The following is a 56,959-nucleotide window of genomic DNA, read 5'->3' on the forward strand; positions in this document are numbered from 1 at the left end:
CATCAGCGGGCGTTTTGCAATCGGTTAAAAGCTCATCCATCAGGACGGGATCAAGGGTTTCCATGTGACTGCTCCTTGCGGGGGGTCCGCTGTTATATAGCAGTTACACAGTTCAGTTTACAGTCTCCTAAAAGGTCTGCACAGCATCGCTGTGTGAAATAACACACTGTTTATTAAGTAAATATCTGGCGTGCAAATTGATATTTTTGGTTTCGGCCTTGCCCGCATCACTCTATGCTTCTCGGTATCGTTGCAAGTTATTGGAGAGCGTTATGTCAGAACCGATGTCGTTTGAAGCGGCGATTTTGTCCGGTTACGCTGCCGTGTCTGGGGTGTTGTCGGTCTTGATCAGTGTGCCGTTCTTTTGGTTTTTTGCCGAATTGCCGTTTTGGATGCGGGCGGTGGCGGTGATTATCTTGGGCTTGGGCATCATTGAATTGCGGGTAGCTTACCGCTCGTGGAAAGCTCGGGAGTAAGCGTTACGGGATTGATACGGGGTGATGTTAAAAAAGAAGGGGCAGTTCTGGGGAGAACCCGCCCCTTTGGAAGTTGTACACGTCGTCATTATTGTCTTAAGAGCAGAAAACTATCTCCACATAGTTCAGTCTCGCAGGGCATATAGCAATTGTTGTGCCAACTTTTAACTCATTGTTTTTACTTGTTCATGCTTATGGCTAGGCGTGCTTTGCTGTGTCAAATAGCAAGTTAGCCATGTGTTTTCACACAACTGAAAACTACCTCCACATAAATTTCAGTCTGGCATAACAAGGCAAATAGCGTGCCAGATGTAAAACTTCATGTTTTTCAATGCCGAGCGTAATCATTGGTGCTGGTTTGGTGTGTGAATTTACGCAGTTAGCGTGTTTTTTCACACGGTTTCTGCTGCGCTGTTGTGAGGAAAATGGGGCAAAGTTGTATGAAAACAACATGTTGCTTTTTTGGCATGAAAGTTGCTCGTTAGCTGCGGTATTTCGCACTTTTACTGAGGAATTTCACATGTTGAAGCTGTCACCGCTTGCCCTTGCTGTTTTCACTGCCCTGATGCCGTTGGCGTATGCCGCAGACAAACCAATAACCACCGCATCCCCAGCCGCTACCCCGCTGGATGATGTAACGGTCATCGCCACCCGCACCGAACGTTCGCTCAATAAAGTGCCAGCATCTGTCAGCGTGGTGAAGCAAAAAGATTTCGCGCAACAGCAAGCCAATAGCGTTGCAGACGTAATGAAGAAGTTGCCGAACGTCGATTTCGGCGGTGGCCCACGTTCTGACGGGCAAATTCCTACGATCCGTGGCTACCAAGGTACAGACATTACTTTGTTGGTCGATGGGGCGCGTCGTAACTCTCCAGAAGCAACGCAGTTGTGGTCTCCCCTTTACCTTGATCCATTCTATTTGAAACAGGCGGAAGTTGTGCGGGGGCCATCTTCTTCCCTTTACGGCTCTGGCGGTAATGGTGGTGTGATGTCTTTCACGACCTTAAACGCGAAAGATTTATTAGAGCCTGATCAAAAAGCGGGGGCAGATGCAAAAGCTGGTTATGCTAGTGGGGACAATTCCCACCGTTATAATGCCAAAGTATACGGGCAGGGGGAGCAGGCAGACTTCTTGTTAGGGTTGGGCTATCGGGATTTCGATTCTATTGAGCGAGGTGATGATGGTGTTGAGCAGCAAAACTCTGGTCGCAGCAATAGTGGATTATTAAAGTTGGGTGTAGAGCCGAGTAAAAAAGTTCGGATTGAGCTTTCTGGACAAACGTTCCAAGGTAAAAATTACCGTCCCAATAACCCTCAAGTTGTTACTGCAACACCTCAACAGACCCACACATCTCAGGATAATACCGTGTTGCGGGTTACGACTAAGAATGACGATGGAGAAAAAGCGTTAGATGCAAAAGTATACAACAACAAGTTTCATTTATTGAATGATGCTGCGTTTTATCCTCCAGCCACCAATTTAGGGTCGAGTGAGTACATAACGGATACGACTGGGGTAGGTGTTCAAAATACTTCCCGCTTGCAAGACGGTAAACATACACTGACATATGGGGTGGATGCCTATAAAGATAAATTTACCACGCTTAGCAAAGGGGTTGCCAATCCTGTGAACCCTGATGGCACATCTGATACATCTGGCATATTTTTACAGGACGAAATTGAGCTGACTTCAAAACTGCGGATTACGCCAAGTGTTCGGCATGACAAATTTGAAACAAAGGTAAGCACGGGTACAGCAACGGCTACTAAGTTCAGTCATACCTCACCGAAACTTGCGGTGGCATATCAAGCCACACCGGATTTGACGGTTTATGGCAACTATGGTCAGGCGTACCGTGCGCCAACGGTTTGGGAAAGATACAGGCAGACTATCACACCACTGCCTGCCGATTTTTCCCGTTTTGTTGCTAATCCAGATTTGAAACCACAAACAGATACAACATTTGAGGTCGGGGCTAAGTACAAGAAGGAACAGGTGTTTTCCACGGATGATAAGGTGCAGTTGCGGGCAGCCGCGTTTAAATCTGATGTAAAAGATTTGATTGAGAACAAGGTGATCGGTACATTTGGCACACCTTCGGTGCGCCCTATTCAGCAGTATCAAAATGTAGCTGATGCCGAGCGTGAGGGTATTGAACTTGAAGGGAGTTATGAGCGTGGTGCATTGCGGCTTGATGTCGGTGCGAGCAGACTTCGGGTGAAAGATAAAACCACCGGGAATAACTTATTTTCTCCTCCTGACAAGTTGACCACCAAAGTTAGCTATCAGCTCCCTAAAAATACATCGGTATCTTGGGCGGCAACAGGTGTGGCGGCACAAGATTATGATTCAACAGTACTCCGCCGTCGCAGCGGTTACTCGACACATGATTTGCATGTGGGCTGGAAACCGAACCGTAAAGTGGAAGTTGATTTTGGTGTTAACAACGTGTTTGATAAAAAATACCAGACTTACCAGTCAACTCAAGCTACAGCGGCCTACGAGATGGGGCGCAACTACATGATCAGCGTATCTGGAGGTTTCTAAGCATGAAAAAAGTGTTACCTGCAATGGTAACGGCACTGCTGCTGGCTCAGGCTGGCAGTACGTTTGCTGCTACCGATGAGATGAAAGTGTCGCTCGCATTTGATGCTGTGGTGGGGGGCAAGCCTTTCGCCTGTGGGCAAAGTTACGACGCTATCGGCTCGACCAAATCGCGTATTACGCCTTCCGACCTGCGTTTCTACGTGTCGGAAGTGGAGTTGCTGGATAGCGCGGGCAAGGCAACCCCGTTGACGCTGGAACAGGATGAAATCTGGCAATATAAAAACTTGGCGTTGCTGGATTTTGAGGATGGCAAGGAAGCTTGCCGCAACGGTAACGCTGGCTTGCACAAGGCGGTGACGGGGACAGTGCCGAAAGGTGATTACAAGGGTGTGCGTTTCACGCTGGGTGTGCCGTTTGAGTTGAACCACGGCGATCCGACCATTGCGCCTTCGCCGCTGAACATGACCGCGATGTTCTGGGCGTGGCAGTCTGGCTACCGTTTCGTCAAGATCGACATGGCAACCAGCGGGCAACCGCAACTGGCAGAAGCCGATGGCAAACCCGCCACCGACATGAAGGAAAAACTCGCGGCACTGGAAAAGATTGCGGCGGCAAAAGCGGCAGCAGCCAAAGCGGGCACACCGCCAGCTAAGAAGCCTGCGCAAGCCGCTGGATTTTCCGTGCATTTGGGTAGCACAGGTTGCGCCGCCACGACGCTGACTTCGCCGCCCAGCCAATGCACCAACCCCAACCGGGTAACGGTCACGTTCGATACCTTCGATGTTGCCAAAAATGTGATCGTGGCGGATGTCGCCAGCCTGTTGCAAGATGCGAATGTGGACGTGAACGCCCCAGACAGCGCACCCGGCTGTATGTCTGCGGTCAATGATGCGGATTGCCCCGGCGTAATGGCGGCATTCGGTTTGCCATTCGGCGACAAGCCCGCAGCCCCACAGCGTTTCTTCACGGTGAGGTAAGCAAATGAAACCCAAGTGGTGGCGTGGCGTTATATGGTTCGTTGTCTGGTTGGCTTTGCTGGGGGCGGGCAAACCGGATGCCTATCACTGGGATAAGCCGGAATGGGTTCCTGACCCGGTAGTTCCGGCGGATAACCCCATGAGTGAGGCCAAGGTGGAATTGGGGCGGCATTTGTTTTACGACAAGCGCCTGTCGCTGGACAACACCAAAGCGTGCGCCTCTTGCCACTTGCAGGACAAGGCATTCACGGATGGGCTGGCTTTGCCCGTGGGGATTCACGACACGCAAGGGGTGCGCAGTGCCATGATGCTGGCAAATGTGGCTTACCTGCCGGTGCTGACGTGGGCAAACCCCAACCAGACAAAGCTGGAACGCCAATTGCTGCTGCCGCTGTTTGGCATCAGTCCCGTTGAGTTGGGTATGGAGGGCAAAGAACAGGAGTTGTTTGCCCGCCTGAATGCCGATCCCCGTTACCCGCCGATGTTCAAGCAAGCCTTCCCGGAGGAACAGGGGGCTGTTAATTTGTCCACTGTTTCCAAAGCCATCGCCAGTTTTGAGCGTACCTTGCTGTCGTTCAATTCGCCTTACGACCACTACAAGTACCGTCAGCAACCGGATGCGATTTCCCCTGCCGCCAAACGCGGGGAGGCGCTGTTTTATGGTGAGGAACTGGAGTGTGCGCACTGCCACGGCGGTTTTAATTTCACCGACAATATCCAACACAAACGCTTGCCATTCCCGGAAATCGGCTTCCACAACACCGGGCTGTATAACCTTGACGGCAAGGGCGCTTATCCGGCGGATAACCACGGCATCCGCGCCGTGACTGACAAGCCGGAAGATGAAGGCAAGTTCCGCACCCCAACCTTGCGCAATATTGCCGTGACTGCGCCCTATATGCACGACGGTTCTTTACCGACCTTGCGGGATGTGATCAGCAAGCACTACGCCGTGAAAGGCAAGGCCGTGAGTGATGGCAAGGAACCCAACCCGTTGCGGGAAAATTTCATCGAAGGTTTTTCTATCAGTGAGGCGCAATTGGATGACTTGGTGGCGTTTTTGGAAACCTTGACCGATAAGGATTTTCTGACCAATCCGAAATTCTCCGATCCGCTCGCGGATACCAAGCGCTGATGACGGCAAATTCAGATTTCATTCATTAAAGTTATGAATTACACTCGCTCAAATGACGCTCAGAGTAAACTTCTCTCAACTTTTAGTGTGTACACGCTAGGGCGGTAGCGTCGTTTTTAATTGCAGTATTGAAAATGCAAGCAGCCCAGATTGCCACCCACCGCCTTTGCACCCGCTGGACAAAAGGCTCGAAACGCCCAGAACCCTGTGCTATGTTTGACCACAATCAGGGTGGCAGGCGGTGAAAAGGCAATGGAAAAGCAGCAGTTGGTGGGGAATAACCGGGCAGCATGGGTTAGCGTGGCGAAGGGCAGGAAAAGCAATCCCCTTATAGATAAAGTGTGGGACTCCGTAGCACGCGGTTCTGTCCAACAAGACATTTATGCCCAGTGCTGCCGCACACGGCATAAAATGCTTTAACGTTATGCCTATAAATACCTACCACTATGCCAATATTTATTAGTTATTCACACAATGACAAAGCATTTGTAGATGCGCTTGCTAAACAACTTGTTCGGCATCATGTTAATGTATGGCTTGATCGTTGGGAGCTTAACCTTGGCGATTCTATTGTCGAGAAAGTTCAAGAAGCTTTAGATGAATCTAGTGCTTTACTTGTGATTTTATCTAAAGCATCAGTTCAGTCTGAGTGGTGCAAAAAGGAAATAAACAGCGGACTACTCAAAGAGCTAGAAGATAAACGTGTATTTGTGTTGCCAGTTTTACTTCAAGATTGTGATGTTCCAATTTTTGCCAGAGGTAAAGTCTATGCTGATTTTCGCAAATCTTTTGATGAAGGTTTATCAGTTATTCTTGAAGGAGTGGCAAAAATTACAAATCCAAATCTTGCAAGATTTAAAGAGCCCACATACTATATTGACCATGGCATGGATTGGTCGATTAATAAAGACCTTATAGTTATTAGATTAACTTACATAGAACAAGCTAAAGGACAACCTTATACTTGCCTGACACTTATTCAAGTATATATTGAAGGCATTGCAAAAGCTATTTATGAATCACGGGCTAATGGGAGTGATGGTGCTATTGCTCGATTTCGAGTTATTGAAGCACTCCATGAACATTTACAAAAAACAGGTGATATTCGTCCGCGATTAGCAGATCAATATGAAAAAACTTATACTTTTGAGTTTTTAGGTGGCCTCAATGAGAGTTACTCCGTACATATCGGGGCACGTAGGCTTGGTGATGACACGGGGCGAGATATACTCATTTACACTAATAATTTGATTGAGAGAACCTACCAACACGAAAAAGAAGTGTTACATATTAAATAAAATGCATAACGAGATTCTCGACGACGGACGCGGTGACAGCCCGCGACTTCGCCTAATCTACTCCCCGCCGCGCCCGTCATACAAGACGTTAACCTCAATATACCCATCTCAAATAATGTTCAATTAATTTTAAGGAGATTAAAATGCCTACTAAACTAATTAAGCTTAGCGATAATACACTGGTAGAAGTAGAAATCATAGAAAATCGGGTTGAACAAATATCAGGAAGCATTGCCGACAAAGTTGATGGAAATTTAAAAAACATTAAGCCATTAATTATAAATGCTAGCGAGCCTATTGCTGAAGCCATAAAAGAGCTTGAAAATAAAAGCAAAATTGAAAGCATAGAGGCGGAGATTTCTCTAGGATTTGAAGGGGAAGGAAATCTTTATATAACTAAAGCAAAAGCCACGGCAAATATCGTTTTAAAGCTAAAATTTAAAGCGGGAAGTTAATTGCTATGCAAAACAAAACAGTCTTCCTAATCACAAGCAATGATAGAGATAATAAAAAATTCGGAACCGCCTTTTGTGTGTATAAAGATGATAAATATTCTTATCTAGTCACATGCGCACATGTAGTTAATGACGTTGGTGGGAAAAGAAATGTAAAAATTGCTGATCATGTTATAGATGTTATTGGTATAGGTGAAAGTGACAGCACTCAAGATGTAGCTATATTAAGAGTCGAAAATTCTTTTAATTCAACACCTATTCCCCTTGGTGTTCATAACTTTCAAAGTGACGAGTTTTGCACTTTTGGATGGTATTTGTTTGACAAAGTAAATCATTATTTTGAACATGAAGGACTAAGTGGATATTTATTAAAGAGCATTCAACTTCAGCATCCAAAGCAAAGAGAGCCTACTTTAGGATGGAAGCTTTCATTTAAGAATGATGACTTTTTAAAGGAAGGCTTTAGCGGATCTCCTGTGATTGATAAAAAAACAAGACTTGCTTTCGCTATTATTACCCATAGAGAAAACAATGGTCAAAAAGGAACTGCCATTTCTATTGAAACACTCTTGGAAATATGGAAAGATGCCCCTGAAGATATAATAAGGAAAACCGCCTACAATCTAATCGGCCTAAAAAAGTCTATAAAAGAAAGATTTCAATATGAAAATGGCAAGATAAGTAAAGATTTTTACTCTTTATTATCCCATTTTAACATTGAGGCAAATGACGAAGCATTTTTAATAGCGCTTGAGATACTGATAGATTATTGCCACATGGAAAATAAGTGTTCTGAATTGCAAAAATATATAAATGAGCATACCCCACAAAAAAGAACTATAAAGTTCTCCATGTTTTCTTTTTTTAATAAAGCTAAGCGAGAAAATAACAAGAAATGCAATTGTCAAATACACTTCAAAACTAACTTATCAGTAGATGAATATAAAATTCCCGTTCAAGCGCTGGCATCAGAATTAAATCTTTGCTATGAAACAATTGATACTAAAAAAGTTAGAGAAGGAAGTTTGATTATTGATTTGACATTGCCATCTTACAGTCTTGATAAATTAATAGCACTGTATGAGAAAAGGGATAATTTAATAAAAGATTTGGGCATTGAATATATCTCAGAATCCTTAGAAGATGAGTTTGAGATAGATAACATAAAGAAAATTATGTTAATATTAATGGAGCATGAAAATATAAGATGGGGCATCTATGATATGTACCCAAACTCAATAAAAGACTTACCTAACGATGTTACTAATTATTATATCATTGAAAAAGTTATCGATGAAGCAAGGAATTCAAATTCCATTTCAAATTTATTAGCTTACCTCTCAAGAAAAAATAAAAATTTATATGAAAAAAACAAGCCTTACCATAAAATACCAAGAAGGCCAAAAGTAGAAAATATTAATTTAAAAAGCACACATAGTCCATTTAGCTTATTTCTCATTTTCTTTAAAGCATCTGGAATTTCAACAATTGGAACGATGTTTTTATTCCTGATTCAGTATTTAATCTTAATGCTACTAGGAAGTAATCCAGCAGCAAGTTTACTTGCATCATTAGTATGGACGGCCTTAGTACCCTTAGGTGCAAAAGTTGGAGATTTTATTTCAGAATCGTTCAATAGAAATAAAGATAAAAAAGTAGCTGCCTTCGCTGTGATTTGCTATATGTTAGGATATGAGATCGGCATAATAATATCTTCAGCCATATCGATATATATTGACATGGCTGCATCAAAAGATTTCTTCTTTATTCTTGGCGTCATATTTTCTGTAGTCTTCAACTCTATGGATTCTATAATTTCACTGATAACCCTTGGAATAGGAGCATATTATGCCTATAGAAATGTACGACTAGGGTAGAATGAATAAAGGTTAACAAGCACATCGACGACGGACGCGGTGGCAGCCCGCGACCCCGACCAATTGACTCCCCGCCGCGCCCGTCACACGAGACGTTGCCGACAATAGATACTCCCATGAAAATTGATAGCATTGACCACTTAGTCCTTACGGTTCAAGACATTGAGACTACTGCATCATTTTATGCCAGAGTCTTAGGTATGGAGATAATTACTTTCGGCGGTGATCGAAAAGCCTTATCCTTCGGCAATCAGAAAATCAACTTGCATCAGTACAAAAAAGAATTTGAGCCAAAGGCACAATATCCCACGCCGGGTTCTGCTGACCTTTGTTTTATTACATCAGTCCCTTTACATGAGGTTATAGAGCATCTTAGTTCCTGTCATGTCACCGTGATTGATGGCCCCGTGCAACGCACGGGAGCAGTGGGTTTGATTCTTTCTGTTTACTTTCGTGATCCTGACATGAATCTAATTGAGGTTTCCAACTATCTGCCGCGTTGATAGCGCAGGAAAGTTTGTGCCACGGTCAATCCGCTTAACTGATTTTTCATCGTGCACTGATCTACCCCGTCAATTCGGACGCTTCTATTCCCGGTAAACATATCATTGCAAAATTACAAGCGATATATGATACTGTCTTGGACAGAAAAGTAAGTCCTGTTATTGAATGGTCAAGTGGTTATGATTGTTAGTCTCTTGGTAATAAAAATTTCCATGTAATTATTAATTTAATGTCGTTTATTTATCATGATAATAATAAGAAGAATATTTTCGGCAATGATCGTTGCTGTGTTTCTTTCAGGGTGCAGTGCTTACATCGCTCCAAAAAACACACTGCATACAACAACTTCATTCTACAACGAAGTTAGTTTTAATAGCTTTCTGTTAAAAAATACAAGTCAAGTTGCATTGTGGCTTGGAAGAAAAGTTGATAATAAATATCTTGTCGAGCCAATAAATGTCATAATTTTGGATGAAGAATCAAGATCAGACGAAGAGTCAATTAGCCTTGTAGAGACTGCTCTTGATGATGCGGGATATAATAAAAGGTGCGGGCACTCATCAGGTTATATTGGGGTTATAAACAAAAAACCATTTAAGCAAGTGCCAAGAGAATTCAGCATTGCTTATTCCAATAATAATTTTTGGAAAATCAATAATCATGGAAGGTTATTTGGTCCATATACGGTTAAGGCGAAAGAGAGAATGTATATTGGACAATTTAGCAGGGAAAGTTTTAGTTTGTTTTCGCTGGTTAATCATGGATATGTTTCATTTAGCGCTGCCAGAGATGATTTCATCAAGAAGGTCACACAGTGCGCAAGTTTGAAATATATTGATAATATTGATGCGCTCAATAAAATAAGCTCGAATATATTCACATCAAAAGATCATGATGGAAAAATAAAGGTATTGTTGCTGAAAAAATAAAATTGGTTCAGCTAAACTTTCCCATCAGCAAATCCCGCCGTGAAATAGGCTGCGCCACCACCTGCCGCACCTGCTTGCAAGCTGCAACAGGCAGCGCTGCTGGCGCTTCTTGCCGCTCAAACATCCCTTCCTTGCTCAGATACTTGTCGAGTGCTGCATCCTCTTCGGCAAGCGCTGCTGTGTCCGCCGTTCCCAGATTTGCCAGCGCTTGTTCCGCCATCAGCAGCGCGTCCGTTTGGTTGGTGAACATGAACATCGGCGAATACAGCGAGTGGGTCAGGCAGCGCCCGATGCCTTCCAGTTCATTGACCATGAAAGTGTAATCGCGGCTGGGGAAGCTGATTTTCAGCTTCGCCCCCAATGCCAGCCCAGCAGATTGCGCCTCGGCGGGCAGCAGGATCAGGTTCATGAACCACGGGGTAATCAGCACGCCCAGCCAGTCGTTTTCCCACGGGCTGAAACCGACCGCCTGCACGCTCAGCGCCGGGTTGAGAATGGGGATGCCCGCCATGCGTTCCTGCTGGATGTGGCGGAACAGGGTTTCCAGAGGGTCGGTGGGGTTATCCATGTGCAGCACCTACGTTGGGGAAATACGGGTCAAAGTCAGTCTCGCCATTGGCGGCAGCCACCAAGCCATCCAGCGCCCGGTTGATCAGGTCGGCTTCCTGTGCGGTGAGGATGTCACGTGCCGAACCCAAGAAATTCACCACCCACGTCCCCGCTGGTTGCGAACCAATCAGCATCATATTGACGACTTCATCGCCATTACGTCCCCGGCACAAAGCCATGAGGTCGCGGTCTTCGATGACCTGCATGGGGATGCCTATGCACATGCGCTGGCCTCGCTGCGGGTCTGTTCCGCCCAGAAACAGGGCAGGGGCGCGGGGCGCAATTCCGCTTCAACCCCGATCCGCCGCAGTTCTGCCACCAGCATTTCCACCATCTGTTCCAGCCGTTCCAGCGTGGCGGGCGTCAGCCCCAGCGTGTTGTTGAGGGAATGCGGAACCATGCCAATGATCGTCACCGCTTTGGGCGATTCCCCCGTCACAGTCAGCACTGCCAACAAATCGGACAGCCCCAATTGGTGGTTGGAGAGTTTGCACTGGAAAAACGCCGGGATTTCCGCCCCCGTCAGCCGTACCAGCGTACCGGGAGGCGCTCCCGTATTGACCGCATCGGCAACGATCAGGTAGTCGACGTTGCGCATCGGTTCGAGCAATTCCGTGCCAGTCGTGCCGCCGTCGATGACTTCGACCTGCGGCGGTAAGCGATAACGGCTTTCCAGCAATTCGACGGCGCGGACACCCACGCCCTCGTCTTCCATCAGCACATTACCCAGCCCCAGCACCAATACCCGCATCACAGAACCTTGACCTTGACGATTTCCTGCTGCTCGGTATCCACCATGTGGATGGCGCAGGCAATGCAAGGGTCAAAGGAATGCACAGTACGTAACACTTCCAGCGGTTTTTGCGGGTCAGCGACCGGGTTGTCGAGCAACGAGGCTTCGTAAGGCCCCGGTTCGTCATTCTGGTCACGCGGCCCAGCATTCCAAGTACTGGGAACGACCGCTTGGTAGTTCTTGATTTTGCCGTCGTCAATCACTACCCAATGCGAGAGTGTGCCACGCGGCGCTTCATGCACGCCGAAACCCTGAATTTCGCCTTTGGGGAAAACCGGCGGGTTGAAAGTGTCGGTATCGCCCTTGCCAATATTGTCCACCAGCTTTTGCCATTGCTGCTTGAGGGTATCGAGCATCACCGCTGCGCGTACCGCCCGTGCCGCATGGCGACCGATGGTGGAATGCAGCGCCTCCAGCGGGATGTCCGGTTTCTGCGACACGGCTTTGAGGGTATTCATGGCGGCGTCGAGGTATTTCTTCGCAGGTTCATGCCCCGCAGCTACCATCACCAGCACATTCGCAAGTGGTCCGACTTGGGCGCGTTTGCCGTTGAACGTCGGCGCTTTGACCCACGAATAACGGCCTTCGTCTTGGAAGTCGGTGTAATTCGGGTCGGTTTCGCCTTTCCACGGATGGAGTGCCTCGTCGCCCAGATACCACGAGTGTTTGGAACATTCCGCCACGCCATCGCGGAAGAAATCATCATGGTGGGTCTTGATCGGCTTGAAAGTGGCAAGGTCGCCGTTTTCAATGTAACCACCGGGCAGGTCGTAGACCGTGCCTTTGCTGTCTTGTGGGCAATCGGGCATCGACAGGTAATTGGTCACGCCCTTGCCGTAGCCTGCCCAATCCAGATAGAACGCGCCCACTGCCGGTACGTCGCTGAGGTAGACCGATTTGACGAACTGATCGAGTTTGTCGATCCAGCCCTTGATCATCATCAGACGTTCCATATTGAGGACGGATTGCGCATCCATATTGATGGAATTGCTGATGCCGCCGACCGCCAGATTCTGGATATGTGGTGATTTGCCGCCCAGTACCGCGACGATCTTGTTGGCGTAATTCTGCACTTCCAGCGCTTGCAGGTAGTGCGCCGTCGCCATCAGGTTGACTTCCGGCGGCAGTTTCATCGCCGGGTGTCCCCAGTAACCGGAAGCAAACGGGCCAAGCTGCCCGCTGCCGACGAAGGTTTTCAGGCGTTCCTGCACGGCTTTCATTTCGTGCACGCCGTTTAAAGGCCAGTCAGAGAGGCTTTCCGCCAGTTGCGCCGCTTTCGCCGGGTCAGCACTCAAGCCGGAGACCACATCCACCCAGTCCACCGCCGAGAGGTGGTAGAAATGCACGATGTGGTCTTGGATGGCGTGCGCGGTCTGGATAATGTTGCGCACCAGTTGTGCATTGACTGGCACTTCCAACCCCAAGGCGTTTTCCACCGCCCGCACCGAGGTAATGGCGTGGACGGTGGTGCAAACGCCGCAGAAACGCTGGGTAAACAGCCATGCCTCACGCGGGTCACGCCCGACCAATATCTTTTCGATGCCGCGCCACATCTGGCCTGATGACCATGCCTTGGAAACTTTGCCAGCATCATTCACTTCCACATCAATGCGCAGGTGGCCTTCGATGCGGGTAACGGGATCAACGGTAATTCGGGTTGCCACTGTCTTGTCTCCTATGCTCAGGCTTCGTGCCCGGCGTCATGCATGACGGGGAAAAGTTTAACCAATACCAGATAGGCCATGATCTCGAAGGCAATGAGACCGACCGTCACCATGATTTCCGGTACGGAAGGGAAATAGCTGTAGCCCACACCGGGGGCAAAGGTGATGAGGAAAGCGTCAAAACGGTACAACGCTCCGCCCAGCAACATGGAAACGGCAGCAATCAATAACTGCCCACCGTTTTCCCGACGTTTTGGGGAAAGCAGGATCACCAGCGGAACCACGAACAGCACCGTTTCAACCAAGAACATGAAGCTGGCGAAATCAAACGCGAACAGCAGCCCCAGCTTGCCTTGCACCAGCAAAGTGATGAAACGTACTGCAAGGAATGCGCCCAGCAGCCCCACAATTGCCATGCCCAAGCCTTTCAACAACGGCGTTTCAGAAGGGCGGCGCAAGCCAGCGGTAGCGAACGAGCCTTCAAACACCACGATGGAAAAGCCCATACACAGCGCGGTCAGCAGTGCCAGCAAGGGTTGTAATTGCCACGTTTGCCACAGCGGATTGACCTTGTAACCCATCGCAATCAGCAATGAACCCAGCGAAGATTGGTGCATGGTCGGCAACAACACGCCAATGGCGATGAAGAAGAACAGCATCTTGTTCAACACTGCCAGCAGCTTTTTCGCACCGAAGTGTTCTAGCACCGCCGGGGAAAACTCAATCACCAGCACCAAGATGTAGGTCAGCACGCACAGGCCGACTTCCAACATGACTGAATTGAAATTCCAGTTCCACGGCAGCAGGATGTTATAAAACTGCCACCAGCGCCCCATATCAAAGAACGCCCCTAAGCCCCCCAGCGCATAGCCGAGCAAGGAAGCCAGCAAGGCGGGGCGGATCAGCGGGTGGTATTTGCCCTTATTCAACACATACACGGTAATGGCGAGGGCGTAACCGCCGCAGGCAAACGCCGTGCCCACCACCACGTCATACACCACCCAGATACCCCATGCATGTGCGCCATTGAGGTTGGTGACTGACCCCATGCCGTAGATAAAGCGCATCGCCAAGAAAAAGAAGCCGATGGCAGCGATCACGCCCAGCGCAATAAACGGTGGGGTCACGATCCGGCTCCCCAGAGGTTTGTAAGCACTCATTCCTCACCCTCCTTATGTCCGTTGGTATTGCGCCGTACCAGATAGGTTAGCCCCGCCAGCGCCACGGCGGGTAAGGCCAGATAGCTGTACAAGCCGTGTTGCACGCCTTCACTGATGGAGGCGGCAGAACGTTCACCCAAGGGCGGCATTCCCAACTGGTCGAAGGGAATGGCGGAAATGTGTAATACATTGGTTCCGCCCGCTTCCTTTTCGCCCCACACATGCTGCTGATAGGTGGCGGCAGCTTTTTCGTGCGGATGGAACGGGTGGCGGATGTCGCCGCGTGGGAATTGCGTGACTTCACCCGCTTTCAGGGCTAAACGGCGTTTGGCTTCTTTCATCAGCGCGTCACGCGGGCCGAACAGGGTTGCGCCGGTCGGGCAGACTTCGGAGCAAGCTGTCATGCCACCCTTGTCGATGCGCCCCACACCTGCCTGATTGCACATCTGGCATTTGCTGATTTGCCCGAACGGTTGGTTGTACTGGAATTGCGGCACGTTATAAGGGCAACCCATCGTGCAATTACGGCAACCGATGCAAGCGTCAGCGTGGTAACTGACAATGCCGGTTTTCGGGTCGCGGCGCATCGCTGTGACCGGGCACACCGAGACGCAACCGGGGTCGACGCAATGCATACAACTGCGTTTCTCGAAAGCGTAACCGTCACTGACGGTATCCTTGTGTTCGCCCTTACCGTTGAGGTAGACCTTAATCACATTGAGCGTATCGCCGGACAGGTCACGGGCGGAATCGAATTGCGGATTGCCTTCCTCAATGACCGGCGGCATTCCGTTGGTTTGTTTGCAGGCACTGACACAGGCTTTGCAGCCGATGCACAGGGTCGAGTCATACAGCATCCCCATCGCTTCTGGAGCAGGCTCCAGATTGGCGCGGGCTTCGGCTTCACCAAGGGCAACAACAGCAGTTCCCCCGATGGCAGCTTTGAGAAAATCCCTGCGTTTCATGACGCCCTCCCTAGCCTTGCTTGTCGCTATCGCCAGTGGAATTCAGCTTTTTCGCCGCCATCGCGGTTGCCCCGACCACAGCCCCAACTACCGCGCCGGTCAGCAGGGCAGCGCCCGTGCCCACACCCGAAGAACCCTGACGTTGGGAAATTTCCGGGAACATCGCAGGCGGGGTATGGGTTTTGACATCGGCAAGGCTGAACAGCGGTTTGGTGAAACCCACGCCTTTTTCAGCGCAACCGAAGCACGGATGCCCGACACCGATAGGCCATGTGCCACCGCTGATGTCGTTGAATTCGATCACCGAGCAGTTGGCGTAAGTTTCTGGCCCTTTGCAACCGAGCTTGTAGAGGCAATAGCCTTGCTTGTGGCCTTCGTCACCGAATTCTTCGGCGAAACGGCCTGCGTCAAAATGCGGGCGACGGTAGCAGTTTTCGTGGATCAAGCGACCGTAAGCGAACAACGGGCGGCCTTGTGCATCCAGCGCCGGGAGCTTGCCAAAGGTGAGGAAGTGCATCACGGTGGCAAGGAAGTTGTACGGGTTAGGCGGGCAACCGGGCAGGTTCACCACGGTCTTGCCGGGCAGGATTTCGTGTACGCCTTTGGCCTCGGTGGGGTTGGGGCCACTCGATTGAACCCCACCCCACGAAGCACAGGAGCCGAACGCGATAATGGCAGCGGCATTTTCCGCTGCTTCCTTGGTGTGTTCCAGCATGGTTTTGTTGGCGATCTTGCAGTAAATGCCGCCATCTTTGGTGGGAATCGAGCCTTCCACCACCAGCAGGTATTGCCCCTTGTTGGCAGCCATTGAGGCTTCTTTGGCAGCTTCGACCTGATGCCCCGCACCCGTATCAAGGGTTTGGTGGTAATCAAGGGAAATCATGTCGAGCAGCAGGCGCTCAAGGGTGGGGTGTTCGGCGCGTAACAGGGTTTCGCTGGGGCCGGTGCATTCCTGACCGTGTAGCCAGATCACCACCGGGCGCTTGCGCTGCACCGCGACGGCTTCTGCCATGGCTTCGGCGGCAAAGCTTGATAGCCCCATCGTGGCTGCCAGACCGGCAAAGAATTTCATGAAGTCACGGCGGGACATACCTAAACGCCGTTCGAGCCGCTCAATGTCATGCTCATTCATTCGGAACTCTCCATATCGAGTTTGCGCAGGGAAATACCCTGACCTTCCAATCAGTTACCATTGGCTGATTATGTGCAAACATCGCGCCACCAAGGAGATTAATGTTATGTTGAGACAGAACTGTGGTGAGCGGTGCGATAGGATGTGGAAAAATCGTAGCACATTAACCCTATAAAAAAACAGGTACTCTTGGCGAGTCAAATATGACTTAAATCATGAAATCACGTAATTTGAGGAAAATCAAAAATGGAGCGAGTGACCGTTTCGCTGGATGACGAACTTGCCGCGCAATTTGGTCAATTTATGGCAAAACGCGGCTATAACAACCGTTCGGAAGCCGTGCGTGACCTGATCCGCGCAAAGCTGGAAACGGAGCGTTTGCAGGTGGCAACGGCTGATGGGTTTTGCGTCGGTAGCCTCACCTACATCTACAACCACCACGAGCGTGAACTGTCGAGCCGCATGACAGAAATGCATCATGACCACCACCACCTGACCGTTGCCATGCAGCATGTGCATCTGGATCACGACAATTGCATGGAAACCGTGATCCTGAACGGCCCCATCCACGCGGTGCAGGCGTTTGCCGATAGCGTCATCAGTGCGCCCGGTGTGCGCCACGGCAAGTTGCACCTGATCCCCGTCAATACCCGCTCGGGCAACCACTTACACGGGAATGTACCTTACGCCAAACACTTACCGCACCTGCACTATCATCCAGTGACTTGATCATTTCCTGACTTTTGTAGGGAAAAGGCGATGGATTTTACGGATGTGCGGGACTATGCTGACGAGGTGTATTCATACAAATTTTATTTTTCTCATACGACTGATCTTTCGGATGTAACCCTGAGGAGAAATGCCATGCATATACCTGATTCCATGCTTCACGGCGCAGTTTGTCCGGTCACGGCGACACTCAGCGCTGCTGGCGTTATTGCCGCCGCTTATTTCAGTATGAAAGCTAACGACAAGCCTAGTGCTGCCCGCTTTGCTGCAATCACGGCGCTAATTTTTGCCGCACAGATGATGAATTTCCCCATCCTGAATGGCACATCCGGGCATTTGCTCGGTGGGGTGCTGGCGGCGAGTTTGCTGGGTGTGCCGTTTGGCGTACTGGCGATTGCGTTGGTAGTCACGATCCAAAGTCTGGTGTTTGCCGATGGCGGAATTAGCGTGCTGGGTGCGAACATTTTCAATATGGCAATCATCGGTGCGGGTGTTGGCGGCTTGCTGCGTAATGCTTTGGCAGCGCGTTTGGCAGGTACGGCAGGTGGCTACGTAGCAACCGCGTTGGCGGCTGGTGTGTCAGTCGTCTTGGCAGCGTTTGCGGCAAGTGTGGAATTGGCGGTGGATGGGCAAATTGCTTTCGCCAGCGTAGTCCCTGCGATGTTGGGAACCCATGCGCTGATCGGTTTGGGTGAAGCGCTTATTACCGTTGCGGCTTGCTTGCTGTTTGCCCGTGATACGGCTTCCACTCCGGCGCAAGGGCAGTTTGCTATGCCGCTGCTGGCTGCGGTAGTGGTGGCAATGGTGCTTAGCCCGTTTGCTTCCGGCTTCCCGGATGGTTTGGAATGGGTAGCGGGGCAATACCAGTTCCTGCATGAATCCGCGCCGCTGTTTGTTGCACCGTTGGCGGATTACGCCGTGCCTGCGGTGGCGAGTGAAAGCCTGTCTACGGGCTTGGCAGGGCTGCTGGGTGTGCTGATTTCCTTCGCTATCGGTTTTGGCGTGCTGCGTGGTTTGGAACGTTGATCCGCGTGCTTGAGCGGCATTTGTGAGTAATGAGGGCGGTTTCAGCGATGAGGCCGCCTTTTTTTATGTTGGGCAGTGTGTGAAATAACGCAGTTACGGCATATTTCGCCTGAGTTAAAATGCGCGGATGGCAGACGGTATTTGCAGTTTTGACAAAGGTTAGTTATGGAATTTCTACAAGCCAATCTGGATTATTTGGTGCTGGGGACGCTCGGCTTCATGAGTTTCGTCATGCTCGCGCTGGTGGTTGAGCGCTACTTGTACTTGAACAAAGTCAGTTTGCAGCAGTTCGACCACATCGAAACCCTGAAAATCGCCCTGACGCGCAACCTTACGACCATTTCCAGCATCGGCGCGAACGCACCTTACGTGGGTTTGCTGGGAACGGTGCTGGGTATTTTGGTGACGTTTTACACCATGGGGCAGGGCGGCAAGATTGAGGTCAACGCCATCATGTTGGGGTTGGCGTTGGCCTTGAAAGCGACCGCTGCGGGTTTGCTGGTCGCCATTCCTGCGATCATGTTTTACAACGCCCTGCTGCGCAAAGTCGAGGTGCTGACTGCCCGTTGGCAAGCGGTGCAAGACGGGAAAACGGCATGAAACGTTTCGACCAGATCAACATGATCCCTTTCATCGACATCATGCTGGTGCTGTTGGCGATTGTGCTGACCACGGCTTCGTTCATTTCGCAAGGTTTGATCCCGGTGGATTTGCCCAAGGCGGAGCAAAGTCAACAGGCCAGCCCCGACGAACACAGTATAGAAATCGCCATCAACGCGCAGAACCAGATTTTCTTCGAGGGTACGCCAATCACGGCGGATACCTTGGCGGAAAAGCTGGTTCCCCACGCGGCTCATGCGGCGGTGATGCCGGTGATTTTACGGGTGGATAAGGCGGCGGCTTTCGAGCATTTTATCAGCGTGATTGATGTGCTGAAGGCGGGGCATTTCGATAAACTTTCCATCCAGACCGAGCAAGCGCAGTGAAACACCACCTGACTGGCTTCGGTGTTTCTGCCCTATTGCATGGCACTGTCTTGTTGGTGGCCTTGCCGCTGCTGTTATGGCAAGACAAGTTAGGCAAAGTGGACGAACCGCAACCCGTCAACTTGTCGTTGGCGCAGTTCCAACCCGCGCCGCAGCCGACACCCGCAGAGCCACCACCCAAGCCCGAACCTGTGAAGCCGCCACCAAAACCTGAGCCGCCCAAACCGGAAAAGAAGCCAGTAGAAAAGCCTAAACCGGAGAAAAAGCCGGTAGAAAAGCCTATCGCTAAGCCCAAAGCTGGACCTAAACATGAGCATCAACACGAAGCGGAAAAGCAGCCCGAACCGAAACCTGCTGCTGCCGCCCCAGTAGCACCCGCGCCGCAACCGCAGCCAACGCCAGACCGCGCCCCACCTGCGCAAATGGCGGATAACAAAGCGGCGGAAGCGGCTTACCGTGCCCGTTTGCAAGGCATGATCGCTGCCCGCAAAAGCTACCCACGCCAAGCGGAAGATGAGGAGGCGGAAGGTACGGTAATGGTGTCTTTCACGGTGTTCCCGAATGGCTCAATCACCGGGGCGCGGGTCAGCAAGAGTTCTGGCAACCAATGGCTGGACAAGTCAGCGGTGCAAGCGGTGAATGCGGTATCCGGCGCGTTGCCATTTCCGCCCGACATACGCAAACCGCAATGGACGTTCAGTGTGGCGGTTAAGTACCAGTTGGAATAGCTACCACGCCCAATTTCAGGCCAAACGGTTTCAGCAGCTTATCCGCTGTTTCGATAGCAGGATTTGCCGTCCCCGCCTCCACCGCGTGGATAGTCCGCACTGCCACGCCCGTCAACCGCGCATATTCCGGCACGGTCAATCGCAAACCAGTCCGCAACTGCCGCACGGCTTGTGCCAGCGGCATTCCCGGCTGTTGGCTGATTTCTTCCAGCAAGGCAATGCGTTGGCGTAGCTGATCGGCAGGCGAAAGCGGGGTGTAGCGTTTGTCCATTAGCGGCACGCCTCCAGTTGTCGGGCAGCATTGAAACAGGCAGGGGAAAAACGTTCGACAATGTGGGGCGCAATACCGAGTTGGCGCATGAAAGTGGGTAATTCCGCCAGTTGTGCAGCCATGCCAGTTACGGCGGTGAGCAGTGGTGCAAGCGGTAATTGCGTGGCGTGGGCAGCTTGGCGGATGGCAGAACCCCAATCCGGCGTGCCGTGGTCATCGGTTTCCCAACGCATATTGCGGGCGATGCCGTCAGGGTGCAGCACCATCGGGGCGAAATCGAACACCGGAGTCAAGCCAACCCAGCCATTTTCACGCCGTTGGATGGCGGTATTACGCCCGTGATTATCCTTGTTGCCCAGCACCACGTTGGCAATGTCGCGTTTCAGGTATTCAATCATTTCTGCCAGTGGATCAGTACTGGCGGTGGCTAAGGCCGTGCAAGCGTGGTTGTGGCTTAAACGAGCGCCGAAACCGCTGCATTGGCAAAGCGCATAAAGGCTTTCCTGCGCATGGCGTTGCAAGCCGTGGGGTGTTTGTTCGCGGTCAAAGCGTGGGATGAATAAGGCGCGATCCTGAAAATGCAGGCTGGCGTGTACCCGTAAACCGAGAAAACGTGCTAGTTCCATCCACGGTGCTTCGAGGGCAAGGATTTCGTTGAGGTATGGGTCTTGCCCGCGTGCGAATTTTACCAGCCAGTGGTGTTTGGCTTCTGCGTCGGGCAGGGTATGGTCGAGGAAAAATTCCCCTGCGTGGTTTTCCGTAAGCAACAGTTTCGGCCATTCACCTTGCACCCCCGAAGAGCCTGCGACGAATAAGCCGTGGGACGCCAGATGTTCGGCGAACAGTTCCCCGCGTTGCGCTACTTCCAATCTGTTGAAGCCGTGGGCAGGTAAGGTGTTGCGGCTGGTAAGCCAGTCAAATGCTTCGCGTATCCGGCAATTGCCTATCGGGTTGCCAGCCCCGGCGATGAGTAATGCCCAGTCTGCACTGGCTTCGGCGCGTTCGGGCAAACCCAGTTGGCGTAACAGTTCCTGCCGTCCGTAGCCTTGCGGCAACAAATCCATGATGAAACCGAGCCAAGTGGGGGAGCGGAATGGGGTAAGGCTGACCGGAAATGTCCATGACAAAGCAGCGGCATCGCGTCTGTCCGCGAACGGTAGGGCATGGTCAACGGTGTAGCCCAAATAGCTTTGGCCTTGCCAGCCTTTGCTCGCCGATTCCAGCAATACCATGCTGCCGACGCTGTGCCAGTCGCCACGCAGAAAAAGCTCGAAAGTGCATTCTGTTTTCATTCCTGCATTATAGTAGCAAGAATAAAGCGTATTTTACTTATTTTTCGGCATTATCGTGCAGGAAAAGGATATAGGGGCGAAAAAAGTACGGGCCGAAGCCCGCACCGGATCGCACCTGAGGAGAGACTCAGGCTAAAAAAACGTTTTACGCCGCGAGGCACAGCGGATGTCGGGGAGCGGCTTGCACCGCTGGCGTCGCTACCCGTTGGGAAATCCGGGGCGGAATGAGTTCCAGCCCGATTTCATCGCGGTGTTGCAGCAACCAGCGGCTGGCTGCATGGGGTACATGGGCGCTGATCACAAACCCGGTTGCACCGTAATTGCGGCTCACCAGCGCTTGCAGCAGCAGGCAACGTTGCGTACTCAAGCCTTCCACGCAAGGCAGCAGCGACAGTTTCACCTGACGGGCAGCATTGCATTTGACTTGGCTGCGCAGGGTGCGCATGTGTTCATGAAAATCAGCGTGGCCTTCATCCCGGTTGATTTGCACCAGCAAGCCGCCGCCGGTTTGGGTTGCACCCAGCCATTGGCAAGCACGTTGTAAATCATTTTCATCCAAGGTCGGGGCAGCTTGCACCGCAATTACCGCGCCCCAAGCTTGCAGGTTAGGGCGTAAGGTCGGCACGTTATGGCGGATGCTGTTGAACGCCGGGTGCAAAATCTTTTTCAAGGGTTGCACGACCCCACTCACGTACCACGTATCGGTATTGGTTGAGGCATCAAACTGGCTTGCTAACGCAGCGGCATCAGCAGGCAGGCGGTGAAAGCCCTCGACACGTATTTCCGCGATGCTGCGCCGTTCGGCATCCAGCAGTGCAATGCGTCCGCTGAGTTGTGCTTCGCGCTTTTCGGCGGCGGTCAGTGGTAAAGCCAGCGGTAGCGGCCATAAGCGCCCGTTTGCCAGCCGGTTGTTACGCAATACGCTGCTGTGGTCGGCTAAATTCAAATAGCCTTGCACCGGGGCGAAAGCGCCATTCAACAACAACTCCAGTATGTTGATTTCACCCGTATTTAGGGTTTTATGCAGGATGGTCATAGGGTTTCCCCGCTAGTGATCTGTTCGTGGGGTGGAGTATGCTGCAACGTCTACATAATCAAAAACGATATAATTCGATATAAATATCTTCAAATGAGATAACGATGAAACTGTTCCAACTGCGTTTGCTTAAAACCGTGTTAAATAACGGCCTGAATGTGTCGCGTGCTGCGGAGCAGCATTACGTGGTGCAATCGGCTGTCAGCCGCCAATTGGCCTTGCTGGAAGAGGAATTGGGGATGCCGCTGTTCGAGCGCAAAGGCAAGCGGCTGGTGGAACCCACGGCAGTTTGCAAAGCCATCGTGCAGGAACTTGAGCGTATCGAACAATCGCTGGAAAACATCCGTGCGGTGGCGGACGAGTTCCGCCTGCAAACCCGTGGCGAAATCCGCATCGCGACCACCCACACCCAAGCCAAGTATTTTCTGCCGGAAGTGATGCTGGAATTCCGCCAGCGTTACCCGGATGTTGCCATCCACTTCCTGCAAGGGACGCCGGTGGAATTGGTGCGGATGCTGCACGACGGTAAGGCGGATATTGCGGTTTGCACCGAGGAGTTGGGGGATGATTCCACCCTCGAAAGCCGTAAATGCTATGACTGGAACCACGGCATGGTGTTGCCGGAAGGCCACCCACTGGCAGAGGGCAAACTGACCTTGCAACGTATTGCTGAACACCCGGTGTTGACCTACATCTTTGGTTTCACCGGGCGTTCCAAAATCCATGAAACCTTCCGTGCTGCTGGGTTGGCATTGGATGTGACGTTTGCCGCGACCGATACTGACGTAATTATCAGCTACGTGCGTTTGGGGTTTGGCGCGGGCATCATTGCCAAAATGGCCTATTCCCACATCCATGATGACGATCTGGTGTTGCGTGATTTGTCGCACTTGTTCCCATGCTCCACAACCCGCGTGGCGTGGCTGAAAAATAAATACCTCAAGCAATACGTGCAGGAATTGATGAACTTGCTGGTGGAATACGGCGAAAGCGAAAGCTGGTATGCCGAGTAATCAGCCTATTTTCGGTGGCTCTGCATGGCTTGCCAAATATTTTCCCGGTGTGTCGCCGAAAATCTGCGCCAGTAACGCCCGTGAGGTCGCGGCGACGGATGCGCGGCTCAAGCTGCGCGGTGCTGATAAGACGTTTTGCACAAATTCGCGGTTGAGGAACAGGATGTTCTCCGGCGCAGGAGAATAGGCGCTGTTGATGGTGACGCGGGCAACGCGCCCCAGATTGACGCCGCGCCCGTCATCTAAAATCAGCAGGTGCGGGCATAACTGGCGGTAAGGGTCAGGTTGCGGATAATCGGCAATTCCCAGTAAGGTCAGTGGCTTATCACTGAATTTAACCCCGGTCTGGATGTCGGTTGTATTTATTTCGACCACGTACAAAGCTTGCCCAATGGCGGCACGCAAGCGCTCCACTTGCTGATAATATTCGTGTGTAGGCCATAAGTTTTCTGAATCTAGCATAAATATCGCCGTTTTATTGTTCAATCTGTAGAAAGCTACTCATGTTAGGATAATGCTTTACATCAAAGTCACGAGACACGCATGTCTGTAATCGCTAAAGTTATGACACAGGATGTACGTCTGGAGCAATTAACCCAGTGGGTACGCAGTATACCGGGATGGGAACATGCCATGCTGGAGCCAGCCTCCGCCGATGCCAGTTTCCGCCGTTATTTCCGCGCCCGTGGGGTAGAAGGGACAGCCGTCTGTATGGATGCGCCGCCCGACAAGGAAGATGTACACCCCTTCGTCGACATTACCCATCGCTTGGAAGCCACGGGCGTACACGTACCCCGGATTTTGGCGCAAAACCTGTTGGATGGTTTCTTGTTGCTGGAAGACCTTGGCAGCACCCCTTACCTGAATGAACTTAACCCGCAAAGCGTCAAAGGGCTTTATGCCGATGCGCTCCATGCCTTACTGCAATTCCAGCAGGCAGAATGCGACCGCTTACCGGCGTATAACGAGCGGATGTTGCGTACTGAAATGCAGCTTATGCCGGAATGGTTCTTGGTCAAACATTTGGGTTTCAGTGATGCTGACATTCCGCATGAGTTGATCCAGCATACCTTTGAATTCCTGATTGACGCTGCGGTGGGGCAGCCAGTGGCGTTTGTCCATCGGGATTACCATTCTCGCAACCTGATGATTACGGGGGAAAACAGTCCCGGCATTATCGACTATCAGGATGCAGTGATCGGCCCGGCAACTTACGATTTGGTTTCGTTGTTACGTGACTGTTACGTGGTGTGGCCGCAAAGCCAAGTGGAATGGTGGGTGGATTGTTTCCGCAAGGAAGCGATCATGCAAGGCACGATCCCGCCAGTTGATGCTGCCAATTTCCAACGCTGGTTTGACCTGATGGGTTTGCAACGCCACATCAAGGTGCTGGGTATTTTCGCCCGCCTGTATCACCGTGATGGCAAAGCGGGCTACCTGAATGACCTGCCATTGGTGTTGAGCTACGTGCTGGAAGTCGGTTCGCGTTACCACGAAACCAGCGAGCTGGTGGAATGGATGCGCAAAGTCGGCATTCCGCAGCGTATCGGCACTGTCCATATTCCCGTCTAGGTTATTTGCATGAAAGCCATGATCCTCGCCGCTGGGCTGGGCACACGGATGCGCCCGCTCACCGACCATACCCCCAAACCCTTATTGCAGGCAGGTGGCAAGCCGCTGGTGGTGTGGCATATCGAAAAGCTGGCACGCGCCGGTTTCCGCGACATCATCATCAACCTTGCGTGGTTGGGCTGGAAAATCCCCGAAGCCTTGGGTGATGGTTCGCGTTGGAACGTCAAGCTGCATTATTCCGACGAACAGCAAGAAGGCGCGTTGGAAACCGCAGGCGGAATCGTCAAAGCTTTGCCCTTGCTGGGTGATGAACCCTTTCTGGTGGTGAATGGCGATGTATGGTGTGACTATACGTGCCCACAGCACCCACTGGCAGGTAACGACCTTGCGCATCTGGTGTTGGTGAATAACCCGGAACATAACCGCAACGGTGATTTCGCGTTACAGCAGGGGCGGGTTTTCGCGGAAGGGGAGCCGCGCTACACGTTCAGCGGTATCGGCTATTACCATCCGGCATTGTTTGCTGGGTTAGCCTATGGCAAACGCCCGCTTGCGCCCTTGCTGCGTGAAGCCATGCAACAAGGGCGGGTCAGCGGGGAATTGTTTGCCGGAGACTGGCGCGACATCGGCACGCCGGAACGTTTGGCAGAGCTTGATCAGCAACTCTCTGCCCGCTAAGGCAGATAGTATTTACGCCGGGTGGATGTACTCGTGCGGGTCGTCGCGGTAGCCGCCATCAATGCCTTTCACGACCACTGACACGGCATCGTGCGCGTGCAGGCTTTCCATGTGGTTAACCCGAATCCAGAAATCCTGCACGGTGCTGTCATCGCCCAGCGCTGTTTTCAAGCGGCGGGCAGCATCTTCGCAGAACATCAGGTTAGCTGCATTCAAACGGGCAAATTCTTGCTCATCTTCGCGTTTCACCGTCGCTTGCACTGGGGTTTGCAGTGCGTGTTCAATGCAGTCAATCAGGTGGGTAATAGGCAGGTTATGCGCGGTATTGTCTGCCAGTTTGACCTTGATTTGCGCAATGCTGCGTTGGCTGTGCGGGGTCGCGCGGATACCTTGGGTGGTTCCTAACCATTCGTAAACGCGGTTAGCATCCACGCTTTCCACATCTGAACCGAATGTTTCGCGGAAACCTTCTTGGATCAGTTGGCGGGCGAGTGCAGCGGAACACGGGCAGGTGGAGGAATAAGGCACTTCCACGCTGACTTCCGTTTCAATTTGCCCATTACGCAAAGTGGCGGCAACGCGCACGGGGTAGTTTTTCCAGCCGCTATTGTCGCTCAGCAGGGAATTGCGGCGCTCGAAGTAATCGAAACGGCATTCCAAATAAGCAGCGTCGCTTAAACCTTCGTGTGAATCGACAAATTGGCTAATGGTTTCGCGCAACACATCTGGCGTCAGGTCATTCATCGCAAGGATGTTGTCCAGTGCCACGTACAGGCGCGACATGTGGATGCCTTTGCTATTAGGGTCGGTCAGGTTGACGTAAGCCTGCACCCGCGCCAACATCTGGATTCTGCCGCCTTGCAGGTTTTGCACGAACACTGGCAGTTCAATTTGGCTCATTCCTACCCAGTTGAGTGTCCCCTTGGGGCCTGTATGCGGCTGTTTGGCAACATCCGGCATGACTGCACAGGGCAGTTCCTTGCAGGAATTGGTAGGGATCATGTGTAACTCCTCAGTTGGTCAGGGCATGTGCTATATGGGGGCACAGTAGCAAAACTGCAAGGGACGGGGCAATTCACCTGCTTATCCGTAGCGTTTTAGCCTAATGCTTTGCGCTGGGTATGGAAATATCCCAGTAAGGCGTGATAGATCGGCCAAATAATGACGCTGCTGAGCAAGGTGGCCCAATAAAGCCAACTGCCATCGCTGTTGCTGGTGACGCCTTGTACCCACAAGCTGATGAGCAGGTATAGACCCAGCGTAGTGATCAGTAAGGCCGTTTGTTGGAGGAAAGCTTCGGGGTTCATGCGCAACCCTAGGCGTACTGACAGGTAAGTGACGAGCACGTAGCCGAGGGCATGTTGCCCCAAAATCGAGCCGTAGAGGGTATCAATCGCGATACCAACCACAAAAGCCATGACGAGGCTAACCCGGTCTTGGATAACCAGCGCCCAGTGGATCAGCGTCAGGGCAATCCATTCCGGTCGCCAGAAAGATATTTGCTCCCCCAATGGGATAATGGTCAAGATCACAGCGATCAAGAGGCTCGCCATGACGGCTCCGGGGAAACGCGGTTCTCTGGTCAACATTCAGTGCGAGCCTTCCTGCTTGGGGTGTGCCAGTTTGCTTGTCCCGGCTTCCTTGGTGTCTGTATCTTTGGCTGGGGGCGTTGCCGCCGCTTCAATATGGGGTTCTGGGTCTGGTACGCCGGGTTTCCGCCAGATGAGTAAGACATCGCGGGTAGCTTCGTAATTCACCAATGGCAATGCTTTAACCGTCGCAAAGGCCGCACCCGGTTTGAATTCAACCCCTTGCGGTATGACTTTAGCGACAGGGAAATCAGGTGGGAACAAACCGCCCAAGCCGGATGAAACGAAAATATCGCCATCCTTGACATCACTGTTGCTCGGCAGGTTCTTGATTTCCATCGCTAAGCCACGACCCATGCCGCTGGCAAGGGCGCGTTCGCCAGTACGCTGGTTGCGCACGGGAATGGTGTGGCTGCGGTCAACCAGTTGGATTACCTTGGAACTGAACGGGGTAACTTCGATGATTTGCCCATAGATATTTTCGCCGGAGAGCACCACTTGGCTTTCATGCACACCGTTATTGGAACCTTTATCCAACACGGCTAGGCCACGCACCCGGTCGTTGGCGGCTTCCAGCGTCTCTGCCAGTGTGAAGTTGTAACTGGCGCTGGGGGCTGCTTTCAGCATGGCACGTAAGTGGGTGTTTTCCTGCTGTACGGAGCTGATGATGCGTTGTTGGGCGGCGTATAACTGGATTTGCTCTTTAAGCGCAGTATTTTCCATCGCCAACGTGGATTGGGAGGCGAAGAAACCACTGGTGCTATAAAAGCGGTGGGGCGAATCCACGCTGACCAGCAAAGGGTAAACCAGCATGAGCGCGGCAGTGCGCACTGGGCGTAAGGCGTCGGGATTGCGGTAATCGACAGCCATTAACATCAGTGCGCTCAAGACGAGCACCATAAACCGGAATGAAAATCCCGGCGTGGAATGGTAGTTAACGTCGTTAATGGCTGTCTCCGGTGCGGTAGCTGGTTTTTATTACTGGATCAGTCAGTGGCGAGGAAGTTCACGCCTTCTTCTTCCATAATTTCCAGTATTTTACCACCACCACGGGCAACGCAGGTAAGCGGGTCGTCGGCAATAACCACCGGAATGCCGGTTTCTTCCATCAGCAGGCGGTCAAGGTCGCGTAACAATGCGCCACCGCCAGTCAGCACGATACCACGGTCGGCAACGTCAGCAGCCAGTTCCGGTGGAGTTTGTTCGAGCGCTGTTTTAACCGCGCTGACAATGCCGAACAGCGGTTCTTGCAGGGCTTCAAGGATTTCGTTGCTGGTCAGGGTAAAGCTGCGTGGTACACCTTCGGAAAGGTTGCGGCCTTTGACTTCGATTTCCAGCAGTTCTTTGCCCGGATAAGCAGAACCGATGCTGCATTTGATGCGTTCGGCAGTGGCTTCACCGATCAACATGCCGTAATTGCGGCGTACATAGCTGATGATGGCGTCGTCCAAACGGTCGCCACCAATACGCACGGATGCAGAATAGACAATGCCGCGCAGTGACATGATGGCAACTTCGGATGTACCACCACCAATATCCAATACCATTGAGCCGATTGCTTCATCAACCGGGATGCCTGCACCGATAGCGGCTGCCATAGGTTCTTCGATCAGGTAAACCTTACGTGCGCCTGCACCCAATGCTGAATCTTTAATAGCGCGGCGTTCAACCTGCGTTGCGCCACATGGCACACAAATCACCACCCGTGGGCTAGGGCGCAGGATACGGCCTGCATCAACCTTGCGGATGAAGTGCTGCAACATTTTTTCGGTGTAGGTGAAATCGGCAATCACACCGTCTTTCATCGGGCGGATGGCAGTAATGTTCTCTGGGGTACGACCGAGCATTTTTTTCGCTTCGATACCCACCGCTTCAATTGACTTGGGGCCACCGGGGCCGCGATCCTGACGGATAGCAACGACAGAAGGCTCGTCCAGTACGATGCCTTTGCCCCGCATGTAAATCAGGGTATTCGCTGTGCCCAAGTCGATAGAAATATCATTGGAGAACAAACCTAATAGGGCTCTGAACATAGTCTGGTAAATCCGGCTTAAGCTAAAATAATGGAGTGCTTGAACACGTCCTGTGTAATTGTCGTTATTCCCTGTGCGGGGCATCGCTGGATGACCCAGAAAGAATCTGCTAAATGTAGCAACCCCGTCCGCTTTGGGCAAGCCAACTTGTGTGGTAAGTTCACGTTGCGGCTAAGACGCGAGCCTTTTTAACAGATTGGGCGGCATTTAGGAAGGAATTATAGATTATGGGTACAAGATTGTGGGTGTTATGGCTGTAGATACATTAAGACGGTTTCTGTTGGAGCAGGCGCATGTGCGTGGCGAGTGGGTGCATCTGGATACGACTTGGCAGGAAATGCTGCAACGGGCAGATTATCCGGCATTCGTGCGCAAGGTGTTGGGGGAGGCATTGACCGCTGTTGCGCTGCTGTCTGCCACGATTAAGCACAGTGGTTCCTTGATCCTGCAAATTCGTGGGGATGGGCCGATCCACTTGCTGGTGGTGCAAGCAACCGATCAGGGAACCGTGCGGGGCTTGGCACAGTGGAACCGCGAGGCTGAAGGTGCGGCATTACCCGACCTGTTCGGCGCAGGGCATATTGCCATGACCTTGGAGGGGCAGAAAAGCAGTGAACGTTACCAAAGCCTGATCCCGATTGAGGGGGAATCGTTGGCAGCGGCATTGGAAGCGTATTTCGCCCGTTCGGAACAGCTTCCGACCCGGCTATGGCTGACAGCAGATGACCACACGGCGGCAGGAATGCTGCTGCAACGTTTACCCCGTGAACATACCAGCGATGAGGATTGGCAACGCGCTTCGTTGTTGCTGGATACCCTGACTGCGCAGGAGTTGGTGCATCTGGAACCAGAAGATGTCATCTATCGCCTGTTCCATGAGGAAGAACCGCGCTTGTTTGATCCCAAGCCGATCCGCTTCCATTGCGGTTGTAACCGTGGGCGGGTGGAAAGTATGTTGCGTTCACTGGGGCAGACAGAGGCTGAAACGATATTGGCAGAGCAAGGTAATATCGCGATTACGTGCGAGTTCTGTAATGCCACTTACACCTTGGATGCGGTTGACGTGGGGCAGTTGTTCAAGCCATCCATGCCCGGTACTGATACCCTGCACTAACACTCATTAAAAATTTAACTGGATTGCAAATATTATGCGCGTGCTGATTGTTTACGCCCACCCGAACCCCGGCAGCTTTAACCATGCGATGTTGGAACATTGCAGCTTGGGCTTGCAAGAAGCTGGGCACGAAGTACGGATCAAAGACCTGTACGCGGAAGATTTCGACCCGGTGTTACGGGCGAGTGATCTGGCGGTGCTGCAACAGGGCAAGATACCGGAAAAAATTGCCCATGAGCAGGAAGCCTTACTGTGGGCGCAAGGGCTGGTGTTCATTTACCCGCTGTGGTGGTTTGACCGCCCCGCGATCTTGAAAGGCTGGTTCGACCATGTGCTGACCAATGGGACGGCGTTTGAATATTCACGTGCGGGCGTCAAGGGCTTGCTGAAACACCAGCGGGCGTTGGTGCTGATTACGGCGGGCGGTTCGGAAGATTTCTTCCGCAAGACTGATGCCGAGCACCTGATTTACCGTCCAGTGACGGATGGTACGTTGGCGTTCTGCGGCATTGAGGATGTGCATCACCGCATTTATTACAACGTCCCCAGCTTGCCGGAGCTTGAGCGTGCCAACATCTTGGCGGAAATTGCTGAATTGGGGCGGCAGTTTGCATGTTGAATTACCGCCTCTACGGTGAATTGGCTGACGCGCCGCCGTTGGTGGTGCTGCACGGTTTGTTGGGTTCACTGGACAATTGGCATAGCTTTGCGCGTGGGCAGGAAGGCAAACGTACCGTGCTTGCCATCGACTTGCGCAACCACGGTGCTTCCCCGCATGTGATGGGCATGGCTTACCGGGACATGGTGGCGGACATCCTTGAGGTGTTAGATGCTTTGTCCATTTCCCGCTGTGACCTGATGGGGCATTCGATGGGGGGTAAGGTGGCAATGCTGCTGGCCTTGCAACATCCAGCAATCGTACAGCGTTTGGTGGTGGTGGATATTGCCCCGAAAGCCTATCCGCCGCGCCATCAGGCATTGTTGCAGGCAATGGCAACCATGCCGCTGGCAGACCTGAAAAGCCGTAAACAGGCGGATGAATGGTTAAGCCCAACCGTCAAACATCCGTTTGAACGCGGCTTCCTGTTGAAAAATCTGGGGCGCAATACCGCTGGGGCGTTTTACTGGCAATGTAATTTGCCCGAAATTGCCCGCCATTACGTGGGTATTTCTGCATTTCCGGCAGTCGGGCAAGCGTTTGCCGCTCCTGCGCTGTTTATTCGCGGCGGGCAGTCCGATTATGTGGCAGAAGGGGATTTGGCGCTGATCAGGCAATATTTCCCGCAAGCGCTGGTGGAAACCGTAGAAGCTGCTGGGCATCTGCCGCATGTGCAGACGCCGGAGGTGTTTACCGCGCTGATTGAGGCATTTCTCGCTTAAGCCAGCATCCGGCGGTAAGTGTTTACCCGGTTTGACCAGCCCGCGAGCCAGCGACGTTCGTTGTTGGCGGGCGGGGAGTTCCTGACGCGGCGTTCCAGTACGCGCATGGCGGCATCCGCAAACTCGTGTAAGGCTTGTTGACCGGGTTGGGAAGGGCGCATTTCTTCCAGCACTTGTAACAAGCCCCAGTTTTGCCCGTTGTAACCACCGCTGCGGTTTAAGCCTTCGCCCTTGAAGTTGGTGTAATCAATCAGCGCGTACCAGCCGCCGGGGGTGTTGGCTACCGCGTTCAGGTTGCTGTTGATGCGTTGGCGTACTTGTCCCGGTGAGGCGTTGACCAGTTTGGGCATGGCGCGGCGGGTGCGGTCAACAATGTATTGCACTTGCAGCAAACGGGTCTGGTACAGCAGGTTTTGCAACTCCTGTACTTGCGGGGTTTGTTTGGCCTGCATCAGTTGTGCTTTGTTCTGCCACGGCGCACCTTGGTAACTGGCTTGTTGCAACCAGCCCGGAAGCTGTACGCCACGTGCTTGCATGTAGTGCAGCAAATCCGGGAAAGTGTTGCCGAAACGCGCTGGGCTACCTGCGGGATACCACGTGAAATGCCCAATGCCCATCGAGGCAAAGTTTTCACCGTCATTCCAATGCACCAGATTGTCGATGTTGCCGCCGCCTTCATTCTTGAAAATCTGGTCGCCAATCGTGCGTAATTCTGCCGTAGAAAGTTCTGGCATCCCGGTCATTTGGCTAGAGCCACCAACATTTTGTGAGCTGTAGTGGGACGCATTTTGCGCTGCCGGATTTTGGATACCCGCATCATAATTTGCCGGGTATGCGCCATGTCCGGGGGCATAAGTGGGTTGGTAACTGCTCTGGGAATGTCTTACAGATTGCGTGCTTGGGCTGCAAGCAGACAATCCTACGCTGGCAATAGCAGCTAGCGCCATCGCGGCTTTGGTCTTCATGATCGGACGCCCTCTTGTTTTTATTATTTGGTCTAGCCTTAACGGCGACACTCAATTGTTTTGTGAAACTATAAAGAAATTTGACCCGTCAGGTAGCTTTACCCGACGAGCGCTACAGAAAGCGCTTGGCCTGCGTAAGGCTTGTGCATATTGTCTATTTAAACGCCCGGATTGCGGTAAGTTTCCACCCGGTTTGACCAGCCTGCCAACCAGCGGGCTTCATTGCGTGCAGGCGGGGAATTGCGTACCCGGCGTTCCAGTATGCGTGTGGCGGCATTGGCAAATTCGTGTAAGGCTTGTTGACCAGGTTGGCTGGGTTGCATGTTTTCTAGTACTTGCATCAGCCCCCAGTTTTGACCGTTATAGCCGCCGTAAGGGTCAAGCCCTTCGCCTTTGAAATTGACGTAATCCACCAGCACGTACCAGCCCCCCGGCGTGTTGGCAATGGCATTCAGGTTTTGTGCCACGCGGGCGCGGGAAGCAGCGGGGGCGGCATTAACCAATTGCGGCATGGCACGGCGGGCGCGTTCGACGATGTAAGCCGCTTGCAGCATCCGGGTTTGGTACAGTAGGTTTTGCAATTCCTGCACTTGTCCGGTTTGTTTGGCGTACATCAACTCGCCTTTGCTTTTCCACGGCGCACCTTGGTAACGTGCTTGCTGTACCCAAGCGGGCAATTGTGTGCCATTGGTTTGCAGGTAGCCGAGTAAGTCCGGGAAGGTATTGCCGAAACGCGCCTGCCTGCCCGCCGGATACCACGTGAAATGCCCGACCCCCATCGAGGCAAAATCTTCGCCGTCATTCCAGTGGACAAGGTTGTTGTAGTTACCGCCGCTTTCGTTGCGGTAAATTTTGTCGGCGATTAGGGTGAGTTCGTGTTGTGACAGTTGCGGCATTCCGCCCGTGGTCTTGGGAACGGTAAGCGCGGTGTTTTTCTTGGTGGCTTTATTTTTTGTTTTGTCTTGGCTGAGCGATGATTTTTTTGCGGAATCACCCTCGTCATCCCGGACAGCTTGCTGGCTGCAAGCGGATAATGTGAGGCACACAATAGCCACACAGAAAAGTTTCCAAAACTTTGTATGCATCACGCCAGCACTCCCTTTGAATAAGCCCAAGACACCGTTCACTGCTAGCGTATAGAAATACAAAAAATTAGCCAAACGCATCCTTAATAAAATGCATGAAAATCATAAATTCCAGTGATAAATAAAGACCCGCCCGTGGCGGGTCTTGGGAAAGGGGCGGGAGTTTGTGGCTTACTGGAGGAAAATCTGTTTATAAGACACATACATACTGGCAAATAGCCACGGTACGACGACCAACAGCCCCAACAGCAGCGGCAGGGCACCGAGCAGCATCAGTACAAAGACTGCCAGACCGTACAGCAGCAGTGGCAGCGGGTTACGCAAGCACGCTTTGAAGCTCAAGGTCAGTGATTGGAAGACAGGTACGTCATTGAGCGCGACCAGTTGGGTGGCAAACCAGAACAGCATCATGACCAAAAGCAGCAGGATAATGCCGACCGCGATCAGCCCGATGTTGAGGCTGCTCATCATGCCTTCGGGAGATACGACGCCGGTTTCCATCGAACTCATGTTCATACCGACGAATGCACCGCCGATGATGATGCCAAACAGGAACATGATGCCCAGTGTCAGCCCGCCCAAGCCCAGCAGTGGCACGAGTTTTTGCTTGAAACCTTCAAACAGGTAATCAAAACGTAGCGGTTCACCGAAATAGACTGCCCGCGCACCCATCAGGATACCGCCGGAGAGGATGGGGCCAATCAGTGATGACGCAATGTCACCAGCAACTGGAATAAGGCCGAGGATAACTTGGATGGCGAACAAGGCCAGCGTAATCAATACCCAGACGCCAAGGTTGCTTTTGACCAGAGGCCAGCTTTCCGCTAACCAGCTAATGCCAGCACCTGCGGACAGGGAGCGGGGTTCGGCTAACAGCTCCATGCCGTCGCTTGGGATCGGTGGCGGTGTTACATCCGACTTTGGGGGGGAATAAGGGTTGTTGTCACTCATTGCAGGAGGCTCCTGATTGTTTTATTGGAATGGAGCCAAAAGTATAGCCCACCCTGCTTAGCAGGGCAGGAAATACTGATCAAGTGTCAATCTTGCAGGATAACCTTACTCAATGACCTTGGGCACGAGGTATAAACCGTCTTCCGTTTCCGGCGCAACCGCTTGGTAAGCCTCGCGGTGGTTGGTTTCTGTCACCACGTCTTCGCGCAGGCGTTGGGTCATATCCAGCGGATGCGCCATTGGCACAACACCGTCGGTATCCACCGCTTCCATTTGCGCGACCAAATCAAGGATATTGGAAAGGTTGCGGGTATATGCTTCCACGCTGTCTTCGGTCATTGCCAGCCGTGCCAAATGCGCGACTTTACGGACTTCTGCTTCTGAAATTGCCATCTGTTAACCCGCCAGTTTCTGTTTGAGGATTGCGTTCACCTGTTCAGGGTTCGCCTTGCCTTTGGAAGCTTTCATTGCTGCCCCGACGAAGAAGCCGAATAGCTTGTCTTTGCCCGCGCGGTATTCCTCCGTTTGCTTGGGGTTGGCGGCAATGATTTCGTCAATCATGGCTTCAATCGCGCCGGTGTCGGTGATTTGCTTCAAGCCTTTCTTGTCGATCACGCTATCGGCATCGCCTTCGCCATTCCACATTGCGTCGAACACTTCCTTGGCAATTTTGCCGGAAATGGTGTTGTCCAGAATGCGCTTGAGTAAGCCTGCGAAAGCATCAGCGGCGACTGGCGCGTTAGCTATTTCAATGCCAGTGCGGTTGAGCGCCGCAGACAAATCGCCATTCACCCAGTTGGCAGCGAGTTTGGCGTCGCCACAACCTTGCGCCACCGCCTCGAAGTAATCCGCCACGTCGCGGCTTTGCGTGAGCATGTCAGCGTCGTAAGTGCTTAAGCTGTATTGCGTAATGAAACGCTGCTTCTTCGCTTCCGGCAATTCCGGCAAGGTCGCCCGCACGGATGCGATGAATTCCGGGGTAATTTCTACCGGGAGTAAATCCGGGTCGGGGAAATAGCGGTAGTCGTTGGCGTCTTCCTTGCTGCGCATCGAACGGGTTTCGTTGCGGTCAGGGTCGTAAAGCCGCGTTTCCTGCACCACCGTGCCGCCGGATTCGATGATGTCGATTTGGCGCTCGACTTCGTGGTTGATGGCGCGTTCGATGAAGCGGAACGAGTTCAGGTTTTTGATTTCTGCCCGTGTACCGAATGGCTGACCGGGGCGACGTACCGAAACGTTGGCGTCGCAACGGAACGAGCCTTCCTGCATATTGCCGTCACACACACCGAGGTAACGCACCAGCGCGTGCAGCTTTTTCATGTAAGCCACGGCTTCTTTGGCGTTGCGCATGTCCGGTTCGGAAACGATTTCCAGCAGCGGTGTGCCTGCGCGGTTCAAGTCAATGCCGGTTTGCCCTTGGAAATCTTCGTGCAGGGATTTACCCGCATCTTCTTCCAGATGGGCGCGGGTAACGCCGATGCGTTTGATGGAGCCATCTTCCAGCTCAATGTCCATGTGACCAATGCCAACGATGGGCAATTCATATTGGCTGATCTGGTAGCCTTTCGGCAGGTCGGGGTAGAAGTAGTTTTTACGTGCGAATACCGAGCGCGGTGCTAGGTGCGCGTCGATTGCCAAGCCGAATTTCACCGCCATGTGCACGGCTTCTTTGTTCAGTACTGGCAATACGCCGGGCATTCCAAGGTCAACCAAACTGGCTTGGGTGTTGGGTTCAGCACCGTAAGCGGTGGATGAACCGGAAAAAATTTTGCTCTTGGTGGCAAGTTGGGCGTGGATTTCCAGCCCGATGACGGTTTCCCATTCCATTGTGAAGTTCTCCTTACGCGAACTTGGCAGGCACTTGTGTATGCCAGTCGGTGGATAATTGGTATTGGTGCGCGATATTCAACATCCGCGCTTCCTCAAAGTAGTTGCCGACCAATTGCATCCCCACTGGCAGGCCATCAGCGGCGAAACCAATCGGGAAAGTCATGCCCGGCAAACCCGCCAGACTGACCGGGATGGTGTACAAATCTTCGAGGTACATAGCAATCGGGTCGTCTTTTTTCGCGCCCAGTTTGAAAGCGGTGGTGGGTGCGGAAGGCCCCATGATCACATCCACGTCCTTGAAGGCTTCCGCGAAGTCTTGCTGGATCAGGCGGCGGATTTTCTGCGCTTTCAAGTAGTAAGCGTCGTAATAGCCTGCCGAGAGCGCGTAAGTGCCGATCATGATGCGGCGTTTCACTTCTGCACCGAAACCTTCCCAGCGGCTGCGTTCGTACAAATCTTTCAGGTCTTGCGGATTTTCGCAGCGATGCCCAAAACGTACCCCGTCAAAGCGCGACAGGTTGGAAGAGCATTCTGCCGGAGCCACCACGTAATACACCGGAACCGCCAAATGGCTGTTGGGCAAGGTCACTTCCTTAATGATTGCGCCACGGGCTTCAAATTCCTTGATAGCACGCTCAATGACCGCGCCCACTTGCGGATTCAGCCCTTCGGCGAAGAACTCTTTCGGTAGGCCGATTTTCAGCCCGTCGATGGAGTCGTTGAGGGTGGCGGTGTAATCCGGCACGGGGCGGTCAACGCTGGTGGAATCCCGCGCATCCAACCCGGCAATCACATTGAGGGTGATCGCGCAATCTTCCGCCGACGGAGCCATCGGCCCGCACTGGTCAAGGCTGGAGGCAAAGGCAATCATGCCGTAACGCGAAATGCGCCCGTAAGTCGGTTTGATGCCAGTAATATTGCAAAACGACGCAGGTTGGCGAATGGAACCGCCGGTATCGCTGCCCAATGCCACGGGTGCAAGCCTTGCTGCGACGGTTGCCGCACCACCGCCGGAACTGCCGCCCGGTACACAATCCGTATCCCACGGGTTACGCACATTTCCAAATGCCGAGGTTTCGTTGGAAGAACCCATCGCAAACTCGTCCATATTGTTCTTGCCGAGCAATACGCCGCCCGCTGCCTTGAGCCTTTCCGCCACATGCGCATCGTAAGGCGAGACGAAATTACGCAGCATATTCGAGCCGCAAGTGGTCAGCACGTCTTTGGAGCAGAACAGGTCTTTGAGTGCGTAAGGCAAGCCCGCCATTGCCCCGTCCAATTCACCCTTGCGGATGCGGTTGTCGATCTCGACGGCTTGCGCTTGTGCGCTGTCACGGGTGACGGTGATGAAAGCGTTCAGTTCCTCATTGAAGTTGGCGATGCGCTCAAGATAGGCATCGGTGGCTTCCATGACAGAAAAATTCCCGGCGTGTATTCCATCGCGGAGTTTTTTGAGCGATAGGGAATGGATTGGGTCGGACATGCATACTCCATTTTTTATGACCTCTTTCCCCGCGCCTCTTGAGGGATAGGGCGGGGTGAGGGGTAATACGTGATCTTGCGATAAGCGGCTTACTATAAGGCAAGCCGCTTAGGTAGGGCAACAGCCGCGCCGTTTAGCGTGGGATTGCACCGTTCAAGACGTAGTTAGAACTGAATGACGTATTACCGGGGTGCAGCAATACATTGCCTAACAGGATGTTGATGTCATTATTGGGGCCTGAAAACAGCGTATAACCGTCCAGATTCAAATCGCTGGCATAATAGCCACCTAAACGGTAGTAAGTGTTTGTCAACACATTGCCGGGGGCGATCAGAATCGCACCTAAGATAACGTTAGCGTCACTGCCCGGTCCGACTGCAATGGAACTGTTGCTGTTATTGGCATCGCCTCCCCATAGCAGGGCAGTAACGCCATCGGTCAGGCGTTGGTCTATACCGTAAGTTGGTGTGGTAGGATCTGTGAAATCAAGCGAAATAGGTTCATGGGTCAAGTGTAATGATGCGGCACTCATCACCCCAATGTGGTTGCGGTGACGCACTGCGACATAATAATTCCCATCGGCGATGCCATTGAAAGCCAAACTGGGGGAGCCACTGGGGGCGCTGATGATGTCGCCATCCCGTTGGACTAAACCCGCTTTAGCCGCTACCCGGATTTTGGGGTCGCTGGCATCACGTAATTCCACCAATACCCAATCAACAGGCGCGTCGTCACCCGTCGTGGCAAGCATGGCGTCGGTGGCAGTTTCTGTGCCGGGGTAGTTAAAGGGCGGGATGTTTTCTACATTGGAATAGCCAAATGACGCCAGTAACGTGCCATAAGGTTGTAACTTGGGTAAATAACCTAATTTCCGCAAATCATCCGACATCCGTTTGGTGGCTAAATTAAAGTTGCCCTGAAAAAACACGCGGGTGGTCACGCGAACACCGGGTTCATCATAGTTATCTAGGTAGTTAGGCGTACCGTCATCATCGCTGTCGACAGCATCTGCCGGGTTGCTATCGTTATTTACGTCAGGTTGCTCATCAACGGTTGCTTTGCCATCGCCGTCATCGTCGGTGTCGCGGTAATCGGGCGTGCCATCCTTATCCGAATCGCGGGCATCCGCTGGGCTGCCATCCGTATTTGGGTCAGGTGTCTCAAAGCGCGTAGCAATGCTGTCGCCGTCATCATCCGTGTCACGGTAATCGGGGATGCCATCCTTGTCGGTATCATCATCCAGCGGCGTGCCGCCATTGTAGTTTTCATTGCGGGTTTGGAGGCCATCGCCATCATCATCGGTATCTTTCGCGTCAATCATGCCATCGCCATCGGTATCCCGTGGTTTACTGAGGTCAGCGCCTACTTCGGCAGCATCATTGAGGCCATCACCGTCTGTGTCGGCCTTGAGCGGGTCAGTATCTGTTTTGTTTACCTCGTCGCCATCGCTTAAGCCATCGCCATCGGTGTCTGCTTTGATGGGGCTGGTTCCGTAAGTGTCGATTTCCTCCTTGTCGCTTAATCCGTCGCCATCGCTGTCGGAACTGTATGGGTCAGTGCCTATTTCGACTTCCTTGGAATCGGGAATTCCGTCGCCATCGCTGTCTTCATCGACATTAGTGATTGCTACGCTGAGTGCTTGGATAGTACAGCCACCTTTGCTATCACAAACGCTCACCCGTACTTCATAGGTATTATTCTTGTCAGCATCCAGCGGATGTTCAAAATCCGGGGAGGTGGTGAAGTTTAGGCTGCCATCGGCAGGGTTGATGGTGAAACGTGATTTGTCTTCCCCACCCGTTAATGACCAAACGAGTCCTGCGCCTTCTTTGTCGCCATCGGCATCGGTGGCGTCGTAATTTAGGACAGTATCCTTGCTGCCTTCGGTAAAATTGACAGTATAAGTTGCGGCATTACTGTTGTTGGTAATGGCTGGGGCATTATTTGCTATCGGCAGTAATGTGAGTATGGCGGTGTCATCTTCCCCCGGTTTCGTGTTGTGGTTGAGCGGGGCGGAATCTGGGTCTTCATTGAAGGCATAAATAATTTCACCAGTGACTTGGTAACTGGCATCCGTACCGACCCGCGCCCGTACTTTCAGGCTTTTGGAGCCGCCTGCCGGAATAACATCGGCATTCCATTCAGCAGTTACTGGATTGTATGCCCCACCAGAATCGTCGCTTACCCACGTCATGCCAGCGGGCCATTCCAGCCCTAGTTGCGCCATACTGGTTGCAATGCTGGATGCATTATTGATTGTCCACGTGAGTTCGACTTCGCTATTTTGGGAGGGGCTGCTTGTGCTGGCGCTAGCGCTCAATGACAAGTCAACCGGCTCGGATTTGGTGCTGGTTAGCCATTTGAAAGCCGCACCTGAGTCGTAGCCTGCATCCGCAGCATCCGCCAATGCCAGCTTGACGTGGTAGGTGTTCCCCGGCAGTAATCCGCCCATCGAGGCGGTTAGGGTTTTGGTGAAACCGTCCAATTGCGAGATTGGGCTGCCGCCCCCATTGCCGTTATCGACGAAGTAGGCGGTATTGCCCAATTGGCAGGCCGTTCCGTCGGCAGAGGAGCCTTTGACCCCGCCATTGATGTTATTGACCGCAATCGGGGTGGTCGAAGCTGGTAAAAAGGCGGCATTTTGCGTCCCGACCAAGCCGGGGCCGGAAATGAACAGGCCAAAAGCATCGTTAAATTGGCTGCATACGAATTCGGGGTATTCTTCTGAGCCGAAAGTGAACACAAAGTTGGCGCGATCCCCGAGTGGTACGATGTCGAACTCAAGGATGATCGGATCGTATTTGGCGTATGTGCTGATCTTTTTTAGGTCAGGGTCTGCATAAACCACACCCGTGCGGTAGTAGTAAGAGCCGGAGTTGTTAGGCCCTTGCAAGCTGCCGATGTTGCCGGTATTGAGGAATACACCCGTCTCGAACCCTAGCGTCGCTTTGCCGCCCGTCATGATGCCGTATTGCTGATTGATGCCTTTTGTTACCTGAAAGTTGCTGACGCTAAGGCCGGGGCCATCCAGAACAGCGCCCATTTCAGCAGCGGTGCTGCCCGCATTGAACGATAGAGCGGCGTAGGCGCTCATGCCCGTGCTGTAAAGCAGGCAAGCGATTAGGAAGAGAAACGGCTTTGCCGTTATTGTTGTTATGATTTTCATAGCCCTGACTCTTGCGAACCATCGTACATGCTGCCAACCCCCTTGCAGCATTTGTCACAACGATGTTACTTCATTGATGAAATCTATACTAGCATCACAAATGCGCCACTTATCCGATTGTACCGTTCATGGCTGTTGTCACCGGGGCTTTGTCCGCATAATTAAGCCAGACCAAAACCCAACAATAAATAACAATAACAGGTGTCTATCATGTCCAGACATTGCTCCGTGGCAGCCGTACTGGTATGCGTAACCACGAGTTTGCCGCTATCGGCGTCAGCCAATGCTCCAGCGTGGGAATCTTGGGGGCAACCTTATCAGCAGCCACGCCGTGTCTATGCGCCACCTCGTCCCGTGAACCCCGTATACCAGCAAGCGTCCTATGCTTCCTATTCGCCAGACAGTGCGGCACTGGATTGTGGCTTTGCCCAAGCCTTGAACTTGCCTGACCAGTGTATCCGTAAGAATGAGCGTACCCGTCAGGGGCTATTGGGCTTGACCAATTACCTCAAGCGTTTGCCCTTGGCGGCGCAGGTTGCGCCCTTATGGGGCAGGGTTTCCAATGCCGCGTTACTGGAAACCGTGAATGAATTGCTCGCATGGCACGATGGACTTGCGCCCGGAACCTTACAGGATCGTTTTTTCTTGCGTGAACTCAGTTCGGCAGGGCGTGCGGCGGAAGCGGAATATACCGGCTATTTCACCCCCTTGCTGTCGGTGCATGAACACCCTGACGGTGAATACCGCATCCCCATTTACCGCAAGCCAGCGGGCGGGTTGGCATCGTTGAGCCACGCTGAAATTGCCAGCCGCGCCCTAAGTGGGCGGAACTTGGAAGTGGCGTGGACGAATGATGCCGTCAACCTGTTTTTTGCCCAAGTGCAAGGTTCCGGTGTTGCGCGTTTCCCGGATGGGAGTGAAATGGTGCTGGAGTATGCCGGGGATAATGGTAAGCGTTTCCGCAGTATTGCCGATTACATGCGCCAGCAAGGGTTTAGGCCGCGCAATTACGGCAATGAGGCCATCCGCGAGTGGTTGCGGGAGAATCCATCCAAAATTGGGGAGGTATTAACGGCTAACCCGCGCTATGTGTTCTTTAAGTTGACCTCGGGTTTACCCACAACATCTTCAGGGTTGCAGGTCATTCCTGGACATACTATTGCTGTCGACAGTAACTACATTCCGCTGGGGGCAGTATTGCTGGCAGAAGTGCCGCGCATTGATGCCGACGGGCAGAACGTGGGGCAAGACTGGCGCTTGTTGTTCGCGCAGGATCAAGGCGGGGACATCAAAGGAGCGGGTAGGCTGGATTTATACACAGGCTTTGGGCAACCGGCAGAAAACCTCGCCCACGGGATTACCGGCTTCCGCAAAGCCTACATGCTGGTGCGCAGGCCGGGGTACGGGCGCGGGGAGAATGTCGCTGGTATGTAGCAACTATTCCGCATAGAATTCTTTATTAGCTTAGTGTATGGAGAATTGAGGGAATTCTGATGCAACGCAAGGAATTGTTGTACGCCGCTGTCGGTGTCTTATTGATGTGTCATGTTGCCGTGCAAGCGGCTGATGCGCCCGCGCCCGCAGGGTGCGATGTCCAGATTCAAGGGGCGAGTTTGACCTTGGATGAACACTGTATCCGCAAAACCCCGGAACTGCGTAATGCGCTGGTAGATATGGCGGTTTATTTACAAACCACCGATGTTTCCCGGCTGGCAACGCCGGACTATCACGGGCCAATGGATAAGGCGCGGTTGATCCGTACCGTTGAACAAGTGATCGCGTGGATGGACGGTAAAACGGTTCCCGGCAAGTCCATCGGGCAACAGTTTGACTTTTACGCACTGGGCAACCCGCAGGATAAGCGCCCGGTGCAGTACGGCGGTTATTTCACCCCTATCTTGGATGTGCAAAAAACGGCATCGGCGGAATACCGCTACCCGGTGTATACCAAACCCAAAACGGATGCGCCTTTGCCTTCCCGCCGTGAAATCATGCAGGGGGCATTGCGTGATAAGGGGCTGGAAATCGCGTGGACAAACGACCCCATTGAGTATTACTTCATGCAAGTGCAGGGGTCTGGTTTGATCCGTTACCCGGATGGCAAAACTCAGTTGCTGGGCTTCGCGGGTAAAAATGCTTACCCCTATGTCAGCATCGGGCGTTACATGAAGGAAAATAATTATCTGCGCACCGATAATTTGTCCAATAATGCTGTCCGCCAGTGGTTGCGGTTAAATCCCGATAAGTTGGATGAGGTGCTGAACGCTAACCAATCCTTTGTGTTTTTCCGCCCGGTCAAAGATGTATTGCGCAGCGCTTCTGGCTTGCCGGTCGTGCCGGGGTATACGGCGTCGGTGGATAACAGCATGATCCCTTTCGGTTCTATCTTACTGGCGGAATTGCCAATACGTGACATGGATGGAAAAATCGTGCAACATGAATGGCGTGTGCTTTTAGCAACAGACCGCAGTTCCGACGACCGGGGCGCTGTCCGTATCGGTATCTATACCGGCGAAGGGGAAGAGGGGCGTGCACAGATACAGCGCTTTTTCCCCGCAGGGCGTGCATTCCTGTTGCAGAGTGGGTCATGAGACCTGTTAATTTTCACTCCCTGCATATTGGCAGGGGTATTTTGATAATAATAATGAGTATGGAATAGGGGGCTATTCATGCTGGGTTACATCGACTGGATCATTATTCTGATTGCCTTAATGGCGGCGGTAGGGGCGCTTTTGCTGCTTTACCCGCAAAGTGGCAACCGCGATGTGCGGGGTATCCGCGAACTGCGCTCACAAGCCGAAAAAGACCGCAAACGCATTGCCGACGTATTGGAAATTACCCAACACGGCGCACAAGATGCCGAAAGTTTGGTGAAGAAGCTCAAGGATCAGGTTTCTGATGTCAGCCGCAATTATCAGGCTACCCAAGCACGGGTTGAGCAAGTCGAGCGCATGATTGAGCGCGTCAGTACGGCTGAGCATGAAATGCGTGACATTTCCACCCAACTGGGCGAACGTCTGCAACACCTGCAAGGCTATTGGGATGAGCAATTGGGCGATTCCGTGGAAAGCGTCAAGCGCATCCGTGGCAAGTTAAAAGAAGGGCTGGAAAGTGTTGACGAAAGTCTGTTCCGCCTGCGTGACCAAGAGAAAATGGCGCAAGGTTTCACCCGCAAGCTGATTGACCATCATCAGCAGCAAGTGCAACACCAACAGGAAAATACCCGCCTGTCTGCCGAAGTCCATAGCCGTCTGGAAGACATGCTTAAAGAGTCCAGCCACTTGTTGGAGCAAATGCAACGTTACCAGCAAGATGCTGATGAGGTTTTCCAAAGCTTCAATCAAGAAATGTCGGGGATGGAATCGCAAGCCAGCGAACAGTTTACGGCGCTGTTCCAAACCACCGACCAAGCGCGTTCGGAACTGACTGCCGGTTTGGAAGAAAGCCGCCAACATCTCGGCGAAATGCGCATCCGTGAAGCCCAAAGCGATGACCTCAGCCGCCGCATCCGTCAGCAGTTTGAACAGATTGACCACATCCGCGTGGAACGTATCAGCAAGACCCTTGATCTGACCGACCAGATTTCCAATGACTTGCACAAAGGCGTGACCAACGCCCGCGAGATGTTGTCGACGTTGGAACGTGCCGTCATGGATGTGTCTTCCTCGCTATCGGTGGCGCAGCCACAAGCGGAAAAGCAAAAGCAGCCGGAGGAGGTAATCGTTCCTACCGAGGAGGTTGCTCCTGTAGCAGCGCCTGTGTTGCCGCAAGCCAGCATTATTACCCTTCAGGATCATGCCGATGTCGATTTGCTGGATATGCTAGCTCCCGTGCATGGAGCCAATGCGGACGCCGATGAAAGCAGTACCAGTAATCTTGTATCCTTGCGGGCTTATCGTTAATTTGATTTGTATCATGAACTAACCCGCTAATGGGGCGTAGATTGCAGGGTAAACTTGCGATCTACAGGAATGCTCATGAACAAAAATACGTTATTGGCAGGTGTGCTGCTGTGTTGTGCCCCTTTTGTACAAGCTGAAGAACGTGCCATGCTGGTGCTGGACGCTTCCGGCAGTATGTGGGGTCAAATTGACGGTAAAGCCAAAATCGACATTGCCCGCGAATCCCTCAAAACTTTGGTGGCTGATTGGCCTGAAGGCCGCTCGGTCGGACTGGTCGCTTACGGTCATCGTCAAAAGGATGACTGCAACGACATTGAAACCCTGCTTCCGGCGGGTGCAGTGGATGCCGCTAAGATCAGTAAAATTGTTGACGGTTTAACCCCCAAAGGCAAAACCCCGCTTTCCGCCGCCGTCAAACATGCCGCAGAAGCCCTCAAATACACCGAAGAAAAAGCCACTGTCATCCTCATCAGCGATGGGGTGGAAACCTGTAACCTTGATCCTTGTGCATTGGGGACTGAACTGGAAAAGCTCGGTGTGGATTTCACCGCGCACGTCATCGGTTTCGATGTTGCCAAGGTGGAAGACCAAAAAGGTTTGCGCTGTCTGGCAGAAAACACGGGCGGGAAATTCATTTCCGCTGCCAATGCAGGCGAACTCAAAACGGCGCTGGAACAAACCGCCAAAGCCCCCGAACCAGAACCCCAACCCGCGCCAGCGCCTGAGAAAAAGCCCGAAGCACCTGTATTGCCCAAGGCCACGCTGACCGTTACCCCTGCTGAAACCATCAAGGGCGCAGAAATTGAGGTGAAGGTGGAAGGTGATGCCGACATGACGAAAGATGCTGGTATGCACCTTGAACTGTTTATGGTTGGCAAAAATGTGGCAGTAAACCATCAATATTTGTATCAAGATAAAAAATTAGGCGGTTATAAGTCTGCCAAGTTCCGTATGCCTAACGTAACAGGGGATTTTGTCGTTCGGTTGGCAAAAGGCGATCACCGCGAATTGGTTGCTGAAGCTGCTGTGAAGGTTGTCGAAGCGGAAATCAAGCTGCTCGCGCCAGCTCAAGCCGCACAGGGCAGTAAGATCGAAGTGAAATTGGATGCGCCGTTGGGATTGCGGGGCGATGTGCGCCTTTATCCGCAAAATGGCACGAAATCGGTTGGTTTGGGTTACGTGCGCGAAGATGCCGTTGAAAACTACAAGCCCATGAAATTCACGCTGCCGGAAGTCGCAGGCGTGTATGTCTTCAAATTTGAGGCAGCACCTGACAAGAAGGTCATGGCAGAACTGCCTATCCAGATTGGGGGAACGCAACCATGAACTTAAAAAAAGCAATGTTACTGCCTGCCCTGTGTTTGGCTCTGTCTGCCAGCGCGTGGGCGGACGATGCCAGCGATGCCATTGATAAGGCCGCAGCCCTGTACAAAGAAGGCAAAACCCAACAAGCCATTGCCCAACTGGAGTTGGCAACCCAGTTTATCCGCCAACAACGCGCTGAAGCCATGCAGCAAGTCTTGCCGGAACCGTTGGACGGTTGGGCAGCGGAAGAAGCCACGTCTTCCAGCGCGGGTTCTGCCATGTTGGGTGGTGGTTCCACCATCAAGCGTACTTACAGCAAGGATGACAAAAACCTCAGCATTGAGATCATGGCAGATTCGCCGATGATGCAAAGCATGATGGCGATTTTCACCAACCCGATGTTCGGGGCGGCTGCTCAAGGCGGCAAGGTGCAAATGATTAACGGGCAGCAAGCTATCCTCAAGGATAACGGCCTGATGATGGTGGTAGATAACACTTTCATGATCCAGATCAATGCCGAGAAGGGGATGGATGCTGATTTGATCGCTTATGCCAATGCAATTGACCTAAAAAAGTTGTCCAACTTCAAGTAAGTCGATAAGAAGGAACAAAGTTATGAAACGAGTGCAACTGAAAATGGCAGCGCTTGCCCTGCTAGTGATGGCAGGCTGCGTGGAAAACCCCGTCATCAATGACGCCCATGCCAATTACGCCGACATTGCCCGTCCATCATTGGCGGTGGATGTGAAAGTGGATGGCGACCAAAGCGGCGCTGCCCGCGAATTCCCGGTTAATGGCAATCCTGCGCATTACCGCGCTTATGTGCAAGCCAATCCGGGCGAGCGTTACCGTCTGCGTGTAACCAATCACTCCGGGCAACGTGTTGGTGTCGTTATTGCGGTGGATGGGCGTAACATCCTCAGCGGTAAGCAGTCAAACTTAGCCAATAATGAGCGCATGTACATTTTGGAACCTTATGAAAGCAGCAGTTATGAGGGCTGGCGCACAGGGCAAAACCAAACTAACCGCTTCTTTTTCACGGAGTCGACGAATTCCTATGCGGCTGCGTGGGGTGATACCAGTGCGATGGGGGTGATTGCGATGGCGGCGTATGCGGAAAATGTTCCCATTCCCGTGCCGATGTTAGAAGAACGCATGGCAGCGCCTTCCCCGATGGCTCCTGCTGCTGCCCCTGCGCCGGGGACAGGTTTCGGTGAGTCTACGTATTCGCCCAGCCATACGGTTGATTTTGAGCCAGTTAGCAGCCCAATGGAAAAGCTGTTCCTGAAATACGAATGGCGGCAGACCTTGTGCGACAAACACATATTGCCAGAATGCCGCACCTCATCCGGTGGCAACCGTTTCTGGCCTGACAACGGCGGCTATGCGCCACCGCCACCACGCCATTAAGTAACGGTTATTCGCTTGCCCCCACGAAATCACCCATCTTGGGGGCAAACGGATCCATCACCACGATTTCGCCGTCTTTAATACGGCGCATCAGGTTGTCGCCGTGCAAATCCCACGCAAGGTGTGCTTCGTGTTCGCGGAAATATTTGCATAATTTGCGGATGTCGTCCGCCAAGCTATCGCCGTAGCGTTCCCGAATCCACGAAATGATTTCGCCACGGGCTTGCTCGTCTTTCCAGTCCATCCCGTAGACATTTTCAGTGAAGAAATTGGAGTCGGCTTCGTCTAGGTGTTCCAAACGCTCCATGACGTAAATCATGCGGTAGTCGGGTTCATCGTAAGAGAATAGGCGGATAGTGGACGGGTCAAGGTTATTGTTTTCCTCATCCAGCACCCCGATGCGGCGGATGAACGGGACTTTGACCAAATCCATCTGTTTGATGGCATCGCTGAAATATTCTAGCCCCAAGGCGTATTTTTCCAAGATGACGTAATCCGCCCATGCAGCGGTGGTCGTGTCAGCCAGAAAAACCTGTTTACAACGGGCACATTTGACGCGGAGGTGTTTGCCGTGGTCAAAGCAGCTCAGTTCGTACACATTGGTCAGGAAGGTGTTTTCGCATTGGGGGCAGTTCATGCGTTTGAACTTACCCTGCACGAAACATTCTAGAATGTCTTTGCTAGAGTCCGTATCCATAATTAATAGTCTATGCCGTTGTTCAGGAGGAATGGGGTTCCGCACTGGCTGATGCCGGGGAAGTAATCGTCGATCCACAGGCCGACGCTGATCCCTTCATGCAGCATGAAGGCGCGTTTACGTTTGCCATCGGTGGTGTATACCTTGATGCCTGCATCATGCACTTTGTCATGAATTTCTTCGAGGTTGCCGTGTAGGTCATCCCGCAAGGTACAGATGATGGGTTCCCAATTGTGGGCGCGGTAAGCGTCGATGAGGTCAAGGTAGAAATCCACATCAGCGGTAATGGTATTGTCAAAGTCAATGGCAATCACACGGGATGTAAGCGAATCAGCCATCACATACTGGTCAACGATGAATTCGTTGAATTCCCTATGGATGCGGTGCTCCCCATTGATTTCGATGGCGCTTTTCAGCACCTCAAAAGCCGGGTGTGGATTGTGGGGTCGATGATAAAAAACGAGTCCACTCATTAACGAAAATCTCTCTTTCTCTCTAGCGTGTGTAAGGTATCTGTCGTGTTGTTTTTATGCTACTAGGATAGGGGTTAAATGCCCTGTATACAATGAGATAAAGCAAGGTTTACGTAGTCGGGGAATAAAAAAGTGGGGGAAAAGAGAAAGGCCCCGAAGGGCCTTTCCTTTGTTCGACAAGTTTGCCAGATGGCAATCGCCGCTTAGTGTGCTTGCGCAGCTTCAGCGTTGATACCAGTGTTCTGACGAACATACAACTCGTCCCACATTTCTTCTGCGCGACGGTCACGAGTGAACAGTGAGAGCAGAATTGTCACCAAGAAGCCCAATGGGATGGAGATCAAACCAGGGTTCTTCAGCAAGAACGTCGGTTTTTCCAAGCCCATCATGCTGGTGGTTTGGCCTTCAAACTTTTTCAAGTCGCCTTCAGCAGCTTTGATGGCTTTTTCCAGACCAGCAATTTCCTTACTCTTAGCAGTTTTTGCTGCTTCATCAGTCAGGGTTGCCAGATCAGCTTGCGCCTTTGCCAGTTTTTCAACTGCGCCGGGCTTCGCTGGTTTTTCTGGGGAAGCTTTCACTGCTTTCTTGCACGCTGGGTCTGCAAACAGTTCGCACATGAAACCACCCACAGCAGGGGTTGCTTCTGTTACGGCTGGTTTTGCAGGTTCACCTTGCAGGACTTTGTTCGCATCAGCAATTTTAGCCAATGGGTAAGTCATGTTCGGGGAGATCATTACCAGATAGATAGCACTGATTGCACCAACCAACATACCGCCGACGACGCCGTAGGTATTGGTTTTCTTCCAGTACAGGGTCAGGAAGACCGCTGGCAGGTTAGAAGATGCAGCAACCGCGAAGGCCAGTGCTACCAAGTGGGCAACGTTTTGACCCTTAGCAGCAATACCAACGTAGATAGCCAATGCGCCAACGATAACGGTAGCAACGCGGGCAGCAGTGATTTGCTCTTTCGCAGTAGCGTGGTCGCCACGTACAACACCCACATACAAGTCATGGGACATTGCAGAAGCAGCCGCCAGTACCAGACCAGCAACAACCGCTACGATGGTAGCAAATGCAACCGCAGCAACGAATGCCAAGAACAAGTTACCCAGTACGGAGTCAGCACCGCCACCGATGAACTGTGCCAGCAATGGAGCAGCCATGTTGCCGCCTTTATCCAGACCTGCGATAGCAGATGGAGTAACGTGCATTGCAGCGCCCAAGCCCAAGAACAGAGTCAGGACATAGAAGCCACCGATGATAGCCATTGCCCAGATAACAGATTGACGTGCAGCTTGTGCTGTTGGAACAGTGAAGAAGCGCATCAGGATGTGTGGCATACCCGCAGTACCCAGTACCAGAGCCATACCCAGAGAGATTTGGTCAATCGGGCTCTTCAGGTACAGGCCAGGTTCGAGGAAGCGTTGGCCCAGTTCAGCAGGTGTCATGTTGGCAGCAGCATCGCCGACCAGTTTAGCAACTTGCTTTTGGATGTCAGGATTGTCAACAGCCGCTTGCAGGAAGCCAGGGAAGGAGAAGCCATACTGACCCCAAGTGAACGCAACCAACAAGATAGAAGCTGTTACCAGCAGGATTGCCTTGATGATTTGAACCCAAGTGGTTGCTTTCATGCCGCCGAAGATAACGTAAGTCAGCATCAGCACGCCTACCGCCATAACGGAAATTTCATAGTCAATACCGATCAGGGTTTTGACCAGAACGCCGCCGCCTACCATCTGTGCAGTCAGGTAGAAAGTGGAAACCGTAACGGTGGAAATCGCTGCAACAGTTTTGGATGCTTTAGGGCCGTTACGGAAAGCCAGAATGTCACCCAGTGTGTATTTACCGATGTTACGGCAGGGTTCAGCAATGACCAACAGTACGGTGATGTAAGCCACCAACCAACCTACGGAGTACATGAAGCCATCATACCCGTAGAGGGAGATCAGACCAGCAATACCGAGGAAAGATGCTGCTGACAGGTAGTCACCGGCAATCGCCCAGCCGTTTTGAATACCAGTAACAGAACGCCCTGCGGCATAGAAGTCAGACGCAGAGTGGGTTTGCTTTGCAGCACGGTAAGTAACGTACATGGTCAGGCCGATGATCGCGCCAAATACCAAGAATGTCAGGAACTTGAACTTATCAGCTACGGCGCCAGCGTCCGCAGCAAAGGCTGCTTGGCTTGCCAACAATGTCAGTAACAGGGCTATCGAGCCAGTCCAGAAAGTTTTCTTCATGTCTCTCTCCCTTACTTCATTAAATGTGCGTCACGGACGATTTCGGCTGCCATAGCATCGAAATCGCGGTTGGCGCGGCGAGTGTAGATAAAGGCAATGCTCCAAGCTACGATGAACTCAGACAAAGCAAACAGGATGCCGACGTTGACCGGCCCCCAGACTTTGATTTTGTACAGTTCAGGATAGTAGCCAGCCCCAATAGGTAGCAGGAAATAGTAAACGATTGAAAAGATCATCAGACCCCACAAGAATAGTGTTTTCTTCTTGTGCAAAGCCTGAAAACGAGGATCGCTATCAATAGCGGCCCAGTTGATGTTTGACGACATAATATAAGACTCCTCCGTTTGAGCTACAAACGCTTCGAGTTTAGCTTGAATGCAAACAGGATGTAAATTGCTGTAAGCATAAATTCTATGGATTGCCCAACATTTTGTAGATATTTGTGCGGTGCTTTAGGGGAAATATAAGCGTTTTCTACAATAAACCCATCATTATTGTCGACAATCTTGTTTTTGCACCAAAATGGTGCTTAAAGATAGTGGTAAAACGTGCAAAAAGAGTGCGTATCGTCCATTATCCTACTGATTTTACGGAATTATCAGCTATGGCACTGAAATTGCATATTATTTCACATGAAAGAAGCAAAAATGAACCGTCATGATCTGTTGGACATCCTCACTTGCGCTATTTTGGTGCTGGATGAGAAAAAACGGGTGGTTTACATGAACCAGTCGGGGGAAGTGCTGTTTGGGCAGAGCCAGCAGCGGGCGTTGGGAGAGCCGGTTGCACAGCTTTTGCGCAGCGATATTTTTCATGAGCATTTGGAGCTGACGCGGTGTCAGCACGATCCGCAGTCGATTCGTGAGTGTGCGGTGGAGCTGGGCAATGGTGAACAAATCACCATTGATTGCATCATTACGCCCTTATCCGTGCATGACTGGACAAACCATGTGTTGCTGGAAATCCAGCGCGTTGACCGTCAGTTACGTATCGTGCGTGAAGAGCAGATGATCCACCAGCAGCAGGCGATCCGCGAACTGGTGCGTGGCATTGCGCATGAAATCAAGAATCCTTTGGGTGGTTTGCGTGGCGCTGCGCAGTTATTGGAAAGCGAGCTGGACAACCCGGAACTCAAGGAATACACGCAGATCATCATTTCTGAAGCTGACCGCCTGAAAAATCTGGTGAATGGCTTATTGGGGCCGCGTACCTTGCCGCGCCCAGAAGCTGTCAACATTCACGAGGTGTTGGAGCATGTGCGCAGTCTGGTCAGTGCCGGTGCTTCGCCAGAGCTGCATTTTGTGCGGGATTACGACCCCAGTATCCCGGAGTTCCAAGGCGACCGCGACCAGTTGGTGCAGGTGGTGCTGAATATTGTCACCAATGCTATCCGCGTATTGGATGGCAAAGGCGTGGTGCAATTGCGTACCCGTATCCTGCGCCAGTTTACCATCCAGCAGGTGCGTTACCGCCATGTGCTGAAAGTTGATATTTGTGATAACGGGGCAGGCGTTCCCGAGCATTTGCGTGACAAGCTGTTCCTGCCAATGGTCAGTGGTCATGCGGAAGGCAGCGGACTTGGCCTAGCAATTGCACAGTCGTTGGTACGTCGCCACCACGGGCTGATCCAGTATGAATCAGTGCCCGGTTACACGTGTTTTTCTATCCTGATTCCGTTGGAGAATGGACATGCCCCTCGCTGAAAATATATGGATTGCCGATGATGACCGCTCTATCCGTTGGGTGCTGGAACGCGCCTTACAAAAAGCGGAGATTGAGGTGCGCAGTTTTGAATCGGCGGATCAGGTCATTGTTGCCCTGCGTACCCAGCAGCCCGATGCCTTGATGACTGACATCCGTATGCCCGGCACAGACGGCTTGCGCCTGTTGGAACGGATGCAACGCGAATACCCTGAAATCCCCGTGATCATTATGACCGCGCATTCTGACCTTGAAAGTGCGGTATCCGCGTATCAAGGCGGGGCATTTGAATACCTGCCCAAGCCTTTCGACGTGAATGAAGCGGTCGATCTGGTGCGGCGTGCTTGCAAAATGCGCCGTGAGCGCGAAACTGATGTGGCTGCTGATCCGCACATTGAGTTGCTGGGCGGGCGTGAAATCATCGGTCATGCTCCGGCGATGCAGGAAGTGTTCCGTGCCATCGGGCGTTTGTCCAAATCCAGCATTACCGTGTTGATCACCGGCGAATCGGGTACGGGCAAGGAATTGGTGGCGAAAGCCCTACATACCCACAGCCCGCGCACCAACAAACCGTTTATTGCCCTGAATACGGCGGCGATTCCCCGCGAGTTGCTGGAGTCGGAATTGTTTGGGCACGAAAAAGGTGCATTCACGGGTGCGTATGCACAACGTAAAGGCCGCTTTGAGCAGGCCGATGGCGGCACGTTGTTCCTCGATGAAATTGGTGACATGCCCGCTGAATTGCAGACCCGTTTATTGCGGGTATTGGCGGAAGGCACGTTTTACCGCGTCGGTGGGCACACGCCAGTAAAAGTGGATGTGCGCATCATTGCTGCCACCCACCAAAATCTGGAAGAGCTGGTGCACAAAGGCACGTTCCGCGAGGATTTATTTCACCGCCTCAACGTCATCCGCATCCACAACCCGCCGCTGCGGGAACGCCGTGAAGACATCCCGCTGCTGCTCAACCACTTCCTGCGCCGTGCGGCAGAAGAGCTGCAAGTGGAATCCAAAAGCCTGTCACAGCGCGTCACAGAGCACCTGCAAAGCCTGCCGTGGGCGGGGAACGTGCGCCAACTGGAAAATATCTGCCGTTGGCTGACGGTGATGGCTTCCGGGCGTGAAATCGTCATGGATGATTTACCTGCCGAGCTGCTGGAAACCGACGCCAATAAACCGGAAATCCCTAATAACTGGGAAAAGTCCTTGGCGCAATTTGCCGATTTCAAACTCAATAAGGGCGCGGCGAACCTGCTGGATGAACTCACCCCGATTTTCGAGCGCATCTTGTTGCAAGCGGCGTTGAAAAAAACTGGCGGGCGCAAGATCGAAGCCGCAGAACTGTTGGGCTGGGGACGCAATACCTTGACCCGCAAGCTCAAAGAACTTGGGGTTGAGGACAATTAAGGCGAAGCGGGCGGCGTGTTGAGCTGGGTCAGGCGCGTTCCGCTAATCGGGGCATCCACACCGAAGCCGCAGAAGCTGCCGGAACATTCCTGCATGTGTACCAGCTTGTCGGTCAAGTAGCGGCTTTCAAACCCGGCGTAGCGCAGCGTTAGCGCATCCAGCATGGCAATGTCGATGGTTTCAAATTCTTGGCCTTCCAGTGCTTTGTGGGTGACAAAGCCGTTGGCAGAATCCCAGATATTGAAAAAGGTGCGGAAACGGTCTTGTTTGTAGAAATCTTCTTCGGTGAAGTACGCCGCCACGTCGCCGGGGATGTGGTCGCCGAAAGCTACCACGATGGTGCGTTCCGGCAGTTTTTTCAGTTGCGCCAGCAGGCTTTCGTAGGCTTTCACCGACAGTTTCATGCGTTCGCTGTAATCCAACATGATGGAACACTGCTTTTCCGTCAAGCCCGGTTTGCAGCGGCTGGTGTCGAACGTCGTGCTTTTTTCGTGCGGCGAATGCTGGCGCATGGTGGCAACAAAGGTGAATAGCGGCTGCTCGTTGAGTTTCACCTGTTTGACCGCTTCATCGAAAAACACCTCATCGGGCATCTTGTTCCATTTGCGTTTGGCGCATTCCGGCATGGCTTTGCAGTCAATGAAATCTTGGATGCCTAACTGTTCGTGGAAGCGTTGCCCACCGTAGAAACGTCCGGCAATCGGGTAAATGGTTTTGGTTTTGTAACCCAAGCCTGCCAATTGGCGGGCTATCCTGCCATCCAAGCGTCCGGGGGCGAATAGATTGATGGATTTCCATCCGTTGCCGTACAGCGGCGGGGCAACCCCATGCAAAAAGGAAATTTCTTGTACCCACGTACTGCCGCCAGCGGTGTACACCTTGAGCGGGTAAGCATCTTTGAAGAATTTGTCTTGTGCCTTAAAGTTCAAGACTTCTTCGGGGGGGAAGGTGGATTCTTCTAGGATGACGATGATGTTGGGTTTTTTATCGGGGGTGGCGGTGAACGTTTCTGCTACTTTGTCGGATTTGAAACAGCAATAACTGCTTTTGTGCGCTTGGGTTGGTTCTTCCAGTTGGGTGCGCCAGATGCTTTGGACAAAAATGGGCAGGGTATTTTGGTATTGCGATGTCCATTGCAGGTCAATGTAAAACGCCGGGATGTTCAGTGCCATAAACAACAGGGCGACACTGCCGAAGGTGAGGCTGGCGTGCTTGCGTTGCCATGCGGTGAGCGGCTTTTCCACGGCAAACACGATCAGCAACAGCAGCAGGTAGCCAATGACTAATAGTGTTGGCAGTAGCCCCATTTCCAGTAAGGTTTCGGCGCTTAAGGCGGCAACGATCAGGTCGGGTGCGACTAATTGGGAACCCAAAAACTGGTATTTGATGGCTGCCCCGATCCATAGCCCGCCGATCACGGTGGAGGCAAGCCCCGCCGAAAACCAAGGGCGACGTGACAGCAAGAACAGGCCAACTGCTAGCATTACCCATGCCAAAATGATGTATAGCCTGTTATAGATTCCACCCCAAACCCCGGTGCTGCCTTGCTCTACGGTCAAAACATAGAACATGAATAGCGTTACGGGCAGTGCGATCATGAACGGTAAGCGGCGCAACCAGATGAATGACATGATTTCCCCAATAAAATTTTCTTGGCAAGAATAACGTCTTTGTCATCAATTTGTAACATTGGTTGCATAGAAAAAGGAAGTCTACCCAAAATCAATACAGTTAAGCAGCGTTCCCCTACCAAACGTCCTGCCATACATGGCAAAACCTGCATCCCCTAACCACAATCAGTACCTAACTGCTGGATAGGGATTGCCGGTTAAATATGCAATTGACAACTTCAAGAGGTCAATGGGGCGTGCCCCTGTTCGACCAAAACTACCAAGGATTGCCTGCCCGATCCTTCAATATGCTGGAAACAGCCGACCGCTTTTCTGGTTTGCTGGGCATTGCGCTGTTTATCGACACCGGCTTGAAGCAGGGCGAACACGTTACCTTGATTACCTTCGATGCGCCGGAAAAGGTGTTAGACCGTTTCCTGAAGTTTGGCTTTGACTTTCAGGCGATGTTGGACAACGAAGATTTCTGCATCTTGTCTTACAAAGCCAGTTTTAGCCGTTCCTTGAACATTTCCACCGACTACCAAGCTTTATTTAGCGAAATTAAGCTGTTGGGCGGCGAGAAAGCCTCCCGGTTCGCGTTTTTGAATGCTGACCTCTTATTCAATTTAGAAAGCCATAACCTTGCCACCATTTCTGTCAGCAAAATTCACGAGGCCGTGCGTGCCGTTGATGGTGTGGTGTTGGCGCAATTTACTACTGTCGAGGGTGAGCCACACCAGCGTTTGCGGGAGGTGTGCAGTTCCC

General features: G+C 52.3%; 56 protein-coding genes (1 of these 56 cut by a window edge). 29 read left to right on the forward strand and 27 right to left on the reverse strand.

Annotated elements, in window-relative coordinates; all coding sequences use genetic code 11:
- Positions 1-272: 272 nt before the first annotated feature.
- From PHE17_RS08600 to PHE17_RS08640, 9 genes are all read left to right on the forward strand, one after another.
- On the forward strand, positions 273-476 hold the full coding sequence (locus PHE17_RS08600) for a hypothetical protein (RefSeq protein ID WP_301015423.1): 204 nt from the start codon (positions 273-275) through the stop codon (positions 474-476).
- 331 nt (positions 477-807) lie between these two features.
- Positions 808-3,024 carry a TonB-dependent hemoglobin/transferrin/lactoferrin family receptor gene (locus PHE17_RS08605; RefSeq protein ID WP_301015424.1) on the forward strand — a complete coding sequence of 739 codons (2,217 nt, stop codon included), beginning with the start codon at positions 808-810 and terminating at the stop codon, positions 3,022-3,024.
- Between the two features lie 2 nt (positions 3,025-3,026).
- Positions 3,027-4,001 (forward strand): MbnP family copper-binding protein, encoded by a 975-nt coding sequence (locus PHE17_RS08610; protein WP_301015426.1) that lies wholly within the window; start codon positions 3,027-3,029, stop codon positions 3,999-4,001.
- A 4-nt stretch (positions 4,002-4,005) separates the two neighbouring features.
- Positions 4,006-5,136 carry a methanobactin export MATE transporter MbnM gene (locus PHE17_RS08615; RefSeq protein ID WP_301015427.1) on the forward strand — a complete coding sequence of 377 codons (1,131 nt, stop codon included), beginning with the start codon at positions 4,006-4,008 and terminating at the stop codon, positions 5,134-5,136.
- Between the two features lie 446 nt (positions 5,137-5,582).
- Positions 5,583-6,434: a toll/interleukin-1 receptor domain-containing protein gene (locus PHE17_RS08620; RefSeq protein WP_301015428.1), complete on the forward strand. Its 852-nt coding sequence runs from the start codon at positions 5,583-5,585 to the stop codon at positions 6,432-6,434.
- Between the two features lie 143 nt (positions 6,435-6,577).
- Positions 6,578-6,889, forward strand: coding sequence for a CU044_2847 family protein (locus PHE17_RS08625; RefSeq protein ID WP_301015429.1), 312 nt, complete (start codon positions 6,578-6,580; stop codon positions 6,887-6,889).
- A gap of 5 nt (positions 6,890-6,894) precedes the next feature.
- A complete protein-coding gene (locus PHE17_RS08630) occupies positions 6,895-8,766 on the forward strand; it encodes a trypsin-like peptidase domain-containing protein (protein ID WP_301015430.1) in 1,872 nt (623 codons plus the stop codon).
- A 116-nt stretch (positions 8,767-8,882) separates the two neighbouring features.
- Complete coding sequence (locus tag PHE17_RS08635) at positions 8,883-9,269, forward strand: VOC family protein (RefSeq protein ID WP_301015431.1); 387 nt, start codon at positions 8,883-8,885, stop codon at positions 9,267-9,269.
- 276 nt (positions 9,270-9,545) lie between these two features.
- Positions 9,546-10,199 (forward strand): hypothetical protein, encoded by a 654-nt coding sequence (locus tag PHE17_RS08640; protein ID WP_301015432.1) that lies wholly within the window; start codon positions 9,546-9,548, stop codon positions 10,197-10,199.
- A gap of 7 nt (positions 10,200-10,206) precedes the next feature.
- Here PHE17_RS08640 and hybE read toward each other — a convergent pair whose 3' ends face one another.
- From hybE to PHE17_RS08675, 7 genes are read right to left on the reverse strand one after another with little or no spacing between them, the layout of a single operon-like run.
- Positions 10,207-10,767, reverse strand: a complete 561-nt coding sequence (gene hybE, locus PHE17_RS08645) for a [NiFe]-hydrogenase assembly chaperone HybE (RefSeq protein ID WP_301015433.1) — start codon at positions 10,765-10,767, stop codon at positions 10,207-10,209.
- Positions 10,760-11,032: a HypC/HybG/HupF family hydrogenase formation chaperone gene (locus PHE17_RS08650; RefSeq protein WP_301015434.1), complete on the reverse strand. Its 273-nt coding sequence runs from the start codon at positions 11,030-11,032 to the stop codon at positions 10,760-10,762. The genes hybE and PHE17_RS08650 overlap by 8 nt, the downstream gene beginning before the upstream one ends.
- Positions 11,023-11,559 (reverse strand): HyaD/HybD family hydrogenase maturation endopeptidase, encoded by a 537-nt coding sequence (locus PHE17_RS08655; RefSeq protein WP_301015630.1) that lies wholly within the window; start codon positions 11,557-11,559, stop codon positions 11,023-11,025. Before PHE17_RS08655 ends, PHE17_RS08650 begins: the two co-directional genes overlap by 10 nt.
- A complete protein-coding gene (locus tag PHE17_RS08660; RefSeq protein WP_301015435.1) occupies positions 11,559-13,265 on the reverse strand; it encodes a nickel-dependent hydrogenase large subunit in 1,707 nt (568 codons plus the stop codon). Before PHE17_RS08660 ends, PHE17_RS08655 begins: the two co-directional genes overlap by 1 nt.
- A 17-nt stretch (positions 13,266-13,282) precedes the next feature.
- Positions 13,283-14,425 carry a Ni/Fe-hydrogenase cytochrome b subunit gene (gene hybB, locus PHE17_RS08665; protein ID WP_301015436.1) on the reverse strand — a complete coding sequence of 381 codons (1,143 nt, stop codon included), beginning with the start codon at positions 14,423-14,425 and terminating at the stop codon, positions 13,283-13,285.
- Positions 14,422-15,390 carry a hydrogenase 2 operon protein HybA gene (gene hybA, locus PHE17_RS08670; protein ID WP_301015437.1) on the reverse strand — a complete coding sequence of 323 codons (969 nt, stop codon included), beginning with the start codon at positions 15,388-15,390 and terminating at the stop codon, positions 14,422-14,424. Before hybA ends, hybB begins: the two co-directional genes overlap by 4 nt.
- 10 nt (positions 15,391-15,400) lie before the next feature.
- Positions 15,401-16,522: a hydrogenase small subunit gene (locus PHE17_RS08675; protein WP_301015438.1), complete on the reverse strand. Its 1,122-nt coding sequence runs from the start codon at positions 16,520-16,522 to the stop codon at positions 15,401-15,403.
- A gap of 246 nt (positions 16,523-16,768) precedes the next feature.
- On the opposite strand from PHE17_RS08675, the gene nikR reads away from it, so the two are divergent.
- The 5 genes from nikR to PHE17_RS08700 all read left to right on the forward strand — a co-directional run bounded on the left by nikR (position 16,769) and on the right by PHE17_RS08700 (position 19,991).
- Positions 16,769-17,251 (forward strand): nickel-responsive transcriptional regulator NikR, encoded by a 483-nt coding sequence (gene nikR / locus PHE17_RS08680; protein ID WP_301015439.1) that lies wholly within the window; start codon positions 16,769-16,771, stop codon positions 17,249-17,251.
- Positions 17,252-17,386: 135 nt separating this feature from the next.
- On the forward strand, positions 17,387-18,277 hold the full coding sequence (locus PHE17_RS08685; RefSeq protein ID WP_301015440.1) for an energy-coupling factor ABC transporter permease: 891 nt from the start codon (positions 17,387-17,389) through the stop codon (positions 18,275-18,277).
- A gap of 165 nt (positions 18,278-18,442) precedes the next feature.
- A complete protein-coding gene (gene exbB, locus PHE17_RS08690; protein WP_301015441.1) occupies positions 18,443-18,877 on the forward strand; it encodes a TonB-system energizer ExbB in 435 nt (144 codons plus the stop codon).
- Positions 18,874-19,263: a biopolymer transporter ExbD gene (locus PHE17_RS08695; RefSeq protein ID WP_301015442.1), complete on the forward strand. Its 390-nt coding sequence runs from the start codon at positions 18,874-18,876 to the stop codon at positions 19,261-19,263. Before exbB ends, PHE17_RS08695 begins: the two co-directional genes overlap by 4 nt.
- Positions 19,260-19,991, forward strand: coding sequence for an energy transducer TonB (locus PHE17_RS08700; protein WP_301015443.1), 732 nt, complete (start codon positions 19,260-19,262; stop codon positions 19,989-19,991). The genes PHE17_RS08695 and PHE17_RS08700 overlap by 4 nt, the downstream gene beginning before the upstream one ends.
- Here PHE17_RS08700 and PHE17_RS08705 read toward each other — a convergent pair.
- From PHE17_RS08705 to PHE17_RS08715, 3 genes are all read right to left on the reverse strand, one after another.
- Complete coding sequence (locus PHE17_RS08705) at positions 19,972-20,262, reverse strand: helix-turn-helix transcriptional regulator (RefSeq protein ID WP_301015444.1); 291 nt, start codon at positions 20,260-20,262, stop codon at positions 19,972-19,974. The genes PHE17_RS08700 and PHE17_RS08705 overlap by 20 nt on opposite strands.
- On the reverse strand, positions 20,262-21,554 hold the full coding sequence (locus tag PHE17_RS08710) for a HipA domain-containing protein (RefSeq protein WP_301015445.1): 1,293 nt from the start codon (positions 21,552-21,554) through the stop codon (positions 20,262-20,264). The genes PHE17_RS08705 and PHE17_RS08710 overlap by 1 nt, the downstream gene beginning before the upstream one ends.
- Before the next feature lie 145 nt (positions 21,555-21,699).
- Positions 21,700-22,590, reverse strand: a complete 891-nt coding sequence (locus PHE17_RS08715) for a hypothetical protein (protein WP_301015446.1) — start codon at positions 22,588-22,590, stop codon at positions 21,700-21,702.
- Between the two features lie 104 nt (positions 22,591-22,694).
- On the opposite strand from PHE17_RS08715, the gene PHE17_RS08720 reads away from it, so the two are divergent.
- Positions 22,695-23,603 carry a LysR substrate-binding domain-containing protein gene (locus PHE17_RS08720; protein ID WP_301015447.1) on the forward strand — a complete coding sequence of 303 codons (909 nt, stop codon included), beginning with the start codon at positions 22,695-22,697 and terminating at the stop codon, positions 23,601-23,603.
- Here the strand turns inward: PHE17_RS08720 and PHE17_RS08725 are convergent, their stop codons facing one another.
- Positions 23,604-24,065, reverse strand: coding sequence for a hypothetical protein (locus PHE17_RS08725; protein ID WP_301015448.1), 462 nt, complete (start codon positions 24,063-24,065; stop codon positions 23,604-23,606).
- Between the two features lie 81 nt (positions 24,066-24,146).
- Here PHE17_RS08725 and PHE17_RS08730 point away from each other — a divergent pair, with 81 nt between their 5' ends.
- A complete protein-coding gene (locus PHE17_RS08730) occupies positions 24,147-25,175 on the forward strand; it encodes a phosphotransferase (protein WP_301015449.1) in 1,029 nt (342 codons plus the stop codon).
- Positions 25,176-25,184: 9 nt separating this feature from the next.
- Complete coding sequence (murU, locus tag PHE17_RS08735) at positions 25,185-25,853, forward strand: N-acetylmuramate alpha-1-phosphate uridylyltransferase MurU (RefSeq protein ID WP_301015450.1); 669 nt, start codon at positions 25,185-25,187, stop codon at positions 25,851-25,853.
- 12 nt (positions 25,854-25,865) lie between these two features.
- Here murU and folE2 read toward each other — a convergent pair whose 3' ends face one another.
- The 4 genes from folE2 to PHE17_RS08755 all read right to left on the reverse strand — a co-directional run bounded on the left by folE2 (position 25,866) and on the right by PHE17_RS08755 (position 29,475).
- Positions 25,866-26,855: a GTP cyclohydrolase FolE2 gene (gene folE2 / locus PHE17_RS08740; protein WP_301015451.1), complete on the reverse strand. Its 990-nt coding sequence runs from the start codon at positions 26,853-26,855 to the stop codon at positions 25,866-25,868.
- 95 nt (positions 26,856-26,950) lie between these two features.
- Positions 26,951-27,442, reverse strand: a complete 492-nt coding sequence (mreD, locus tag PHE17_RS08745) for a rod shape-determining protein MreD (protein ID WP_301015452.1) — start codon at positions 27,440-27,442, stop codon at positions 26,951-26,953.
- The gene (mreC, locus tag PHE17_RS08750; protein WP_301015631.1) at positions 27,443-28,390 is read right to left on the reverse strand and encodes a rod shape-determining protein MreC; all 948 of its coding nucleotides are present in this window, start codon (positions 28,388-28,390) and stop codon (positions 27,443-27,445) included.
- Between the two features lie 38 nt (positions 28,391-28,428).
- Positions 28,429-29,475 (reverse strand): rod shape-determining protein, encoded by a 1,047-nt coding sequence (locus tag PHE17_RS08755; protein ID WP_301015453.1) that lies wholly within the window; start codon positions 29,473-29,475, stop codon positions 28,429-28,431.
- 250 nt (positions 29,476-29,725) lie between these two features.
- Here PHE17_RS08755 and hslO point away from each other — a divergent pair, with 250 nt between their 5' ends.
- The 3 genes from hslO to PHE17_RS08770 are packed head-to-tail and all read left to right on the forward strand — an operon-like array spanning position 29,726 to position 31,969.
- Positions 29,726-30,589, forward strand: a complete 864-nt coding sequence (hslO, locus tag PHE17_RS08760; RefSeq protein WP_301015454.1) for an Hsp33 family molecular chaperone HslO — start codon at positions 29,726-29,728, stop codon at positions 30,587-30,589.
- A gap of 34 nt (positions 30,590-30,623) precedes the next feature.
- Entirely contained in the window at positions 30,624-31,208 is a 585-nt protein-coding gene (locus PHE17_RS08765) for an NAD(P)H-dependent oxidoreductase (RefSeq protein WP_301015455.1), read from the forward strand.
- Complete coding sequence (locus tag PHE17_RS08770) at positions 31,202-31,969, forward strand: alpha/beta fold hydrolase (protein WP_301015456.1); 768 nt, start codon at positions 31,202-31,204, stop codon at positions 31,967-31,969. Before PHE17_RS08765 ends, PHE17_RS08770 begins: the two co-directional genes overlap by 7 nt.
- Here PHE17_RS08770 and PHE17_RS08775 read toward each other — a convergent pair.
- The 7 genes from PHE17_RS08775 to PHE17_RS08805 form a co-directional block, all read right to left on the reverse strand.
- Positions 31,966-32,934 (reverse strand): hypothetical protein, encoded by a 969-nt coding sequence (locus tag PHE17_RS08775; protein WP_301015457.1) that lies wholly within the window; start codon positions 32,932-32,934, stop codon positions 31,966-31,968. The two genes, PHE17_RS08770 and PHE17_RS08775, sit on opposite strands and share 4 nt — an antisense overlap.
- Positions 32,935-33,092: 158 nt before the next feature.
- Entirely contained in the window at positions 33,093-33,989 is an 897-nt protein-coding gene (locus PHE17_RS08780) for a hypothetical protein (RefSeq protein ID WP_301015458.1), read from the reverse strand.
- A 201-nt stretch (positions 33,990-34,190) separates the two neighbouring features.
- Entirely contained in the window at positions 34,191-34,970 is a 780-nt protein-coding gene (locus PHE17_RS08785; protein WP_301015459.1) for a BPSS1780 family membrane protein, read from the reverse strand.
- 105 nt (positions 34,971-35,075) lie between these two features.
- Positions 35,076-35,363, reverse strand: a complete 288-nt coding sequence (gene gatC / locus PHE17_RS08790; RefSeq protein WP_301015460.1) for an Asp-tRNA(Asn)/Glu-tRNA(Gln) amidotransferase subunit GatC — start codon at positions 35,361-35,363, stop codon at positions 35,076-35,078.
- A 3-nt stretch (positions 35,364-35,366) separates the two neighbouring features.
- The gene (gene gatB, locus PHE17_RS08795; RefSeq protein WP_301015461.1) at positions 35,367-36,797 is read right to left on the reverse strand and encodes an Asp-tRNA(Asn)/Glu-tRNA(Gln) amidotransferase subunit GatB; all 1,431 of its coding nucleotides are present in this window, start codon (positions 36,795-36,797) and stop codon (positions 35,367-35,369) included.
- A gap of 13 nt (positions 36,798-36,810) precedes the next feature.
- Positions 36,811-38,271, reverse strand: a complete 1,461-nt coding sequence (gene gatA, locus PHE17_RS08800; protein WP_301015632.1) for an Asp-tRNA(Asn)/Glu-tRNA(Gln) amidotransferase subunit GatA — start codon at positions 38,269-38,271, stop codon at positions 36,811-36,813.
- Between the two features lie 145 nt (positions 38,272-38,416).
- Entirely contained in the window at positions 38,417-41,449 is a 3,033-nt protein-coding gene (locus PHE17_RS08805; RefSeq protein ID WP_301015462.1) for a choice-of-anchor L domain-containing protein, read from the reverse strand.
- A gap of 210 nt (positions 41,450-41,659) precedes the next feature.
- Here PHE17_RS08805 and PHE17_RS08810 point away from each other — a divergent pair, with 210 nt between their 5' ends.
- The 6 genes from PHE17_RS08810 (at position 41,660) to PHE17_RS08835 (ending at position 48,066) form a co-directional block, all read left to right on the forward strand.
- Positions 41,660-42,883 (forward strand): MltA domain-containing protein, encoded by a 1,224-nt coding sequence (locus PHE17_RS08810; protein ID WP_301015463.1) that lies wholly within the window; start codon positions 41,660-41,662, stop codon positions 42,881-42,883.
- 59 nt (positions 42,884-42,942) lie between these two features.
- Complete coding sequence (locus PHE17_RS08815) at positions 42,943-44,040, forward strand: MltA domain-containing protein (RefSeq protein ID WP_301015464.1); 1,098 nt, start codon at positions 42,943-42,945, stop codon at positions 44,038-44,040.
- A 78-nt stretch (positions 44,041-44,118) separates the two neighbouring features.
- Entirely contained in the window at positions 44,119-45,351 is a 1,233-nt protein-coding gene (locus PHE17_RS08820; RefSeq protein WP_301015465.1) for a hypothetical protein, read from the forward strand.
- A gap of 75 nt (positions 45,352-45,426) precedes the next feature.
- Positions 45,427-46,677: a VWA domain-containing protein gene (locus tag PHE17_RS08825; protein WP_301015466.1), complete on the forward strand. Its 1,251-nt coding sequence runs from the start codon at positions 45,427-45,429 to the stop codon at positions 46,675-46,677.
- The gene (locus tag PHE17_RS08830) at positions 46,674-47,249 is read left to right on the forward strand and encodes a hypothetical protein (protein ID WP_301015467.1); all 576 of its coding nucleotides are present in this window, start codon (positions 46,674-46,676) and stop codon (positions 47,247-47,249) included. The genes PHE17_RS08825 and PHE17_RS08830 overlap by 4 nt, the downstream gene beginning before the upstream one ends.
- Before the next feature lie 22 nt (positions 47,250-47,271).
- Positions 47,272-48,066, forward strand: coding sequence for a hypothetical protein (locus PHE17_RS08835; protein WP_301015468.1), 795 nt, complete (start codon positions 47,272-47,274; stop codon positions 48,064-48,066).
- 7 nt (positions 48,067-48,073) lie between these two features.
- On the opposite strand, the gene PHE17_RS08840 is transcribed toward PHE17_RS08835, so the two are convergent.
- The 4 genes from PHE17_RS08840 to PHE17_RS08855 form a co-directional block, all read right to left on the reverse strand.
- On the reverse strand, positions 48,074-48,763 hold the full coding sequence (locus tag PHE17_RS08840; RefSeq protein ID WP_301015469.1) for a hypothetical protein: 690 nt from the start codon (positions 48,761-48,763) through the stop codon (positions 48,074-48,076).
- Between the two features lie 2 nt (positions 48,764-48,765).
- Entirely contained in the window at positions 48,766-49,236 is a 471-nt protein-coding gene (locus tag PHE17_RS08845) for a hypothetical protein (RefSeq protein WP_301015470.1), read from the reverse strand.
- Between the two features lie 203 nt (positions 49,237-49,439).
- The gene (locus PHE17_RS08850) at positions 49,440-51,476 is read right to left on the reverse strand and encodes a cation acetate symporter (protein ID WP_301015471.1); all 2,037 of its coding nucleotides are present in this window, start codon (positions 51,474-51,476) and stop codon (positions 49,440-49,442) included.
- Between the two features lie 11 nt (positions 51,477-51,487).
- Positions 51,488-51,802, reverse strand: a complete 315-nt coding sequence (locus PHE17_RS08855; protein ID WP_301015472.1) for a DUF485 domain-containing protein — start codon at positions 51,800-51,802, stop codon at positions 51,488-51,490.
- Between the two features lie 321 nt (positions 51,803-52,123).
- On the opposite strand from PHE17_RS08855, the gene glnL reads away from it, so the two are divergent.
- The gene (glnL, locus tag PHE17_RS08860) at positions 52,124-53,179 is read left to right on the forward strand and encodes a nitrogen regulation protein NR(II) (protein ID WP_301015473.1); all 1,056 of its coding nucleotides are present in this window, start codon (positions 52,124-52,126) and stop codon (positions 53,177-53,179) included.
- The gene (ntrC, locus tag PHE17_RS08865; protein ID WP_301015474.1) at positions 53,166-54,584 is read left to right on the forward strand and encodes a nitrogen regulation protein NR(I); all 1,419 of its coding nucleotides are present in this window, start codon (positions 53,166-53,168) and stop codon (positions 54,582-54,584) included. The genes glnL and ntrC overlap by 14 nt, the downstream gene beginning before the upstream one ends.
- Here the strand turns inward: ntrC and PHE17_RS08870 are convergent.
- Positions 54,581-56,215: a sulfatase-like hydrolase/transferase gene (locus PHE17_RS08870; RefSeq protein ID WP_301015475.1), complete on the reverse strand. Its 1,635-nt coding sequence runs from the start codon at positions 56,213-56,215 to the stop codon at positions 54,581-54,583. The genes ntrC and PHE17_RS08870 overlap by 4 nt on opposite strands.
- Positions 56,216-56,451: 236 nt before the next feature.
- Here PHE17_RS08870 and PHE17_RS08875 point away from each other — a divergent pair, with 236 nt between their 5' ends.
- On the forward strand, positions 56,452-56,959 hold the 5' portion of the coding sequence (locus tag PHE17_RS08875) for a hypothetical protein (RefSeq protein ID WP_301015476.1). It continues 71 nt past the right edge of the window; only the first 508 of its 579 coding nucleotides appear in the window; it begins with the start codon at positions 56,452-56,454; its stop codon lies off the right edge, out of view.

Source organism: Thiothrix sp. (genome assembly GCF_028714775.1).
In the GTDB taxonomy this organism is placed as follows: domain Bacteria; phylum Pseudomonadota; class Gammaproteobacteria; order Thiotrichales; family Thiotrichaceae; genus Thiothrix.

Excerpts from the sequence above, each read along its gene's own strand:
- PHE17_RS08675 (WP_301015438.1), bottom strand. The coding sequence starts at position 16,522 with ATGAATGAGCATGACATTGAGCGGCTCGAACGGCGTTTAGGTATGTCC.
- PHE17_RS08655 (WP_301015630.1), bottom strand. The coding sequence starts at position 11,559 with ATGCGGGTATTGGTGCTGGGGCTGGGTAATGTGCTGATGGAAGACGAG.
- PHE17_RS08685 (WP_301015440.1), top strand. The coding sequence starts at position 17,387 with ATGCATATACCTGATTCCATGCTTCACGGCGCAGTTTGTCCGGTCACG.
- nikR (WP_301015439.1), top strand. The coding sequence starts at position 16,769 with ATGGAGCGAGTGACCGTTTCGCTGGATGACGAACTTGCCGCGCAATTT.
- folE2 (WP_301015451.1), bottom strand. The coding sequence starts at position 26,855 with ATGATCCCTACCAATTCCTGCAAGGAACTGCCCTGTGCAGTCATGCCG.
- PHE17_RS08725 (WP_301015448.1), bottom strand. The coding sequence starts at position 24,065 with ATGCTAGATTCAGAAAACTTATGGCCTACACACGAATATTATCAGCAA.
- ntrC (WP_301015474.1), top strand. The coding sequence starts at position 53,166 with ATGCCCCTCGCTGAAAATATATGGATTGCCGATGATGACCGCTCTATC.
- hybB (WP_301015436.1), bottom strand. The coding sequence starts at position 14,425 with ATGAGTGCTTACAAACCTCTGGGGAGCCGGATCGTGACCCCACCGTTT.
- PHE17_RS08705 (WP_301015444.1), bottom strand. The coding sequence starts at position 20,262 with ATGGACAAACGCTACACCCCGCTTTCGCCTGCCGATCAGCTACGCCAA.
- murU (WP_301015450.1), top strand. The coding sequence starts at position 25,185 with ATGAAAGCCATGATCCTCGCCGCTGGGCTGGGCACACGGATGCGCCCG.
- PHE17_RS08840 (WP_301015469.1), bottom strand. The coding sequence starts at position 48,763 with ATGGATACGGACTCTAGCAAAGACATTCTAGAATGTTTCGTGCAGGGT.
- PHE17_RS08630 (WP_301015430.1), top strand. The coding sequence starts at position 6,895 with ATGCAAAACAAAACAGTCTTCCTAATCACAAGCAATGATAGAGATAAT.
- PHE17_RS08755 (WP_301015453.1), bottom strand. The coding sequence starts at position 29,475 with ATGTTCAGAGCCCTATTAGGTTTGTTCTCCAATGATATTTCTATCGAC.
- PHE17_RS08635 (WP_301015431.1), top strand. The coding sequence starts at position 8,883 with ATGAAAATTGATAGCATTGACCACTTAGTCCTTACGGTTCAAGACATT.
- PHE17_RS08850 (WP_301015471.1), bottom strand. The coding sequence starts at position 51,476 with ATGAAGAAAACTTTCTGGACTGGCTCGATAGCCCTGTTACTGACATTG.
- PHE17_RS08695 (WP_301015442.1), top strand. The coding sequence starts at position 18,874 with ATGAAACGTTTCGACCAGATCAACATGATCCCTTTCATCGACATCATG.
- mreD (WP_301015452.1), bottom strand. The coding sequence starts at position 27,442 with ATGTTGACCAGAGAACCGCGTTTCCCCGGAGCCGTCATGGCGAGCCTC.
- PHE17_RS08650 (WP_301015434.1), bottom strand. The coding sequence starts at position 11,032 with ATGTGCATAGGCATCCCCATGCAGGTCATCGAAGACCGCGACCTCATG.
- PHE17_RS08730 (WP_301015449.1), top strand. The coding sequence starts at position 24,147 with ATGTCTGTAATCGCTAAAGTTATGACACAGGATGTACGTCTGGAGCAA.
- PHE17_RS08605 (WP_301015424.1), top strand. The coding sequence starts at position 808 with ATGCCGAGCGTAATCATTGGTGCTGGTTTGGTGTGTGAATTTACGCAG.
- exbB (WP_301015441.1), top strand. The coding sequence starts at position 18,443 with ATGGAATTTCTACAAGCCAATCTGGATTATTTGGTGCTGGGGACGCTC.
- PHE17_RS08785 (WP_301015459.1), bottom strand. The coding sequence starts at position 34,970 with ATGAGTGACAACAACCCTTATTCCCCCCCAAAGTCGGATGTAACACCG.
- gatB (WP_301015461.1), bottom strand. The coding sequence starts at position 36,797 with ATGGAATGGGAAACCGTCATCGGGCTGGAAATCCACGCCCAACTTGCC.
- PHE17_RS08815 (WP_301015464.1), top strand. The coding sequence starts at position 42,943 with ATGCAACGCAAGGAATTGTTGTACGCCGCTGTCGGTGTCTTATTGATG.
- PHE17_RS08805 (WP_301015462.1), bottom strand. The coding sequence starts at position 41,449 with ATGAAAATCATAACAACAATAACGGCAAAGCCGTTTCTCTTCCTAATC.
- PHE17_RS08610 (WP_301015426.1), top strand. The coding sequence starts at position 3,027 with ATGAAAAAAGTGTTACCTGCAATGGTAACGGCACTGCTGCTGGCTCAG.
- PHE17_RS08625 (WP_301015429.1), top strand. The coding sequence starts at position 6,578 with ATGCCTACTAAACTAATTAAGCTTAGCGATAATACACTGGTAGAAGTA.
- PHE17_RS08845 (WP_301015470.1), bottom strand. The coding sequence starts at position 49,236 with ATGAGTGGACTCGTTTTTTATCATCGACCCCACAATCCACACCCGGCT.
- PHE17_RS08870 (WP_301015475.1), bottom strand. The coding sequence starts at position 56,215 with ATGTCATTCATCTGGTTGCGCCGCTTACCGTTCATGATCGCACTGCCC.
- PHE17_RS08710 (WP_301015445.1), bottom strand. The coding sequence starts at position 21,554 with ATGAAAACAGAATGCACTTTCGAGCTTTTTCTGCGTGGCGACTGGCAC.
- PHE17_RS08720 (WP_301015447.1), top strand. The coding sequence starts at position 22,695 with ATGAAACTGTTCCAACTGCGTTTGCTTAAAACCGTGTTAAATAACGGC.
- PHE17_RS08715 (WP_301015446.1), bottom strand. The coding sequence starts at position 22,590 with ATGACCATCCTGCATAAAACCCTAAATACGGGTGAAATCAACATACTG.
- PHE17_RS08620 (WP_301015428.1), top strand. The coding sequence starts at position 5,583 with ATGCCAATATTTATTAGTTATTCACACAATGACAAAGCATTTGTAGAT.
- PHE17_RS08835 (WP_301015468.1), top strand. The coding sequence starts at position 47,272 with ATGAAACGAGTGCAACTGAAAATGGCAGCGCTTGCCCTGCTAGTGATG.
- hslO (WP_301015454.1), top strand. The coding sequence starts at position 29,726 with ATGGCTGTAGATACATTAAGACGGTTTCTGTTGGAGCAGGCGCATGTG.
- hybA (WP_301015437.1), bottom strand. The coding sequence starts at position 15,390 with ATGAAACGCAGGGATTTTCTCAAAGCTGCCATCGGGGGAACTGCTGTT.
- PHE17_RS08765 (WP_301015455.1), top strand. The coding sequence starts at position 30,624 with ATGCGCGTGCTGATTGTTTACGCCCACCCGAACCCCGGCAGCTTTAAC.
- gatC (WP_301015460.1), bottom strand. The coding sequence starts at position 35,363 with ATGGCAATTTCAGAAGCAGAAGTCCGTAAAGTCGCGCATTTGGCACGG.
- hybE (WP_301015433.1), bottom strand. The coding sequence starts at position 10,767 with ATGGATAACCCCACCGACCCTCTGGAAACCCTGTTCCGCCACATCCAG.
- PHE17_RS08825 (WP_301015466.1), top strand. The coding sequence starts at position 45,427 with ATGAACAAAAATACGTTATTGGCAGGTGTGCTGCTGTGTTGTGCCCCT.
- glnL (WP_301015473.1), top strand. The coding sequence starts at position 52,124 with ATGAACCGTCATGATCTGTTGGACATCCTCACTTGCGCTATTTTGGTG.
- PHE17_RS08820 (WP_301015465.1), top strand. The coding sequence starts at position 44,119 with ATGCTGGGTTACATCGACTGGATCATTATTCTGATTGCCTTAATGGCG.
- PHE17_RS08770 (WP_301015456.1), top strand. The coding sequence starts at position 31,202 with ATGTTGAATTACCGCCTCTACGGTGAATTGGCTGACGCGCCGCCGTTG.
- PHE17_RS08600 (WP_301015423.1), top strand. The coding sequence starts at position 273 with ATGTCAGAACCGATGTCGTTTGAAGCGGCGATTTTGTCCGGTTACGCT.
- PHE17_RS08810 (WP_301015463.1), top strand. The coding sequence starts at position 41,660 with ATGTCCAGACATTGCTCCGTGGCAGCCGTACTGGTATGCGTAACCACG.
- PHE17_RS08615 (WP_301015427.1), top strand. The coding sequence starts at position 4,006 with ATGAAACCCAAGTGGTGGCGTGGCGTTATATGGTTCGTTGTCTGGTTG.
- PHE17_RS08640 (WP_301015432.1), top strand. The coding sequence starts at position 9,546 with ATGATCGTTGCTGTGTTTCTTTCAGGGTGCAGTGCTTACATCGCTCCA.
- PHE17_RS08775 (WP_301015457.1), bottom strand. The coding sequence starts at position 32,934 with ATGAAGACCAAAGCCGCGATGGCGCTAGCTGCTATTGCCAGCGTAGGA.
- PHE17_RS08855 (WP_301015472.1), bottom strand. The coding sequence starts at position 51,802 with ATGTCGTCAAACATCAACTGGGCCGCTATTGATAGCGATCCTCGTTTT.
- PHE17_RS08830 (WP_301015467.1), top strand. The coding sequence starts at position 46,674 with ATGAACTTAAAAAAAGCAATGTTACTGCCTGCCCTGTGTTTGGCTCTG.